Annotated in this window: 53 protein-coding genes and 2 pseudogenes (1 of these 55 running past the window's edge); 33 read left to right on the top strand and 22 right to left on the bottom strand. The window is 69.0% G+C overall.

Going from position 1 to position 55,985, the window contains the following annotated elements; genetic code table 11:
• On the bottom strand, nt 1–874 hold the start of the coding sequence (locus ACFVM3_RS15970) for an acyltransferase family protein (RefSeq protein ID WP_378439312.1). 1,229 nt of this gene lie to the left of the window's left edge; the window shows 874 of its 2,103 coding nt (coding positions 1–874); it begins with the start codon at nt 872–874; the stop codon falls past the left edge of the window.
• Between the two features lie 937 nt (nt 875–1,811).
• On the opposite strand from ACFVM3_RS15970, the gene ACFVM3_RS15965 reads away from it, so the two are divergent.
• From ACFVM3_RS15965 to ACFVM3_RS15940, 6 genes are all read left to right on the top strand, one after another.
• Nucleotides 1,812–4,688, top strand: a complete 2,877-nt coding sequence (locus ACFVM3_RS15965; RefSeq protein WP_378439310.1) for a type 2 lanthipeptide synthetase LanM family protein — start codon at nt 1,812–1,814, stop codon at nt 4,686–4,688.
• A gap of 13 nt (nt 4,689–4,701) precedes the next feature.
• A complete protein-coding gene (locus ACFVM3_RS15960) occupies nt 4,702–4,896 on the top strand; it encodes a hypothetical protein (RefSeq protein ID WP_034318598.1) in 195 nt (64 codons plus the stop codon).
• 89 nt (nt 4,897–4,985) lie between these two features.
• Nucleotides 4,986–7,874: an ATP-binding protein gene (locus tag ACFVM3_RS15955; protein ID WP_378439308.1), complete on the top strand. Its 2,889-nt coding sequence runs from the start codon at nt 4,986–4,988 to the stop codon at nt 7,872–7,874.
• Between the two features lie 3 nt (nt 7,875–7,877).
• The gene (locus tag ACFVM3_RS15950) at nt 7,878–8,117 is read left to right on the top strand and encodes a glutaredoxin family protein (protein ID WP_378439306.1); all 240 of its coding nucleotides are present in this window, start codon (nt 7,878–7,880) and stop codon (nt 8,115–8,117) included.
• Complete coding sequence (locus tag ACFVM3_RS15945) at nt 8,114–8,326, top strand: ferrous iron transport protein A (RefSeq protein ID WP_378439305.1); 213 nt, start codon at nt 8,114–8,116, stop codon at nt 8,324–8,326. Before ACFVM3_RS15950 ends, ACFVM3_RS15945 begins: the two co-directional genes overlap by 4 nt.
• Nucleotides 8,327–8,385: 59 nt before the next feature.
• Nucleotides 8,386–9,366, top strand: coding sequence for a YihY/virulence factor BrkB family protein (locus tag ACFVM3_RS15940; protein ID WP_378439303.1), 981 nt, complete (start codon nt 8,386–8,388; stop codon nt 9,364–9,366).
• Between the two features lie 379 nt (nt 9,367–9,745).
• Here the strand turns inward: ACFVM3_RS15940 and ACFVM3_RS15935 are convergent, their stop codons facing one another.
• Entirely contained in the window at nt 9,746–10,627 is an 882-nt protein-coding gene (locus ACFVM3_RS15935; RefSeq protein WP_378439301.1) for a manganese catalase family protein, read from the bottom strand.
• Nucleotides 10,628–10,657: 30 nt separating this feature from the next.
• On the bottom strand, nt 10,658–11,113 hold the full coding sequence (locus tag ACFVM3_RS15930) for a DUF4383 domain-containing protein (RefSeq protein ID WP_378439299.1): 456 nt from the start codon (nt 11,111–11,113) through the stop codon (nt 10,658–10,660).
• A 172-nt stretch (nt 11,114–11,285) separates the two neighbouring features.
• Between ACFVM3_RS15930 and ACFVM3_RS15925 the strand changes: the two genes are divergently transcribed.
• Complete coding sequence (locus ACFVM3_RS15925; protein ID WP_378439297.1) at nt 11,286–11,966, top strand: hypothetical protein; 681 nt, start codon at nt 11,286–11,288, stop codon at nt 11,964–11,966.
• Nucleotides 11,967–12,092: 126 nt separating this feature from the next.
• Here ACFVM3_RS15925 and ACFVM3_RS15920 read toward each other — a convergent pair whose 3' ends face one another.
• Nucleotides 12,093–14,426, bottom strand: a complete 2,334-nt coding sequence (locus ACFVM3_RS15920; RefSeq protein ID WP_378439295.1) for a chitobiase/beta-hexosaminidase C-terminal domain-containing protein — start codon at nt 14,424–14,426, stop codon at nt 12,093–12,095.
• Nucleotides 14,427–14,615: 189 nt separating this feature from the next.
• Nucleotides 14,616–15,071, bottom strand: coding sequence for a hypothetical protein (locus ACFVM3_RS15915; RefSeq protein ID WP_378439293.1), 456 nt, complete (start codon nt 15,069–15,071; stop codon nt 14,616–14,618).
• A gap of 170 nt (nt 15,072–15,241) precedes the next feature.
• Between ACFVM3_RS15915 and ACFVM3_RS15910 the strand changes: the two genes are divergently transcribed.
• The 3 genes from ACFVM3_RS15910 (at nt 15,242) to ACFVM3_RS15900 (ending at nt 17,643) form a co-directional block, all read left to right on the top strand.
• Nucleotides 15,242–16,069, top strand: a complete 828-nt coding sequence (locus ACFVM3_RS15910) for a peptidoglycan-binding protein (RefSeq protein ID WP_378439291.1) — start codon at nt 15,242–15,244, stop codon at nt 16,067–16,069.
• Between the two features lie 120 nt (nt 16,070–16,189).
• Nucleotides 16,190–16,813, top strand: a complete 624-nt coding sequence (locus ACFVM3_RS15905) for a cyclodeaminase/cyclohydrolase family protein (RefSeq protein WP_378439289.1) — start codon at nt 16,190–16,192, stop codon at nt 16,811–16,813.
• Nucleotides 16,810–17,643 carry a bifunctional 5,10-methylenetetrahydrofolate dehydrogenase/5,10-methenyltetrahydrofolate cyclohydrolase gene (locus tag ACFVM3_RS15900; protein ID WP_378439287.1) on the top strand — a complete coding sequence of 278 codons (834 nt, stop codon included), beginning with the start codon at nt 16,810–16,812 and terminating at the stop codon, nt 17,641–17,643. Before ACFVM3_RS15905 ends, ACFVM3_RS15900 begins: the two co-directional genes overlap by 4 nt.
• Nucleotides 17,644–17,864: 221 nt before the next feature.
• Here the strand turns inward: ACFVM3_RS15900 and ACFVM3_RS15895 are convergent, their stop codons facing one another.
• On the bottom strand, nt 17,865–18,437 hold the full coding sequence (locus ACFVM3_RS15895) for a TetR/AcrR family transcriptional regulator (RefSeq protein WP_378439285.1): 573 nt from the start codon (nt 18,435–18,437) through the stop codon (nt 17,865–17,867).
• 50 nt (nt 18,438–18,487) lie between these two features.
• Here ACFVM3_RS15895 and ACFVM3_RS15890 point away from each other — a divergent pair, with 50 nt between their 5' ends.
• Entirely contained in the window at nt 18,488–19,291 is an 804-nt protein-coding gene (locus ACFVM3_RS15890) for a class I SAM-dependent methyltransferase (RefSeq protein WP_378439283.1), read from the top strand.
• Nucleotides 19,292–19,335: 44 nt separating this feature from the next.
• On the opposite strand, the gene ACFVM3_RS15885 is transcribed toward ACFVM3_RS15890, so the two are convergent.
• The 4 genes from ACFVM3_RS15885 to ACFVM3_RS15870 all read right to left on the bottom strand — a co-directional run bounded on the left by ACFVM3_RS15885 (nt 19,336) and on the right by ACFVM3_RS15870 (nt 24,979).
• The gene (locus ACFVM3_RS15885; protein WP_378439281.1) at nt 19,336–20,781 is read right to left on the bottom strand and encodes a cellulose binding domain-containing protein; all 1,446 of its coding nucleotides are present in this window, start codon (nt 20,779–20,781) and stop codon (nt 19,336–19,338) included.
• Nucleotides 20,778–23,096, bottom strand: a complete 2,319-nt coding sequence (locus ACFVM3_RS15880; RefSeq protein ID WP_378439279.1) for a cellulose binding domain-containing protein — start codon at nt 23,094–23,096, stop codon at nt 20,778–20,780. The genes ACFVM3_RS15885 and ACFVM3_RS15880 overlap by 4 nt, the downstream gene beginning before the upstream one ends.
• Before the next feature lie 99 nt (nt 23,097–23,195).
• Entirely contained in the window at nt 23,196–23,786 is a 591-nt protein-coding gene (locus tag ACFVM3_RS15875) for an NADPH-dependent FMN reductase (protein ID WP_378439277.1), read from the bottom strand.
• 8 nt (nt 23,787–23,794) lie between these two features.
• On the bottom strand, nt 23,795–24,979 hold the full coding sequence (locus tag ACFVM3_RS15870; RefSeq protein ID WP_378439275.1) for an MDR family MFS transporter: 1,185 nt from the start codon (nt 24,977–24,979) through the stop codon (nt 23,795–23,797).
• A gap of 48 nt (nt 24,980–25,027) precedes the next feature.
• Here ACFVM3_RS15870 and ACFVM3_RS15865 point away from each other — a divergent pair, with 48 nt between their 5' ends.
• The gene (locus ACFVM3_RS15865; protein WP_378439273.1) at nt 25,028–26,017 is read left to right on the top strand and encodes a DUF5937 family protein; all 990 of its coding nucleotides are present in this window, start codon (nt 25,028–25,030) and stop codon (nt 26,015–26,017) included.
• On the opposite strand, the gene ACFVM3_RS15860 is transcribed toward ACFVM3_RS15865, so the two are convergent.
• Entirely contained in the window at nt 26,003–26,368 is a 366-nt protein-coding gene (locus ACFVM3_RS15860) for an RNA-binding S4 domain-containing protein (RefSeq protein ID WP_034318646.1), read from the bottom strand. The genes ACFVM3_RS15865 and ACFVM3_RS15860 overlap by 15 nt on opposite strands.
• A 173-nt stretch (nt 26,369–26,541) precedes the next feature.
• Here ACFVM3_RS15860 and ACFVM3_RS15855 point away from each other — a divergent pair, with 173 nt between their 5' ends.
• Nucleotides 26,542–28,083, top strand: a complete 1,542-nt coding sequence (locus ACFVM3_RS15855; RefSeq protein WP_378439271.1) for a GMC oxidoreductase — start codon at nt 26,542–26,544, stop codon at nt 28,081–28,083.
• Between the two features lie 42 nt (nt 28,084–28,125).
• On the opposite strand, the gene ACFVM3_RS15850 is transcribed toward ACFVM3_RS15855, so the two are convergent.
• On the bottom strand, nt 28,126–28,605 hold the full coding sequence (locus ACFVM3_RS15850) for a carboxymuconolactone decarboxylase family protein (protein ID WP_378439269.1): 480 nt from the start codon (nt 28,603–28,605) through the stop codon (nt 28,126–28,128).
• The gene (locus tag ACFVM3_RS15845; protein ID WP_378439267.1) at nt 28,602–29,681 is read right to left on the bottom strand and encodes a dihydrodipicolinate reductase; all 1,080 of its coding nucleotides are present in this window, start codon (nt 29,679–29,681) and stop codon (nt 28,602–28,604) included. Before ACFVM3_RS15845 ends, ACFVM3_RS15850 begins: the two co-directional genes overlap by 4 nt.
• 366 nt (nt 29,682–30,047) lie before the next feature.
• On the opposite strand from ACFVM3_RS15845, the gene ACFVM3_RS15840 reads away from it, so the two are divergent.
• The 6 genes and pseudogenes from ACFVM3_RS15840 (at nt 30,048) to ACFVM3_RS15815 (ending at nt 34,441) form a co-directional block, all read left to right on the top strand.
• Complete coding sequence (locus ACFVM3_RS15840) at nt 30,048–31,193, top strand: Cmx/CmrA family chloramphenicol efflux MFS transporter (protein ID WP_378439266.1); 1,146 nt, start codon at nt 30,048–30,050, stop codon at nt 31,191–31,193.
• 30 nt (nt 31,194–31,223) lie between these two features.
• Nucleotides 31,224–31,820, top strand: a complete 597-nt coding sequence (locus tag ACFVM3_RS15835) for a formylglycine-generating enzyme family protein (RefSeq protein ID WP_378439264.1) — start codon at nt 31,224–31,226, stop codon at nt 31,818–31,820.
• An 81-nt stretch (nt 31,821–31,901) separates the two neighbouring features.
• Nucleotides 31,902–32,165, top strand: coding sequence for an amphi-Trp domain-containing protein (locus ACFVM3_RS15830; protein WP_125677397.1), 264 nt, complete (start codon nt 31,902–31,904; stop codon nt 32,163–32,165).
• Between the two features lie 315 nt (nt 32,166–32,480).
• Complete coding sequence (locus ACFVM3_RS15825) at nt 32,481–33,845, top strand: DUF4041 domain-containing protein (RefSeq protein ID WP_378439262.1); 1,365 nt, start codon at nt 32,481–32,483, stop codon at nt 33,843–33,845.
• Nucleotides 33,842–33,982: pseudogene (locus ACFVM3_RS15820) on the top strand (DUF2510 domain-containing protein); the annotation flags it as partial. The gene ACFVM3_RS15825 and the pseudogene ACFVM3_RS15820, both read left to right, overlap by 4 nt.
• 57 nt (nt 33,983–34,039) lie before the next feature.
• Entirely contained in the window at nt 34,040–34,441 is a 402-nt protein-coding gene (locus ACFVM3_RS15815) for a PH domain-containing protein (protein WP_378439348.1), read from the top strand.
• A gap of 10 nt (nt 34,442–34,451) precedes the next feature.
• On the opposite strand, the gene ACFVM3_RS15810 is transcribed toward ACFVM3_RS15815, so the two are convergent.
• On the bottom strand, nt 34,452–35,177 hold the full coding sequence (locus ACFVM3_RS15810) for an SDR family oxidoreductase (RefSeq protein ID WP_378439260.1): 726 nt from the start codon (nt 35,175–35,177) through the stop codon (nt 34,452–34,454).
• Between the two features lie 93 nt (nt 35,178–35,270).
• On the opposite strand from ACFVM3_RS15810, the gene ACFVM3_RS15805 reads away from it, so the two are divergent.
• Entirely contained in the window at nt 35,271–35,945 is a 675-nt protein-coding gene (locus ACFVM3_RS15805) for a TetR/AcrR family transcriptional regulator (RefSeq protein WP_378439258.1), read from the top strand.
• Between the two features lies 1 nt (nt 35,946).
• Here the strand turns inward: ACFVM3_RS15805 and ACFVM3_RS15800 are convergent, their stop codons facing one another.
• Nucleotides 35,947–36,795, bottom strand: a complete 849-nt coding sequence (locus tag ACFVM3_RS15800; RefSeq protein WP_378439256.1) for a fructosamine kinase family protein — start codon at nt 36,793–36,795, stop codon at nt 35,947–35,949.
• 87 nt (nt 36,796–36,882) lie between these two features.
• Complete coding sequence (locus ACFVM3_RS15795; protein ID WP_378439254.1) at nt 36,883–37,701, bottom strand: helix-turn-helix domain-containing protein; 819 nt, start codon at nt 37,699–37,701, stop codon at nt 36,883–36,885.
• Nucleotides 37,702–37,758: 57 nt separating this feature from the next.
• Between ACFVM3_RS15795 and ACFVM3_RS15790 the strand changes: the two genes are divergently transcribed.
• On the top strand, nt 37,759–38,622 hold the full coding sequence (locus tag ACFVM3_RS15790) for an alpha/beta fold hydrolase (protein WP_378439252.1): 864 nt from the start codon (nt 37,759–37,761) through the stop codon (nt 38,620–38,622).
• Here the strand turns inward: ACFVM3_RS15790 and ACFVM3_RS15785 are convergent.
• Nucleotides 38,619–38,996 (bottom strand): hypothetical protein, encoded by a 378-nt coding sequence (locus ACFVM3_RS15785; RefSeq protein ID WP_378439251.1) that lies wholly within the window; start codon nt 38,994–38,996, stop codon nt 38,619–38,621. The two genes, ACFVM3_RS15790 and ACFVM3_RS15785, sit on opposite strands and share 4 nt — an antisense overlap.
• A gap of 161 nt (nt 38,997–39,157) precedes the next feature.
• Between ACFVM3_RS15785 and ACFVM3_RS15780 the strand changes: the two genes are divergently transcribed.
• A complete protein-coding gene (locus ACFVM3_RS15780) occupies nt 39,158–39,913 on the top strand; it encodes a thioesterase II family protein (protein ID WP_378439249.1) in 756 nt (251 codons plus the stop codon).
• A 98-nt stretch (nt 39,914–40,011) separates the two neighbouring features.
• Nucleotides 40,012–41,028: an alpha/beta fold hydrolase gene (locus tag ACFVM3_RS15775; RefSeq protein WP_378439248.1), complete on the top strand. Its 1,017-nt coding sequence runs from the start codon at nt 40,012–40,014 to the stop codon at nt 41,026–41,028.
• Here ACFVM3_RS15775 and xylA read toward each other — a convergent pair.
• Nucleotides 41,025–42,194, bottom strand: a complete 1,170-nt coding sequence (gene xylA / locus ACFVM3_RS15770) for a xylose isomerase (protein WP_378439246.1) — start codon at nt 42,192–42,194, stop codon at nt 41,025–41,027. The genes ACFVM3_RS15775 and xylA overlap by 4 nt on opposite strands.
• A gap of 93 nt (nt 42,195–42,287) precedes the next feature.
• On the opposite strand from xylA, the gene ACFVM3_RS15765 reads away from it, so the two are divergent.
• Nucleotides 42,288–43,463, top strand: a complete 1,176-nt coding sequence (locus ACFVM3_RS15765; protein ID WP_378439244.1) for an ROK family protein — start codon at nt 42,288–42,290, stop codon at nt 43,461–43,463.
• On the opposite strand, the gene ACFVM3_RS15760 is transcribed toward ACFVM3_RS15765, so the two are convergent.
• Both ACFVM3_RS15760 and ACFVM3_RS15755 read right to left on the bottom strand, forming a co-directional pair.
• Nucleotides 43,420–43,881, bottom strand: a complete 462-nt coding sequence (locus ACFVM3_RS15760) for a hypothetical protein (RefSeq protein WP_378439242.1) — start codon at nt 43,879–43,881, stop codon at nt 43,420–43,422. The genes ACFVM3_RS15765 and ACFVM3_RS15760 overlap by 44 nt on opposite strands.
• A 116-nt stretch (nt 43,882–43,997) precedes the next feature.
• The gene (locus ACFVM3_RS15755) at nt 43,998–44,375 is read right to left on the bottom strand and encodes a hypothetical protein (RefSeq protein ID WP_378439240.1); all 378 of its coding nucleotides are present in this window, start codon (nt 44,373–44,375) and stop codon (nt 43,998–44,000) included.
• 92 nt (nt 44,376–44,467) lie between these two features.
• Here ACFVM3_RS15755 and ACFVM3_RS15750 point away from each other — a divergent pair, with 92 nt between their 5' ends.
• A complete protein-coding gene (locus ACFVM3_RS15750; protein ID WP_378439238.1) occupies nt 44,468–44,854 on the top strand; it encodes a hypothetical protein in 387 nt (128 codons plus the stop codon).
• A 103-nt stretch (nt 44,855–44,957) separates the two neighbouring features.
• Here ACFVM3_RS15750 and ACFVM3_RS15745 read toward each other — a convergent pair whose 3' ends face one another.
• Nucleotides 44,958–45,497 carry an Lrp/AsnC family transcriptional regulator gene (locus ACFVM3_RS15745; protein WP_378439236.1) on the bottom strand — a complete coding sequence of 180 codons (540 nt, stop codon included), beginning with the start codon at nt 45,495–45,497 and terminating at the stop codon, nt 44,958–44,960.
• Nucleotides 45,498–45,575: 78 nt separating this feature from the next.
• On the opposite strand from ACFVM3_RS15745, the gene pdhA reads away from it, so the two are divergent.
• The 6 genes and pseudogenes from pdhA (at nt 45,576) to ACFVM3_RS15715 (ending at nt 51,346) form a co-directional block, all read left to right on the top strand.
• Nucleotides 45,576–46,664 (top strand): pyruvate dehydrogenase (acetyl-transferring) E1 component subunit alpha, encoded by a 1,089-nt coding sequence (gene pdhA / locus ACFVM3_RS15740; RefSeq protein ID WP_378439234.1) that lies wholly within the window; start codon nt 45,576–45,578, stop codon nt 46,662–46,664.
• Complete coding sequence (locus ACFVM3_RS15735; protein WP_378439232.1) at nt 46,664–47,662, top strand: alpha-ketoacid dehydrogenase subunit beta; 999 nt, start codon at nt 46,664–46,666, stop codon at nt 47,660–47,662. The genes pdhA and ACFVM3_RS15735 overlap by 1 nt, the downstream gene beginning before the upstream one ends.
• On the top strand, nt 47,655–48,848 hold the full coding sequence (locus ACFVM3_RS15730) for a dihydrolipoamide acetyltransferase family protein (RefSeq protein ID WP_378439230.1): 1,194 nt from the start codon (nt 47,655–47,657) through the stop codon (nt 48,846–48,848). The genes ACFVM3_RS15735 and ACFVM3_RS15730 overlap by 8 nt, the downstream gene beginning before the upstream one ends.
• Nucleotides 48,849–48,929: 81 nt before the next feature.
• Nucleotides 48,930–50,318 (top strand): annotated as a pseudogene (locus ACFVM3_RS15725) (MFS transporter).
• A complete protein-coding gene (locus ACFVM3_RS15720; protein ID WP_378439228.1) occupies nt 50,224–50,502 on the top strand; it encodes a VOC family protein in 279 nt (92 codons plus the stop codon). Before ACFVM3_RS15725 ends, ACFVM3_RS15720 begins: the two are co-directional and overlap by 95 nt.
• Nucleotides 50,503–50,572: 70 nt before the next feature.
• Nucleotides 50,573–51,346: a PE-PPE domain-containing protein gene (locus ACFVM3_RS15715; RefSeq protein ID WP_378439226.1), complete on the top strand. Its 774-nt coding sequence runs from the start codon at nt 50,573–50,575 to the stop codon at nt 51,344–51,346.
• Nucleotides 51,347–51,442: 96 nt separating this feature from the next.
• Here ACFVM3_RS15715 and fusA read toward each other — a convergent pair whose 3' ends face one another.
• On the bottom strand, nt 51,443–53,482 hold the full coding sequence (fusA, locus tag ACFVM3_RS15710) for an elongation factor G (RefSeq protein ID WP_378439225.1): 2,040 nt from the start codon (nt 53,480–53,482) through the stop codon (nt 51,443–51,445).
• A gap of 382 nt (nt 53,483–53,864) precedes the next feature.
• Between fusA and ACFVM3_RS15705 the strand changes: the two genes are divergently transcribed.
• Nucleotides 53,865–54,884, top strand: a complete 1,020-nt coding sequence (locus ACFVM3_RS15705) for a sigma-70 family RNA polymerase sigma factor (RefSeq protein WP_378439223.1) — start codon at nt 53,865–53,867, stop codon at nt 54,882–54,884.
• 43 nt (nt 54,885–54,927) lie between these two features.
• Nucleotides 54,928–55,671: an isocitrate lyase/phosphoenolpyruvate mutase family protein gene (locus tag ACFVM3_RS15700; protein ID WP_378439221.1), complete on the top strand. Its 744-nt coding sequence runs from the start codon at nt 54,928–54,930 to the stop codon at nt 55,669–55,671.
• The last annotated feature ends 314 nt before the right edge of the window (nt 55,672–55,985 follow it).

Genomic DNA, 55,985 nt, shown 5'->3' with positions numbered 1-55,985 from the left:
CGACCCCGGCCAGCAACAGGCCGACGGTGCCCAGGGTGGGCAGGAGGGCGAGGTAACCGGGGAACGCCATCGCGGTGGTCAGCACGAACGAACCGGCAACGACCGCGACCATCCCGCCCCAGCCGAGAAGTAGCCGGGCCCCACCCTTGAGCCGGATCCGGTGCACGGTCATCGCGGCGAGGCCGCCGAGTCCGAGCTCCCACATCCGGGTGGGCGTCACGAAGTAGGCGCGACCGTGGTCGAGCTCGCTGTAGACCACGGAGAACACGAACGACGCGGCGGTGACGAGGGCGACCGCGGTGACGGCGTGACGGGCGGCCTTCGGTCCGGCGCGGTGGGCCAGGCGGGCGCAGAGGAGCAGGACCAGGGGGATGACGAGATAGAACTGCTCTTCGACGCTGAGCGACCAGAAATGCTGGACCGGTGACGCGGCGGCGGTGGCGTGGGCGTAGTCGGCGGACTGGGCGGCCAGCGCCCAGTTCTGGACGTTCAGCGCCGAGGTGAGGACGTCACTCATGATGGCGGGCCAGCGTGAGATCGGCAGGAAAAGCCAGGTCACGAGCACGGTGCTCAGCAGGACCACCGACGCGGCAGGCAAAAGGCGCCGGATGCGGCGAGCGTAGAACTCGCGCAGGCGGATGGTGCCGGTGCGGCGCAGTTCGCCGGTGAGGGTGCCGATGATGAGGTAGCCGGAGATCACGAAGAAGACGTCGACACCGACGAAGCCGCCAGGCAGCCATTCAGGCCGAAGGTGGTAGACGATCACCAAACCGACCGCCAGCGCGCGCAACCCCTGGATATCCCGGCGCTGACCGCGTGACTCGGCCGGCACCGGTCTCAGCGGAACCGTCTCTTCGACCTGCGCGAGCGCCATCGCCACACCCTTGCCCCATCGCCAAAGGCCGCGCGGGACAAGGCGGCCACCCGGTCAAGAGCGTAGAACACCCGGTCGACCACCTGTTCACCCTCCCGAGCGAGGCGAGCCTGGCGCCCGTCACCCGTATCGGTGATTCTCGCCGACTCACCATTCGTGGCATGTGGATCACCGGTTCGTGGCACGCGCCCGCCCACTTGCCGTAGCGGAGGCCCAGCTTCCACATCGGCCCGCCGCAGGCTCGCTACCCACAGTGTCGGCTCCCGCGGAACCGACCCCTGACGCAAAACACGAAAGACTTACGTGTTTATCGTGGGAAGATTCACGACTCCTCGAAGGCCCGGGAAATCGTTTTTTGACAGCGCGCCAACGTGGTGAAAATCTTCGATCGCTCCTCGCGAGAGCACAACCGAACACGAAATCCGAAACAAGGAGCCCCTCAATGCAGATGTTCACCCAGCACGTGCACCACGGCCACGACCTGATCTCGGGTCTGCTCGCGCACCTGGCGCACGTGCTCGGATGGCTGGTCTGACGCTCTTGAGCACCAGGGTTTGACAGGGGCCAATCTGTTGGCGCGGGTCGGCCCCTCGTGTTTGCGACCCGGTAAAGGGACACACCCCGTGTCCCTTTACCGGGTTCCGGTTTTTCACCGCGGAAAAGGTGACCTTGCTTCTCGGGTTTATCCTTTGCGCAGCTGCGGGCGGCGCGGGCCGGACCCCCAGTAACCGGCCCGCGCCCGGTACCGCGGTGATCCCCCTGCGACACCGCGCCACCCGACCATGGTGCGGCCGGGACGGTCCCCGCGCATGGGGGCCGGGACCCCATATTCCGGTGAGGGCGCCAGGGTGCCCGGCCGTCACTCTCCGGACATCTTCGTGCGTGCGCTGAATGTGGGGGTGTCACCCCCATGTGCGTGCCCAGCCGAACTGAAACCATGACCGCCGTGACGCCCCCACGATCGGCGACGTCCCTGCCGCCGAGGTGGTGGGTACGCGGCCAGACCCCGCGCGAACGGACCGCGGACAAGCCCGCATGGGCGGATTTCGCCGAACACGCGGTGACCGCGCTTCTGCCGGAGCGTCCCCCAGCCGATGACTGGCGTGTCGACTTCGCCGGGGTCTTCAGGTCGCTCGTCCACGCCGCTTCGCGTGACGCGGTCCCGGACGATCTCCCCGGAGCCGATGTCGAAGCCCTCCGCCGGGGGTTCGCGGCCCAGCTCGACCAGCATCTGCTCAAACTCGCGATCCGCACACTGGTCCTCGAACTCCACCGCGACCGCAAGGCCGGAGACCTCCGGGGAGAAACACCCGAAGAGCGCTTCTCCGATTTCGTGCGCAGGCAAGCTTCTCCGGCCGGGCTCGTCCGGTTGTTCGGCGAGTACCCGGTCCTGGCCCGGCTCGTCGCCCAAGCGTGTCTCCATGCCGCCGAAGCCCACGCCGAAGCGCTGGCCCGGTTCTCGGCCGACGCCGCGTTGCTGCCCTGTTCGGTCGTCGACGGCGAACTCGGCACGCTCGTCGAGGTCGCGGGCGGGATCGGTGACTCGCACGCACGCGGGCGTTCGGTCAAACTGCTCCGGTTCTCCGGCGGCGCCAAGGTGATCTACAAACCCCGGCCGCTGATCCTGCACGAGCGGTTCACCGACGTCGTCGCGCGGCTGAACAAACGACTGCCAGGGCTCGAACTGCGGACCGCGGACGCGTTACCGCGGGCGGACTACGGCTGGCTCCGGTTCGTCGAGCACCGGCCGTGCGCCGATATCGGCGACGTCGACCGCTTCTACCGGCGGCAAGGCATCCTCCTGGCGCTCCTGTACGCGCTCGACGCCACCGACGTCCATTACGAGAACATCATCGCCTGCGGCGACCAGCCGGTGCTGATCGACATCGAGACGCTGTTCCAGCCCTCGCCGCCCGATCCGCCGGAGGGCGACCCCGCGGCGGCGATGCTGGCGCGCTCGGTCCAGCGCACACTGCTGCTCCCCCAGCTCTTCGCCGGCGAACACGGCGCCGTCGACATCTCCGGCCTCGCCGGCCGCGGTGGCAGGCTGCCCACCGACCGCGTCGAGTGGGCCGATCCGGGCACCGACCGCATGCGGCTGGTCCGGGTGCCCGGCGAACTCGCGGGCGGGAACAATCTGCCACGGCTCGACGGCCGCGACATCACGCCCGCCGAGCACAGTGCCGCGCTACTGGCCGGATTCCGCCTCGGCTACGACGCGATCTCCACCGGACGGGACGAACTCGCCGAGCACCCCCGGCGCTGCGCCGACGACCCCATCCGGGTACTCATCCGGCCGACGAACTTCTACTTCCGGCTGCTGGACGAGACCACCCATCCCGATCTGCTTCGCGACGCCGCCGACCGCGACCGCGCGTTCGACCTGCTCGAAGAGGATTCCGCCGACGAGGAGAAGCTGCTCCGCCTCGTGCCACACGAGCGGGACGACCTCTGGGCGGGCGACGTGCCGATGTTCACCTCGAACCCCGGCTCGACGTCGCTGCTGGATTCACGCGGCGAGAGCGTCGAGGGGGTGGTCGACCGGCCGTCGCTGGACACCGTGCTGGCGAAGCTCGCCGACATGGACCCGCTCGACCAACGCGACCAGGAATGGCTGATCTCGGCCACCCTCGCCATCAGCACGGCGACCACGGGTCATCACGGTGGCGATACCGCGGAAACGGCGGCGCCGAACCAGGCGCCCGGCGCGGAACGGCTGCTGGTCACCGCTTGCGGTATCGCCGACCAGATCGTCGCCAACGCTTTCTCCGACGAGCACCGCTCCAACTGGCTCGGGATCGAACTCGTCGACGACCGCTACTGGACCGTCCTGCCGATGGGCGCCGGGCTCGGCGAGGGCTACTGCGGTGTCGCGTTGTTCCTCGCCCAGCTCGCCGAACTGACCGGGATCGCGCGATACCGCGATCTGGCCGCGTACGCGATCAGCCCGCTCCCCGGCCTCTTCGCCACCCTCCGCGCCGACCGCGAACTGGCCGCCACCGCCGGCTGCGGCGGCCTTCTCGGACTCGGCGGCGTCGCGTACACGATCGCGCGGCTCAGCACTCTGGCCGGCCTTCCCGCCGGCGATCTCATCGAGCAGGCCGTCGACCTGATGCCCGACGCGACGCCTGAAACGCCCGCCGGGTTCACGACTGGGCTGGCGGGCGGTGTCGCGTCGATGCGGTCCGTGTATGTCCAAACAGGACTGGAATCGGCACTGGCGCGGGCCGACCGGTACGCCGCGGAACTGCTCGACCGCGAACGTCCACAAGAGAAGTCGTTCGCCCGCGGTTCGGCCGGGATCGACTGGGTACTGCGAGCGCACGATCGTTCCGGCGAAGAACCACCCGGAAGTGCGGACGATCGGGCGGAAAGCACCGGCGGCTGGTGCGCCGGTCTCGCGGGTGCCGCGCTCGGCCTTGCCGCTCACCTGCCCGAGCCCGGGTACGCCAGGGATCTCGACCGGACGATCAAACGGCTGGCCGACGGGGCGCCGCTGAAGGACCTCAGCCTCTGCCACGGCGAGTCCGGTGTGCTGGACGTGTTGTGCGTACTGGCGGAGAACGGGCACACTGGCGCCGCCGCCGCGGTCCGCCGCCGGACCGGTCATCTGCTCGCCGCCATCGACCAGCGCGGTGCCCGCTGCGGCACACCCGGCGCGGTCCCCTCGCCAGGGCTGCTGAGCGGCCTGGCGGGAATCGGCTACGGCCTGCTGCGGCTGGGATTCGGTGACCGGGTCCCCTCCGCGCTCCTGCTCCGTCCCGACCGGCCGCATCCCGCGGCCACCGTTGTTCCGCCGGTAAATCGAGTATGAGGAGAAAACCCGCATGTACGAAAGAGATCTGCCCGCCACCGAAGACGTCCTCGGCGCCGTGAACCTGCCGCGCGCCCTCGAAGTCGGCTCGCGCAACCACGCGCTGGCGGGTGGCAAGCCGCGGCTGAGCGCCAACCCGCTCGCCACCCTGTCCACGGACCCCGGTTCGCCGTCCGTCGTCAGCGTCTTCACCGGCGGCTGGATCTGAGACACGCTCACGAAGGCGGGTTCGCGCCGCCCGCCTTCGTGATCATTTATTGGCCGTGACGGGGAAATCCGCTCGCTATAGTCACCGCGGTGGGGATCCGTTCGTCGCGGGTGATCGGCCGCGACGCCGAACTGGCCGAGCTCTCCGGAGCTCTCGATCGCGCCATCGCCGGCCGCGGCGGCGCGATCTTCCTCGTGGGCGAAGGCGGTATCGGCAAATCGCGGCTCGCCATCGAGGCCGCCTCGAGAGCGGTCGCCGCCGACATCCCGGTCCTGCAAGGCCGGGCGAGTTCGATCGGCCCGCTCGTCCCGTTCCGGCCGCTGGCCCAGGCGCTGTGGTCGCATTTCCGCGGCGGAGGACCGCCGTCGGCCGCCGAACTCGACCCGTTCATCCCCGTGCTCGCCCAGCTCGTCCCCGACTGGGGCCGCGGTGACCGGCCACGCGAGTCAGGCTCCCTGCTGGTGCTCGCCGAAGCGGTCTTCCGGCTGCTGGCCGTCACCAGCCGCGACCGCGGCGCGCTCCTGGTCCTCGACGATCTCCAGGACGCCGACGCCGAGACACTGTTCATTCTCGAATACCTCGTCGACAACCTGCCCGCGGCGCAGGCCCTGTTCGTCGGCACACTCCGCAACGAACCCTCCGACGCCCTGCGGCTGGCGACCTCCGGCGCGCAGCGGATGAGCTGCGCCGTCGTCGAACTGGGCAGGCTCGGCCTCGCCGACACCCGCGCCCTCGCCGCCGCCTGCCTCGAGACCGAGCCGGGACTGCTTCCGTCGGCCGCGGCGGAACTGTTGTGGCGCAACAGTGCCGGCCTTCCGTTCATTGTCGAGGAATTGCTCCACGGCATGGTGAACGACGGACTGCTGGTCGAGGGCCGCGACGGCTGGCGCGTCATCGGCGAACTCCGCGCCCGCGTTCCCGCCGCACTGGTCACCAGCATCGGCGTCCGGATGGAGCAACTCGGCGAGCAGGCGGGCGAGCTGCTGTCGGTCGCGGCGATCATCGGCCGCCGCTTCCCGCTACCGGTGGTCCAGACGGTCACCGGAACCAACGACCGGACCCTGCACAACCACCTGGGCGCCGCGGTCTCGGCGAACCTGGTGACCACCGACGAGACGACGCCCGGCTGGTACGCCTTCCGTCATCCGCTGACCGCGGAAGCGTTGCTGGCACGCCAGTCACCGGCACGGAAGGCGGCGCTCGCCCGTCAGGCCGCCGACGCCGTCGAGAAGCTGTACCCGGGGCTGCCGGGCGACCTGTGCGCGCTCGTCGCGTCGCTCCGGCTGACCGCGCTGGATGAACAGGCGGCAGGCCGCCTGTTCGCGGAAACCGGACGCCGTGCCCTCGACGCGGGCGCCGCCGACTCCGCGGTCACGATGCTCACCAAGGCCGTCGACCTGCTCGCCGGGGCAGACGCGGGAGATCGGGCGGAGGTGCTGGAGACACTGGTGCACGCGCTCGGGCAGACCGGTCAATTCGACCGCGCCGTCGAGCTTTCCGCCGGATTCGGCGAGATCGGCACCCTCGAACGGGCCGCGAAACTGCATACCCAGCTGGCCTGGGCCGCCTACATCGCCGGACGGCACGACGAATGCCTCGGCCAGATCGAACGTGCCCGCGCTCCCCTCGGTTCGGCGATCTCTCCTGCCCAGCAAGCCGCGCTCGACGCCGTCGAAGCGAACCTCTGGCTGGACGTTCCCGGCCGGACGGGCACGGCGGAACGGCTCGCGCGTCAGGCCTGGAAGGTGGCCGAGGCGACCGAGCAGCCGTTCGTCGTCTGCCAGGCATTACAGGTGCTCGGCATGCTCGCGCTGTCACGGGACCTCACCGAATCCGAGCGTTACATGCAGCTCGCGCGCCGCACCGCCGAGGACAACCATCTCCACCACCTGCGCACCCAGGCGCTGGTCCGGCTGGGCGGGCATCGCGTCCTGATGAACGGCGACGAACAGACCCTGCTGCTCGCCCGCGCGGACGCCCAGCGCACCGGGTCGATCACCCTGCACTGCGCGGTCGACTCCGTGCGCACCATGCACGCGATCCTGCGCTGCGAATTCGGCACCGCGCACGCGCTGCTGGCGGAGAACCTCGCCGTGCTGGGCAGGCTCCGGCTGACCGCGTTGCTGCAGTACGCCCATATGACGAGGGCGATGTCCGCCGGGCACCGGGCGGACCGCCCGGCGATGGAGCAGGCACTCGACGACTTCCGGGAAAGCGGCGGTGAGAACGCGCAGGAGATGGTGCTCAGCATCGGGCTGGCGCGGGTCTTCTGCTCGCTGCTCGAAGAGGATTTCGACCGGGCACGGCGCGAACTCGGCCAGGTCGTCGAGCTGGAGGACCGGCGGCCGAGCCGGTTCCACCTCGCCGGCCAGCACGGGCTCCGGACGCTCGTCGACACCCTCGGCGGCGCGCCCTGTCCGGAGGACGGATCCGCCGTGAGCGGGATGCGGTGGAACCGGCAGTTCGTCGAATTCGCGCACGCGGTCGAGCACGGCAGGCGAGGTGACGCGGCGGCGGCCGGACAGGCGGTGGCCTCCGCGCTGGAGACGTCGGCGCCCTATCCCCTGGCCCGCCACCTCGGGCTCCGGCTCATCGCCGAACCGGCCGCCGCCGACGGCTGGGGTGATCCGGCGGGCTGGCTCAAAGATGCCGAAGAGTACTTCCACCGCAGGGAGATCCCGGCGGTGGCGGCCGCCTGCCGGAGTCTCCTGCGTAAACTCGGCGCCCCCGTCCGGCAGCGCCGCTCCGGGGTCGACCGGGTTCCCGGCGACCTGCGAGCGTCCGGCGTCACCGTGCGCGAGTACGAGGTCCTGGTGCTGCTCGCCGAGCGGATGGGCAACAAGGACATCGGCGCCCGCCTGCACATCTCGCCGCGGACGGTCGAGAAGCATGTCGCGAGCCTGCTCGCGAAGACCGGCCTCGCCGACCGCGCGGCCCTCGCCGAGCGCGCTGCCGGACCGCGACCTGGCATGCTGTGAGCCATGAGCGACCTCACCGTGTACGGCGCCGACTGGTGCCCCGACGTCAAACGCAGCCGTGCCCTCCTGGACTCGAAGGGCATCGCGTACGACTACATCGACGTCGAAGCGGATTCCGGCGCCGAGGAGACCGTGCGGGCGCTGCAGAACGGTGAGCGGCGTATCCCCACCATCGTCTGGCCGGACGGCACCCACCTGGTCGAGCCGAGCGACGACGAGCTCACCGCCCACCTGAACCGGTGACCCTTCCCGACGTCCCGCTCGGCACGAGGGTCGTCGTGCGGTACCGGATCGAGGGTGGGTTCACCGACGCGCTCGGCTACCTCCGTTCCCGTGACGACACGGAATGCACGGTGGAGACCAAACGCGGACTCGCCACGATCCGGCTGGCCGACATCGTGCTGGCGAAGACGGTCCCGCCCCCGCCACCGCCTCGTACCAGCCCGGCCTGACCACCCGTTTCGCCCCGGCGCCACCGGGTAAGCCAAGGAATCCCCAGCAGGAGGTTCCCTTGGCTGCCACAGCGAAAGACCCGGACGGTCCCACCGAGTTGTCCCGACGATCGTGGTGGGCCGTACTCAAGCGGACATTCGTCCAGTTCAACCGCGACAACATGCTGGACTGGGCGGCGGCGCTCACCTACTACGGCGTGCTCTCGCTCTTCCCTGGTCTGCTCGTGCTGACCGCGATCCTCGGTCTGATGGGCCCGTCGGCCACCCAGGCACTGGTCGAGAACGTCGGCCGGATCGCACCCGGCCAGGGCCGGGACATCCTGATCGGCGCCATCGAAGAGCTGTCCAAGACCGGTGGGCTGGCCGGAACCGCGGCGATCATCGGCACCGCGGGCGCGTTGTGGTCCGCTTCCGGCTACATCGGCGCGTTCATGCGGGCGTCCAACGTCCTCTACTCGATGCCCGAAGGCCGCCCGATCTGGAAGACCGTGCCGTTGCGGATCGGACTCACCATCGCCGTGCTGATCGTGCTCGCCCTGTGTGCCGCCGGGGTGGTGGCGACCGGCGGGATCGCCCGCTACCTCGGCGACCTGATCGGTCTCGGCTCGACCGGCGTCCTCGTCTGGGACATCGTGAAATGGCCGGTGATCGCGCTGCTGGCGGGGCTCGCGTTCGCGATGCTCTACTGGGTGAGCCCCAACGTGCGGCAGCCGAAATTCCGGTGGCTGACACCGGGCGGCATCGTGGCCGTGCTGCTCTGGGCCGCGGCCACCGCCGGGTTCGCCTTCTACGTCAGCAACTTCGGCTCGTACAACAAGGTCTACGGTTCGCTCGCCGGCGTCATCGTGTTCCTGATCTGGCTGTGGATCTCGAACATCGCCGTCCTCCTCGGCGCCGAACTGGACGCCGAACTCGCGCGTGGCAAGGAGCAGGCCTCCGGATCCCCCGCCGACGACGAACCCTTCCTCCCGCCGCGTGACACCAAGGCGATGGACGACGACGAAGCAGCCGCGGTCGCCGAAGCGAAGACCTCGGACTGATCCGCCTCGCTCGACTGTCCGCAGGGGGACACTTTCGGGTACCTACCTGGGCGCGGCCGACGTTGCGAAAGTGGCTTTCGCAACGTCCGGCGGGACACGCCACCCCGGCGGTACAGGAAGAGGCACCGGTTCCGAATGGGTCGGGTCTCGTGAACCATTCGGACGACACACGTGATCAGGCGGACGACACGCGTGACTGGACGGACGACACGACCATGCGTGCCACCCGTGCACCGCAAGACACGGCTGGCCCTGACCGTCCGGGCCGCTCACCGCCGAGAGCCGAAAGCTCCTTTCGCTGCATCAGACGCGGCGAAGGGAGCCTTCGGCCCACCCAGGCTCCTTCCCCCGGCCGAGGGGAAGGAGCCCTTCGCGATGCCTAGCTCTTGCTCGACTTGGTGGCCTTCTTCTTGGCGTCCTTGACCTTGCCCTTGACCGTCCCGACCGCGTCCTGCAGCGGCGCGTAGGTGCCGTAAAGCGCCGGGTCGGGCTTCGGAGCGGTGCCCGGTCCGCCGAGCGGCTCGGGTTCCATCAGGTACTCGAGCCCGTCTTCGCCGAAGCTCCAGCCGCCCTTCGAACCGTCCGGGCCGTCGGACAGGTGCCAGACGGTGTTGTTGTGTTCCTGGTTCTCCTCGTCGAACAACGCCGTCGGCGCGATGTCGCTTTCCAGGCCGTCGGCCTTGAGTTCCTCGATCGCGGCGAGCCACTGCTTCTGGTGCACCGTGTCCCGCGCGAGGTTGAACTGCAGCATCGCCTTCACGCCGGGGTCGTCGGTCATGTTGTACAACCGGGCCGTCTGCAAGCGGCCCTGCGCCTCGGCCGCCACGTTCGCCCGGAAATCGGCCAGCAGGTTGCCCGACGCCACGACGTAGCGGCCGTTCCAGGGGTAGCCCTGGCTGTCGCTCGGCGTGGCGCCGCCGCCGGAGATGATCGCCTGCTGGGGATCCATCCCGCCGAGAATCGCCGCGGTGGCCGGATCCTTCGCGGCCTCGGCCACCGTGGTCGCGGGTGCCCCTTCGAGGAGCCGGGCGACCATCGTCGCGAGCATTTCCACGTGACCGATCTCCTCGGTCGCCGTGTCCATGATCAAATCCTTGTACTTGCCCTCGATCCGGCAATTCCAGCCCTGGAACAGGTACTGCATGGTGACGGTCATTTCACCGTAGGCGCCGCCGATGAGTTCCTGCAGCTTACGGGCGTACAAAGCGTCCGGCTTTTCCGGTTTGGCCTCGAATTGGAGCGATTTGGTATGACGGAACACTGACAACCTCCAGAGAATTCAGGGAACGGACTAGCGCGAGTCGGCGATCGGCGCCTTCGAACCGGAGAGCGGAATGAGCCCGAGGGCGAGCATCCCGACGGCGAGCCCGAGGTGCAGCCAGTTGTCGGCGGTGTTGACCGGCACGAAATTCGCCGCCGAGCCGTGGTCGATCAGCAGCCCGTACAGCCACAGCACGAGGTAGATCACCCCGCCTCCGACGAGGAACGCCTTCGCGCCGGTCACCGTCCGGGCCAGCAGAATGCCCGCGACGCCGAACGCCAGGTGGACGATGTTGTGCAGGATCGACACCTGGAACACGCCCAGCAGCAACGCGCCGGACCCGTGCCCGGCGCCGCTCAGCTGCTCGTAGTTCGTCGTGATGCCGGGGATGAAACCGAGAATGCCGACGAGCAGGAAGACCGCGCCCACGCCGAGGGCGATGAGCTGGCGCGGAGCCCGCCGAACCGTGGCCGGCGATGCAGTCATGGATTTCCTCCGATCCAGGTGGAACAGGATGGGCGAACAGCACGCGAGTACCCGGACGTAAGGCGCTCACACCGGCAAACCGAGGTTTTCGATTCCAGGGGAATTCCCGTGTAATCCGGCTCGCCCGGGGTAGCCCCTGCGGAACACACACGTCACCGGGAGGGTGGAGATCGTGGCCGAGGACAACGCAGCACAGGCAGGGCCGGTCGGCAGGCTTTTCCGCACCGGATTTCACGCGCTGGCGGCGCTTCGCGGCGCGAGGGCCTTCCACCCGAACGGACTACTCCTCAAAGGAGAACTTCACGCGTTGCGGCGCGATGAGCTCGCATTGCCGGACGAGCCGGTCGCCGTCACCGTGCGGATGTCCAAGGGAGCCGGTCTCCCGGGACGCGTGCCCGACGCGCTGGGGATGGCGGTACGGATCCCGGCCGTCGGCGGCCATCCGTGGGATCTCACGTTGACCACTTCGGGCGCCGGCCTCGCCGGTCGCGTGTTGCCGCGGCCGGCTCGCGCCTGGACCACCGGTCGCTACAGCTCGTTGGTGCCCTATCGCGTGAAGGGTGGACTGGTCTGGCTGTCGGCCCGTGCGGAGACGACACGACGCGCTGAAGCGTCGCTGGACGGATTGAGGCGGCTGGTGGCGGAAGGGCCGGTGACCTACCTCGTCGAGACGGTCCGGGCGAACGGACATCGGAAACCCTGCGCGACGCTGACCCTCCGCGAGGTCGACGACGACTCCCCTCGCCCCGCCTTCGATCCGATGCTCAACCCACCGCCGGGCTGGGAGCTGCGGCCTGGCTGGCTCTCCGGGCTGCGCGAGCGGGCCTATGAAGGCAGTCGGGAGGGTCGATGATTCGCCCTCGGCCGCGCCGTATAGGACGTTATACGCGAATCGATTCGAGGGGCCAAGTACGTGAAGGACCCCTTCACCGCGCTAGACGCAATGAAGGGGTCCTTCACGTACTTCAGGCGACGAGCGTTATGGGTAGCTCACCAGGTTGCTCGGCCGCGTGTCCGGTGGCGTCACCGCCCCGGCGTCGTTGATCACGTGCGTGATGGTCCCCTTGTAGTTCAACGAAACCGTCACCATGTTGTGGAACCGGACGCCGGAGCGGTTCGGCACCTCGAACGCGTGATACAGATTCACCGACGGGTTGTCGTTGAAGAAGCAGTAGCTGCCCAGACCCCACGCCTCGTGGGAGGTCACGTTGTCCCCTACCTTGTACGCGGCGTACCCATTGAGCCCGTTGGGACTCTTCCAGCCCGCCTGGTCCGGGACGTCGTACGGGATCTCGTTCTGGAAGAAGATCGTCCTGCCGTTCTGGCCGTTCCAGATCACCTGGTACTTCTGGTAATGCTCGACGAACAGGCCGGTGGCCAGCACGTTGTCGCCGTTGACGACCACGCCGGTGTCACCGGTGTTGATCGTCCAGCCGTAGGTGCCGGCGTTCCCGTGGTCGGCCCGCCAGGCCCAGATGTGGTCGATGATCGTGTCACGGCTGTTGACGATCAGGCTGTTCGTCGCCTTCCCGGCGATCTGGCCGCCGATCCGGAAGAACACGTCCTGCAGCGTGGTCGGGTTCGCGGCATGGTTCGCCGTCGAGCCCGCCTGCCCGACCGTGAGCAGCGAATGCGAGTTGGTCGTCCCGGCGTCGAACAGGAGGCCCTTGATCCGGACGCCGTCCACGTCGGCGACCTTCATGGCGTCGACGCCGTTGTCCGGCACCAGTGTCGGGTAGCCGACGCCGAGGACGACGGTGTTCGCCTTCGTCACGTTGAGCGTCTGGTTCAGGTGGTAGACGCCCGGCGTGAAGAACAGGTTGCAGCCCTGGGAGAGCGCGGTGTTGATCGACGCCGCCGTGTCCCCCGCCTTCACCACGTAGAACTGGCTCATCGGCAGCGAGCTGCCCTGAGTGCCGCCGTTGGCCCAGCTCGGCCCGGAAGCGTTGGTGCGCAAGGAAGGCAGGAACACACGGTACTTGCCGGAGCCGTCGAGGTACAGATACGGGACGTCACGGGACACCGGCGTGGTGCCGAGCGTCGTCTCCGGCGGGTTCGGGAAGGTGTTCGCGGGAGCGCCGCTCGTTCCGGAGAAGACCATGTTCCAGACCCCGCCGTCCCAGCTGCCGTAACTGCTGTCCCGGGTGTACCACTGCTGCTGCGAGATCGACGCGGTCTGCCCGGACACCTTGCTGTCGGCGGTGTACCCGCCGCTGGCGAACCCATAGCTGGCCGGGTAGAGCTGGAGCCCGCCGCGGATGTCCATCCGGCGGAACGGCGCGGCCTGGGCGACGGCCCAGCGGGTCGAGCCGCTACTCGGGACGACGGCCAGGTTCTCCGCCGAGCGCCAGAAGTTCTGCAGCGCCACACCCTTGTCCGACTCGTTGAACGCGTCGACGGTCACGTCACCGTTGATCACGACGTCGCCAGGGTTCTGCCCGAGCCCCGCCACGGAGGTGTAGTAGCCGACGTTGTCGTGGATGCCGTTGTAGACGCCGGGTTTGAACAGATGCGCGTACCGGCGCTCGGTGAACTGCGCGGTCAGGGTGTCCTTCTGCGCGTTGAAGTCCGCGTCGAGCCTCGCCTGGATCGACGACGCCGACATCCCCGGGTCGAAGATCCGCACGTTGGGCCCGAAGTCCGGGACCTCGGCCTGGGCCGGGCACGTCGCCTGGGTCGATCCGATCGTGTAACTCGCCGACGCCACCGGGGAGTTCGCCGAGCCGGACTTGAGCGCGATCGCGGAGATCGTCGAGGAGGCGGAGACCGTGATCGGGCCCGTGTACAAAGTGGACGACGCCGTCGGGGTGGAACCGTCCACTGTGTACCGGATGGTCGCGCCGGCGGTCGCGCTCGACAAGGTCACCGAGCGGGCGCTCGGGTAGCTGCCGCCAGGTGGATCGAACGTCGGCGAGGCGACGGTCGTACCGCTGCCGCCGTGGGTGTACGTGAAGTGCGGGGTGTCGTGCTGCGGCCCGCCCTTCTCGTAGGTGAACCAGTAGTCGAGCACCGTGCCCGCGGACAGCGAACCGACGGTGTGCCGCCACGTGCCGCCGTTGTCGGTCATGCGGACGTTCTGCTGCCCCAACCCCGGAACGCCGGTGTAGTGGATGTCGACGTACCGCGCGGGCGTCGACGGCGTGAAGGAGAACTGTGCCTGGCTCGCGTTCAAGGAGGCGGCACTCTGGCTGTAGTCGGCGGCCGCGGCGGTGGCACCGCCCAGCCCGCTCGCGATCAGGAGCGCGGAAAGGCCGGCGGCGAGCACGCCGCGAACCCCTTTCCGTCGTGGGGACCGCACAAGGATCCGGTTCACGTCGTGACACCTCCGGCGTTGGAAATCCACGGGCGAAGCAATTCGTTGCGCGCCACAACAAAGTAGCCGTCCGTGCGATATGTCCAGATCACGCTTCGGTAACAGTGGTGGTCCAAACCACTGGCTGCGCCGGACAGCCCAAGGCGATGCGACCGTTCGGTGTCCTCGCGTGGTGCGATCGGGCGCCGGTCAGCGGTCCGGGACGACGTAGAGCGTCGACGCTTCCCCGCCGTGCATGGCGCTCAGACTGGTCCGGCAGGCCAGGAGGACCTCGCGGTTCGCGACGGTGTCCGGCGGGACACCGCAGCCGTCGCAGAAGAGCTCGACCGAGCCGGGGAAGGTCTCGTCGACCCGGACTTCGACCGTGCGATCACAGCGGCGGCACCAGCGATGCCCGGTGACGACCAGGACGTGCATCGGATCGGAGATGCACTGATGCACCCAGCCGCGGTGGACGTAACACGTCGTCCGGACGTGCGCGCTCAGGCCGTGCTCCTCGGCCACGTCCTCCGCGGCGAGGATCGCGGCGAGCCGCCGGTCGGGGATCTCGCCGTACCGGTCCCGGCGTCGCGCCGGCGGGGCCGAGTCCGCCGCCGCGAGCAGTCTGAGATGAGCCCTTGAGGGTGGCTGAGTACGTAGCACCATGTCGGTCTCGACCTTTCGGCGTCCACCGGAAGTCTTATCAGCTCGGTTCCGGTTTCGCCGGAGCGACACCCGACCGGGCGACAAGGACCTGAGAAAGGTTCGTTTGTACGGCCCTTGTATTCACGCTGCCCATGCTGACCGGACAACCGAATCCGCTCAGGAGGCAGGAATTGTTGACCAAGGTAGCCGTGCTCGCGACAGCGACCGCGCTCTCCCTCGGCGTGGCCGCCGCACCGGCCGGCGCCGAAGTGACCGCGTTGCCAACGGCCAGCATGGAAGCGGTGCTCAAGGCCGCACAGATCGACCCGCGCCGGGCCGACAGCGCGCTGACCCCCGGGGCCAAGGACAGCGTGCTGCTGGTGGAGCAGGCGCTCGCCGCCAAGGGACTGCTCGCCCAGCAGTACGTCGACGGCCATTTCGGGACGTCGACCATCACGGCGTACTCCAGCTACCAGAAGTCGCTGGGCTACACCGGGATCGACGCCTCCGGCCTGCCGGGCAAGACGTCGCTCGAGAAGCTGGGCGAGGGCCGGTACACCGTCACCGCGGTGGTCTCGGCGGGTAGCCGCCTGACCTACCACGGCAAGACGATGAACACGCGGACCAAGGCGATGCTGGTGAAGGCCGAGGGTCTGCTCGGCAGGCAGCTCACCATCACGCAGGGCTCGTACAACCCCGGCGGCGTCGGCGCTTCGGCCGGGACGCACGACGGTGGCGGCGCGCTCGACATCGGCGTCGAGGGCATGTCCTCGACCACGCGGACGGACGTCGCGCGGAAGCTGCGACAGGTGGGCTTCGCGGCTTGGGTCCGGACCCCGGCCCAGGGTTTCGCCTACCACATCCACGCCATCGCACTGTCCGACCCGGACCTGTCGTCGGGCGCGCAGCACCAGGCCGGTGACTACTACCTCGGCTACAACGGCCTCGCCGGCCGCGGTGCCGACGACGGCCCCGCCGTCACGCCGAAGCTGACTTGGGAGGAGTACCAGCGGTCCTGACCCGCTGGCCGGAGGCCGCCTTCGCCGATGTCGATCGTCGCGAAGGTGGCCTTCGGGCTGTCCGCGAAGCCCCAGGTAGGCTTCGGCGCGACGGCAAAACCAGCGGGAAGGGAACATCGCGTGGAGGCTCAACCGGTCGGTCAGTGGCTCGACGAGCTGGCATCGAAGGCCTCGACGCCCGGTGGTGGCGCGGGTGCCGCGATGAACGCCGCGGTCGGTGCCGCCCTGGTCTCCATGGTGTGCAACCTGACCATCGGCAAGCCGAAGTACGCCGAGCACGAGGCCACCATGACCGAGGCGCTCGCCAAGGCCGAGGACCTCCGGACACGTGCGCTCGGCCTCGCCGCCGACGACGCCACCGCGTTCGACGCCGTGGTCGCCGCGTACAAGCTCCCCAAGGCCACCGACGAGGAGAAGCAGGCGCGCACCGCCGCGATCCAGGCCGCGCTGGTCGGCGCCGCGGAGGTCCCGCTGCGCACCGCGGCCCTCGCCGCCGAGGTCATCGACGTCGCCGCCTCGATTCTCGAAGGCGCCAACACCAACGTCATCTCCGACATCGCGGTCGCGGCCTCGTCCGCCAAGTCCGCGCTCGAATCGGGTGTCGTCAACGTCGAGGTCAACCTCGCGTCCATGGCGGACGAGCAGCTCCGCAAGGAGACCGAGGCCCGTCTCACCGAGTACACCCCCGCCGCCGGGCGCGCCGACGCCCTCATCGCCCAGGTTCGCGAAAGGCTCGCCCGATGACCCTGATCGACGGGCGCGCGATCGCCGCCGCCATCACCGCCGAAGTCACCGAGACGGCCGCCAAGCTCCGCGAATCGGGCACCGTCCCGACGCTCGCCGTGCTCGTGCCGACCGACGACGACGCCACCGCCTGGTACGTACGCTCGATCGAGCGTGCCGCGAAGAAGGTCGGAGTCGACTGCCGCGTGGTCCAGCTCGAGAAGCCGACCGGCGAGGACGTCACCCGCGAGCTCGACAAGCTCTCCGCGGACCCGTCGGTCCACGGCATCATCTGCCAGACCCCGTTGCCCGAAGGGGTCACGCTCGACGACGTCGGCGCGCACATCGACCCGCGCAAGGACGTCGACGGCGCGAACCCGGTCAGCCTCGGCCGTCTCACCGCTGGCCTCCCGACCTACGCGCCCGCCACCGCCGCCGCGGTGCTGGAGATCCTGAAGCGTGAGCAGGTCGCCCTGTCCGGCGCCCAGGTCGCCGTCGTGGGCCGCTCGACCGTCGTCGGCAAACCCGCCGCGCTACTGCTGCTCGGCGAACACGCGACGGTCACCGTCTGCCACTCCCGCACCAAGGACCTCGCGGCGGTCACCAAGACCGCGGACGTCCTGGTCGTGGCCGTCGGCCGCGCGCACTTCATCGGCGCGGACCACGTGAAGCCCGGTGCCGTCGTGATCGACGTCGGCACGAACCCGACGCCCGAAGGCGGGCTCGTCGGCGACGTCGACCAGGCCGCGGTCGAGGAGATCGCCGGCTCGATCACGCCGGTGCCGGGTGGCGTCGGCCCGGTCACGACGTCGCTGCTGCTGCGGCACACCGTCACCGCCGCGCAGTCCTGATCAACGACGAGAGGCGGCGAGTCCATTGTGGACTCGCCGCCTTTTTCGTGCGGCGAAGCGAAAGTGGGCGTGTTGCGAAAGCCACTTTCGCAACGTCGGCGGGGGCAGCGACCTGTGATCGAAGGCGTAACTCACGTGATCAGACACGTATCTCGCGTGATCAGAGGCCGCACACGAAGTTACGCCTCCAATCACGCGAGTTACGCCTTCGATCACGCGAGTTACGTCCCGATCACCGTCTCTACGACCTTCCGCACCTGAGTCGGTTCCGGCGGCGGTGCGGTGCGGTCGGCGTAGAGCAGATGCGCGGCACCGATGAGCGTCGCCGCGAGGGTTTCGACGTCGGCGTCCGCCGCGATCCTGCCCTGCGCTCGTTCAGCCTCGAGATAGCCACCGATCATGACGGCGGCTTGAGTCAGCACCGGAACCCCGGCTGGCCACTCGCGGCGCAACCGGGCACGCAGCTCGTCGCGGAAGATCACGAGCGGGACGATCGCGACCGCGACCGACTCGAACACCGCGGTGAGCGCCGAGGTGAGGTTGTCCACGACCGTTCCGGTACCGACGGCTTCCCGGAGGCCCTTCTCGTCCAGCTTCTCGATCCGGTCCAGCACGAACTCGGCGAGGAATCCGTCGAAGTCGTCGAAATGCCGGTGAAGGACGCCTTTCGCGCAGTCCGCCTCTGTGGTCACCGCGCGGCTCGTGAGCCCGCTCGGCCCATCCCGTAGCAGGACACGCTCCGCCGCGTCGAACAACTGCGCGCGGACGGCGCGCAGGGCTACCCCGGTCGGCATACGGCTCCCTTGCGTTGACGAGTGGGCAAGCGCCCACTTAAGGTGGGCACATGCCCACTCTACCTTCGGGGCAAGAGCCTCATCGCTATCGGCAGGCCGCGGAGTCCTTCGGCACGGACGTCGAACGCTACGACCGGACCCGGCCCGCCTATCCCCCGGAACTCATCGGTCACCTCATCGCCACCGCGCCCGGCCGCGAGGTCCTCGACGTCGGCGCGGGCACCGGAATCGAAGCGCGCCAGTTCCAGGCGGCGGGTTGTCGCCTCCTCGGCGTCGAACCGGACTCGCGGATGGCGGAGTTCGCTCGCCGAAGCGGCGTCGACGTCGAGGTCGCGAAGTTCGAGGAGTGGGACCCCGCCGGACGCCGGTTCGATCTGCTCGTCTCCGGGCAGGCCTGGCACTGGGTCGACCCGGTGGCGGGCGCCGCCAAGGCCGCCGAGGTGCTACGGCCCGGCGGGCTCCTGGCCGCGTTCTGGCACGTACCCGAACCGCCGGAAGAGGTCGCGAACGCCTTGGCGGACGCTTACCGGCGGCTCGTGCCGGATTCCCCGATCGATCTCGACAGCGTGCCGAAACAACCCTCTGACCCGTACGGGCCACTCATCGTGAAGGTCGCCGACGGTCTGCGCGATGCGGGCGGGTTCGGCGAACCGGAACGAAGCCGCCACGACTGGGACCGGGTCTACACCCGGGACGAATGGCTGGACCAGCTTCCGACGTTCGGTTCGCTCACCTGGGTCGAATCCACAGTGCGACAAGAGATCCTCGCTGAAGTCGGCGCGGTGATCGATGGGCTGGGCGGACGGTTCACCGTGCGGTACGCCACCGTCGCGATCACCGCGGTCCGCGACTGACCCGCCGGTGACGGGAGCCGCGCCGCTCCCGTCACCGGCGTCCGTCAAGGCGTGACGGGGATGTTGGTCAGCCCGTTCACCGCCCTCGACACGGTGTTGGACGCGTGGACGACGTTGGGCCGGTCCGAGCACTTCGACGTCGACGTGATCTTGATGGCGTACTGTCCGACCCCGCCGAGATCGGACCTGTTGTCCCGCCACACGTTCCCGCAGCCGTTCGGGAACGACGGGGTGGTCCCGGGATTGTGCGTCTCGTAACCGTTCGCGAACGTCCCCGGCGAAGCGAAGGTGCCGGCGTTGCCCTCGATCACGTAACCGGATCCCTTGACGTCAACCCAGGAATCGGCCGAGTTCTGCCCGGAAACCCCTTGGCCGTCGAAGGTGTTGCCCCGGATGACACCGTCCACGGTGCCCTCCTTGACGTCGATGGCCTCCGCCGCGACGTACGGCCCGATGTGGTTGTCGAGCACCTGGATCCGGTCGCTGCGGTCGACCCCGCCGGAGTTCCCGTGGCACGCCCAGTTGGAGTTCGCCGAGCCGAGGTAGACGCCCTCGCCGTAACCCGCCTGCACGAGGCCGGTGTGACTGATCGTCGAATCGCGGATGACGCTGTCCGCCGAGGAGCGGCGGAAATGCACGGCCTCCTCGTCGATCCGGTGCACCCGCACTCCCTCGATCACGGTGTGGTGCGAATTGTCCGCGACGATGCCCTTCTTCGACTCCTGCACGGTGAAGCCCTTGAGGTGCCAGTACGGCGCACCGTAGAGCCAGAAGCCGTACCCGGAGTCCCAGCCCGCGGTCGGCGCCGGGCAGGACGGCGCCTCGCCGGACGGGCCGTCGTTGATCAGGACCGCCGTCGACGGTCCGGTCACCGTGATCGGCGCGCCCGCCGTGCCGGGTTTCGTGGCCACGAACGAACCACGATAGGTCCCGGCGGCCAGCCGGATGGTCCGGCCGGGGCTCGCGGCGGCCAGCGCGGCCTGTAGTTCCGCCGCCGTGCTCACGTCGACCACGTCACCCGCGGGAACGCTGGTGGTCGTCGTCGGCGGTTCGCTCGTGGTGGTGGGCGGGGTCGTGGTAGTGGTCGGTGCCCCTCCCCCGCACGGGCTGCCGTTGACCGTGCAGCCGGTCGGCAGGCCGAGCCCCTTGGTGTTGAAACCGAACGACGCGGTGCCGCCGGGTTTGATCGTGCCGTTGAAGTCGGCGTTGGTGACCTTGTAGTGCTGGCCGGTCCTGGTGAGCACCGAACTCCACGACGTCGTGATCGTGGTGCCCTCGGGGAGATCGAACTCGATCGTCCACTGTGTACTGTTCGCGTCGCCCGCGTTGGTCAGCGTGTACTTCCCGCCGTATCCGCGGTCCCACGCCGAGCTCTTGGCGAAGGTCGCGGTCAGGCTGGGCGCGGCGGCCTCGGCGGTGACGACGGCACCGAACAGGCCCGCCGCCGACGCCGTGGCCGCGATCGCGGCGAGCAGTCGTTTCCTCGTCATTCCGTGCCTCCGCATTTCGTTCCGGCGATCGAGCACGCGACCGGGAGTCCCTGACCTGCGGCGTTGAAGCCGAACGTCGCCGAGCCGCCGGGTTTGACGCTCCCGTTGTGGGCCGCGTTCCCGAACCGGTAGTGCTGTCCGGTCCTGGTCAGCACCGAACTCCACGATCCGGTGACCGTCGTCCCGGCTGGCAGGTCGAACTCCACCGCCCACGAACCGACGGCGGCCGAACAGGTGTTGGTGACGGTGAAGCCGCCACCGTAGCCGCTGTCCCACACCGACTTGCGGGTGAACGTCGCGTTCAGGCATGTGCTCGGGGTCTGGGTTGTCGTCGAAGTGGTGGGGCTCTGGCTCGTCGGCGAAGTCGGCGAGGACGGCGGGGTCCCGTCGACGGACTTCAGGAAGAGCGACGACGCGGCATCGGTTTTGCTCGCGTCGACGCCGTGCCCTCCGGTGTAGTCCCGCTGCTCGTTCTTCGCCCAGTCGGCGATCGGCGTGCCGCCGATGTCGAGGTGTTTGTACGCGGTGCCGTCCCAGCCGAAGGAGTGGACGCGGTGCCGGTCGGCGTAGAAGTCGTTATACGGGCCGTTGTCCGCGTGCTGTTTGGTCATGGCGTTGTTGAAGAACACGTTGCGGGGGCCGGAAGCTCCCGACCACTTGACCGCCTTCTTGCCCGCGCCCCACCAGATCGGGAACCAGTTCGAGTCGTCGGGACCGCCACCGCCCTCCTCACCGCAGTTGGCCCGGCAGTTCCCGGAGCGGTGCGCGTACGGGACCTTGACCGTGTTGAGTTCGAACAGGTTGTTGCGTTCCCAGCCGCCGTGCAGGTTGAGGTCGGAGTCGAACGAGTTGCCGATCACCACGTTGCCCGCGGCGGACCACTGGAAGGTGAAATGCCGCAGCTGGGTCGAAGTGTTGCCGGCGTAGAGCGAATCCCAGACGCGGGAGCCGCGGAAGTAGCCGTTGCCGCCCTTGCCCTTGTTCCACGACCCGTTGAGTTCGTTGTCGACGATCTGGAGGTTCTTGGCCTCCTCGGTGACGATCGGATGCGATCCCGTCATATCCGCGCGGATACCGCGGATCCAGGAGTTCGCCGCCCATTTGAAGACGATCCCGTGCATCTCGGCGGCAGGCGCCATGTTCCCGTAGTTGTTGTTCGCCTCCGCGGGGTTCAGGCCCGGCATGTCCTGGGTGAACCCGAGATTCTCGAATCCGACACCGAGCACCGGGTCGACCAGCGGTGCCGCCTTCGAGTCGTAGGTGGCGCCGTCGATCGGGACCGAACCGTCCGAAGTGGAATTCACCGGGACGTCGTACTCGAGCGGTTTGTCGAGGGTGATCGTGCGCGCGGAGGTGTCGAGCGCCGCGATCGTGAAGATCTGCTGGCGCATGTGCATGTTCAGCAGCGGGAACGTGGTCGGCGTCGCCTGCTGCTGCTCGTAGAACTTCCGCGAGTTGGCCGCCCTGATATTGACCAGGTTCCCTGCCGCGAGCGACGTCAGGGCACCGCTGCTCGCCAGGTGGACGACCTTGTCCCCCATCCGGGCGGCGAACGCGGTGTCGCCCGGCTTGCCCCGCAGCTTCACCCCGGACTTCCAATGGACGTTGATCGTGCCCTCGAAGATGTCCTTGCGGTTCACGGGCGCCGAGGCGTGGTCGCTCGCGTAGGACGTGTGCACTCCCCTGGACTGGACACGGAACAACCCGCGCCCTGGCCACAACCAGCCGCCCTTGCCCGCGCCCGAGGTCATCCCGTCCTCGTCCCAGTCGGAACCGTCCGGGGTGAGGGTGTCGTAGAGGGTGTTCGCGTCGGGTTTGTAGACGAACTTCGTGGCGTCCCTGCCCGCGCCGCGCAGGATCAGGTAGTCGGCGTCGACGTGGATCTCGTGCGTGACGTCGAACCGGCCCGCCGGGAAGGTGATCGTGCTGAGCTTGGTGTAGCTCCCGGACGGCGAGCACGCGCTCTTGATCCCGTCGATCGCCGCCTGGATCCCGTTCGTGTCGTCGGCGCCGTCGTCGGGTTCGACGTTGTACTGACTCGCCAGCTCGGCCGCGGTGACCTGGCAGGTGGCGTTCGGATTCACCTCACCGGGGCCGGGTAGCGCGGCACCGCCGCGATACCCGGCCTTGGACCAGTCGTAGAGCCCCGCGATCGGCGCGCGGCGGTTGGCCGCTCCGAGGTCGAGACCGGGCAGCGCGCCGGGTCCCGGCGCCGCGTCCGCCGGCTGGGGCGGGACCTGCAGGAGCGCGGCGGTGGCGACCACGGCGGCGACCGCCGGGAGGACGGCACGACGAAGAGGACTTTTTCGGGACACCCGAAACCTCCGTGACGGACTGACGGAAGGTGTTGCGGCGTGTACACCCGGACCCCGTCTTTATAGTTCACGTCCCTGTCGCTCGTCAACGGATGTGAATCATGTCCATGTATGTGAACGCGCGAACGTCGCGATATGGGTGGAGAACGCCTCCAGGTAGCGGCGAAGGAACGCCTCCGTGCCCTCGTCCGTCACCTTGCCGTTGTCCGTGATCAGCCCATCGGTGTACCTGATGTAGGCCTCCGGCTGGCCCAGCACCGGCGAATTGGTGAAGGACAGGATGCTCTTCAAGTGCTGCTGGGCCACCGCCGTGGAGATCAGTCCCGGCGACGCGCCGATCACCGCGGCGGGCTTCCCGTCGAGGGAGTTCGAGCCCCACGGCCGGGTGGCCCAGTCGAGCGCGTTCTTCAGTGCCCCCGGGACCGACCGGTTGTACTCGGGCGTGACGAACAGGAGCGCGTCCGATCCTTCGATCGCCCGCTTCAGCTCGCGTGCCACCGCCGGGAAGTCCTCGTCGACAGAGCGGTCGTACAGCGGCAGGTCACGGATGGGGATCTCGGTCAACCGCAAGGCCGCCGGCGCCAGCCCGGTGAGGGCCCCGGCGAGGCGCCGGTTGATCGAATCGCGCGACAGGCTGCCGACGACGTAGCCGACTTCATAGGTCATGGTCGTGCCTTTCTTGTTTGTCATCCTGCGAATCAGAGGAAGGCGGCCCGGCGTCGCACCGGGCCTCCCAGAGCCACGGCGCCGAAGGCCGCGGTCATCCCCACCACCCCGACACCGCCCCAAAGCGGGCCCGGTCCGGACGGCAGCAGCAGGGAGCCGAGCACCGGCGCGAGAACCGCGCCCACCGACCAGCTCATCCCGGACACCCCCGCGTACGTGCCTTGCAGTGTGGGCGGCGCCAGGAGGGAAACGATGGTCGGGATCGAACCCGCGACCGCGATCTCCCCCGCCGTCCAGACCACCACCGTGACCGCGAGCCCGCCCGCGTCGTGCACGAAGGCCGTCAGAGCGAACCCGGTGGCCACGACGGCCGTCCCCGCCGCCAGCACGCGGTTGGGATCGAGTCGCGAGAGCCGTCTCCCGGCCAAGGGCTGCACGGCGACGATCAGGACGCCGTTGAGCGCCATGACCAGTCCGAAGTGGGTACCGCTGATCCCCTGTCCGGCCATGGCGAGCGGCAAGGTGGTGAACGCCTGCGCGTACAGGGCGCCGTAGGCCGTCGTCACGACGCTGAAGGCGAGCATCACCGGGTCCCGGAGCACCGACCGCCAGGCGCCACCCACCGGCTCGGTTGGCCTGGATTCCGGGACCGCCCGCCACACGAGCACCGCGAAGGCGACGGCGACGGCGGCGTTGACCCCGAACATCGCCGTCGCACCGTGGTCGGCGAACCACCCGCCCGCCACCATCGCGACGGCGTAACCGAGGTTCACGCCCCAGAACAGCAGTCCGTACGCCCGCGGCCGGACCGAAGGTGGGACCAGGTCGGCCACCATCGCCTGCGACGCGGGACGGTAGGACTCGATGGTGAGGCCGAGCAGGAACGCCGTCACCGCCACGAACGCGAATCCGGTCGCGGCGCCCATCAGGACCATCGATGCGGAGGTCGCGAGCATGCCGCCGGTCAGGGTCACCCTGCGGCCGAACCGGTCGGCGAGGCGGCCGGCGACCACGTGCGAAAGCACCGAGCCGACGCCGAACGCGGCCATCACCGCACCGGTCTCGCCGATCCCGAAGCCCTGCACGCGGGTCAGGTAGACGGACAGGAACGGCTGCACCATCGCGCCTGCTCGATTGACGACAATCCCCAGCCACAGCATCCAGAACGGACGCGGGAGCGACCGGGGCCCGGCAAGCGGGGAGGTGTGGGTGATCATGCGGTCCATCGTTGACCGGCGGTCCCGGAGCCGATAAGAGTTTCAGTTGTGGCTGAATCCTCGTGGGCGGAGTTCGACTTCACGTCGAGCGACCTGGCCCGGCTGCGCTTCGCGTTCTCTCCCGCCTCCGAGGCGATCGCCAGCTTGCGACTGCTCCAGGACCCCGGCAGGCACGCGGTGCACCTGCCGTGGATCCGCGCCGTCCGTCCGCTCCTCCGCGACCTCGACCTGCGTCTGCTCTTCGCGCTGGTCCCGCTCGGTGCCTACTTCGCGGACTTCCTGACTCCGCCGCCGTCCAGTCCGGTCCCCGACATCGACGCCGAACTCGACCGGATCGCCCACGCCGATCTCGACGAGGCCGTCGCGGAGGCCTCCCGGGTCCCCGCCGCCGCGAGCGACGTCGTGCAGCGGTTCCTGGCGGACCCCGCCGCGGGGGTCGCGCGTGCCACCGAAGAACTCCGGCTCTACTGGGACGTGGCGCTGGCCCGGTTCTGGCCGCAGATCCGGGGACTGTTCGAAGCGGAGATCCTCCGCCGAGCCCGCCAGCTGGCCCGTGACGGGGCAGGCGCACTGTTCAACGACCTGCACCCGAACATCTCGTGGGACGACGGACGGTTACGGGTGCGCACCCGCGCGTGGAAACGCAGCGGGCCGCTGGGCGGCGACGGGCTCATCCTGATCCCGAGCGTCTTCCACTGGCCCGACACGGCGGTGATGGCCGAGCCGTACCAGCCGAACCTGGTCTATCCCGCGCCCGGCGTCGCCACCGTGTGGACGCGGAACGTCGTCCCGACCACCGGTGCCCTGGACGCCTTGATCGGGCGGACCCGCGCTCGTGTCCTCGTGGCCATCGCCGACGCGGCGACGACGACCGCGCTGGCCCGCCGGCTGATCATGGCGCCCGGCGCGGTCAGCCAGCACCTGAAGGTCCTGTACGACACCGGCCTGATCACCCGTCATCGGACCGGACGCGAGGTGTTCTACGCGCGCTCGGCGCTCGGCGACACCTTGTGCGCCAACGGGTCAGTGCTCACCTGAACGGAACCGGTCGAGCACGCGGCGCTCCCGTTTCGTCGGGCGCCCCGCGCCCCGCTCCCGCCGCGCGACCGGGATGGCGGCCTCGGGCGGCGGCGCCGGCGTCCGGTCGATGAAGCAGGTCGCGGCGTCGGCGGCACCGACCCGTTTCTGGATCACGCGCGTCACTTCCAGGATCCGCGTCGTGTCGTGTACCCGCGCGCGCACTTCGTCACCCGCCACGACCGTGGTCGCGGGTTTGGCCGGTTTGCCGTTCACGCGGACATGGCCGCCACGACAGGCCGCCGCGGCGTCCGGGCGTGTTTTGGTCAGCCGGACGGCCCACAGCCAGCGATCAACTCGAGTGGACTCCACAGCAGTACATAGTGGCCTATCGGCCGGCTTTATTGCCACCCGGCATAGCCGCAGGTATAACTTGTTCTAAATCCCTCAACGGTGAGGAAGATCACGTGAGCGACGAAACCATGTGGAGAAGCGCTTCCGGACAGTTATCCCGCCGCCTCTTTATTGCTGGAACTGGTTCTATCTTGGGGGCGGCGGCCCTCGGCGGGACCGCTTCCGCGAAAAGTTCGATCGCCGATGCCGCCCGAATCCCGGCACTCGTCATCGGATCCGGATACGGCGGCTGTGTCGCCGCGCTCCGGCTCGCCGAGGCAGGCGTCGACGTCCATCTCGTCGAGCTCGGCATGGCCTGGGACACCCCTGGCACGGACGGCAAGATCTTCGCCAACACCACCAAGCCCGACTACCGCTCGTTCTGGCTGCGGACGAGGACCAAGCAGCCGCTGAGCAACTTCCTCGGCTTCCCGCTGGACAAGGACGTCCCGCGCCACACCGGGATCCTCGACGCCGAGGACTTCAGCGGCATCACCGTCTACCAGGGCCGCGGCGTCGGTGGCGGCTCACTGGTGAACGGCGGCATGGCCGTCACGCCTAAGCGCGAGAACTTCGGCTCCGTCCTTCCGACGGTGAACGCCGACGAGATGTACGGCGTGTACTACCCGCGCGCCAACACGGGTCTCGGCGTCGCCACCATCGACCAGAACTGGTTCGAGACCGCCGAGTGCTACCAGTACGCGCGGGTCGGCCGGAAACACGCGCAGCGGTCCGGTTTCCCGTTCCTGTTCGTCCCGGACGTGTACGACTGGGACTACATGAAGAAGGAACAGGCGGGCACGGTGCCGAGGTCGGCGCTCGCCGGGGAGATCCTCTACGGCAACAACGCCGGCAAGAAATCGCTGCAGCAGACCTATCTCCCGCGGATCAAGGCGACGGGGCGGGTGACGATCTCGGCGCTGCACCGCGTCACTTCGGTGACGCCCGCGTCGGGCGGCGGGTACACCGTGGTGATGGAGCAGCTCAACACGGGCGGCACCGTGACGGCGACGAAATCCGTCACCGCGGACAAGGTGTTCTTCGCCGCGGGCAGCGTCGGCACGAGCAAACTGCTGGTGAAGCTCAGGGCCACCGGCGCGCTGCCCAACCTCAGCGCCGAGGTCGGCAAAGGCTGGGGCGACAACGGGAACGTCATGTGCGGGCGGGCCAACCACATGTGGGACGCCACCGGGGCGTTGCAGTCGTCCATCCCCACCGCGGGTATCGACAACTGGGCGGCGGGCGGTGCGTTCGCCGAGGTCGCGCCCCTGCCGACCGGCATCGAGACCTACGCCTCGTTCTACCTGTCGATCACCAAGAACCCCCACCGCGCGACGTTCTCCTGGAACCCGAGCGCGAACAGGGTCGACCTCGACTGGCAGACCGCGTGGAAGCAGCCGTCGATCGAGATGGCGAAGACGATCTTCGACAAGATCAATTCCAAGGAAGGCACGATCTACCGGACCGACCTCTTCGGCACCTACAAGATCTGGGGCGACCATCTCACGTACCACCCGCTCGGCGGCGCGGTGCTCGGCAAGGCCACCGACAACTACGGCAGGCTCCACGGATATCCGGGGCTTTACGTGATCGACGGCGCGCTGATTCCGGGGAATACCTCGGTCAATCCGTTCGTCACCATTACCGCGCTGGCGGAAAGGAACATCGAAAAGATCGTCGCCACCGATCTGTGACGACGATCCGCAATGGGCCGGGGCGACAACCCCGGCCCATTCTTATATCTTCGGCAGAACGCAGACGGTGTCGATCCCCAGAACGTGGTTCAACCGTCCGAAGGCGAGCCAGGAACCGATGCTCATGCTCAGCTCGACGATTTCCTTCTGGCTGTAATGCTCGGCCATCCGCTTCCAGAATTCGTCGTCGATGCCGTGGTGGTCGAGCGCGTAGCGTTCGGCGTATTCGGCGGCCAGCCGGGTCCGCTCGTCGAACGCGTCGGTGGTCCGCCACTCGGTCACCGCGTCGGCGAACTCCTCCTCGACCTTCACCCCGTCACGCTCGGTCCGCCAGTCCAGGCAGAAGACGCAGCCGTTGATCTGCGCGATCCGCAACCGGGCCGCTTCGAACTCACGGAGCCCCAGCGTGGTGTGCGAGTACACCGCGAGCGAGAGTTGCGAGGCCGCGACACCGATCCCGGGCACCATCTCGCCCCATACGTAGCCGATCGGGTCCTTGCCCTCGGGAATGTCGATGTTCATCGCGCGCTCCTTCCGAGCTTGCCGGTCGCCGGTCGCAGGGGGACGTCGAGTGCGTCGTAGAGGCCCGGTTTCGCGTCCACGAGCCAGTCGATGGCGCCGACCAGCCTGCCGACCGCCGTCGCGTTGCCGCCGGCGGACCGGTTCTCGCCCTCGTCGGTGGCCTCGACGGAGACTTCGATCCTGGGACGGCCCTCGATGATCACCTTGTGCGCCCCGTCGCCGCTGGGCGGCATCGGCCAGTCCGGCGCGCACGACGCGTGGATCCGGGTGACATGTTCGATGACGATCCGAGGCTCGTTGTCCACGATCCCCTGTACTTCGAACCGGACCGCACCCTGAGTGCCCGCTTCGAACTCGCCCATCGCCCGCGTGGTCACGGTCTCCTCCAGCGGACGGCGGTCGAGCGTCTCCCGGATCTCGTCCAGTTCCACCCCGAGACCACGGGCGATCAGCCGCACCTGCCCGCCCCACACCATCGTGGGCACCGACGGGACCAGCATCGGCGGCTCGTAGTCCATCGGCTGCCCCATGCCGACCAGGTAGCGGACGGAGTCCGGCTGGTCGTAGGTGGAGTAGTCGAAGATCTCCTGGCAGCGGACCACGTCCACGGTGGTGCCGAGCCCGCTGATCAGCAACGGCAGGATGTCGTTGCCCCACCCCGGATCCACCCCGGAGACGAACAGCGACCCGCCGCCCTCCGCGATCGCCGCGAGCACGGGCTCCCGCAGTTCTTCGGGCGCGTTGCGCTGGTCGTACAACGCGTAGAGCGCGGGCGTCACCACCACCGCCCCGGCCCGGATCGCGCGGACGATGTCGGCCAGCGCGTCGGCGGGCCGGATGTCGCCGGACGCCGCGTACACCACCGCACGCGGACCCGCCGCCAGAATCGCTTCGACGTCATCGGTCGCCGCCACACCCAGTTCGCCGTCGATTCCCGCGAGCGCGGCCGCGTCGCGGCCGACCTTCGCGGGATCGTGCACGAGCACACCGGTGAGTTCCAGCGCCGGATGCGCGTCGACGGCCCGGAGGGAGGCGCGACCGATGTTGCCTGTACCCCAGACAACAGTGGGAATCATGAAGTCGAGATTAACCGAACACCGGCACCGAAACAATCGCGAAAACCGCAGGTCAGAGTGCATTACTCGGGTTCATTCCAGCGGGCAACGAAAGCGTTCCGGCACGCGGAACGGACACCGTTTTCCGCGGTGACCGGCAATCGGGTTGAGTGGCGACGCCCGGCATGTGTAGTGTGCGTTCCCGTGACGAGCCCCGAGTCGGACAGAACCCCGCCGCCGGTCATCCGGCGGCGAGTCGTCGTATCCGGCCGTTAGCGTCGGCCCTCTCGCTTCCCGGTGACCGGAGCGCTGTTCCGTGCGTCCGGCCGGGTTTCTCCTGTTCCGCGCACGGCTTCCTCCTGCTCACTTTTCCTTGGGAGTCGTCCGTTGCCCCTGTTCGTCTATGTCCTCGGCCTTGCCGTCTTCGCGCAAGGCACCTCCGAATTCATGGCTTCCGGTCTCGTGCCGGGAATCGCCGGTGAGCTGTCCGTCCCGGTGGGCGCGGCCGCCGCGCTGACGTCGGCCTACGCCGTCGGAATGATCGTCGGCGCACCCGCCATGGCCGTGCTCAGCGCCCGCTGGCCTCGTCGCCGGGCGCTGGCCGGATTCCTGACCGCCTTCGTCGTGGTACACGTCATCGGCGCCGTGACGACGAGCTTCCCGCTGCTGTTCGGCACCCGGGTCGTCGCGGCGATCGTCAACGCCGGCTTCCTCGCCGTGGCCATGCCCGTGGCGGTCACCCTGGCACCTCAGGGAAAGCAGACGCGGGCGACCGCGGTCCTGATGGCGGGTATCACGCTGTCGTGTGTCGCCGGAGTACCGGCGGGCGCCGTACTGGGTGACCTCGCGGGCTGGCGGTCCGCCTTCTGGGCCGTCGCCGCGTTGTGCCTTCCCGCGTTGGTGCTGGTGTTCCGTTCCGCACCCGCCGGTGCGGCGGAACCGCACGAAGTCTCGATCCGGCGCGAAGCCCTTGAACTGAAAGCACCTCCCGTACGGCAGGCGATGCTCCTCGGCGCGTTGGTGAACGGCGCCACCTTCGCGACGTTCGCCTTCCTCGCGGTCATCGCGACCGATGTCGCCCACCTCCCCGCCGGAGCGGTTTCCGGTCTGCTGGCGGCGTTCGGCGTCGGCGCGTTCCTCGGTGTCACAGTGGCGGGCCGCACGGGAGACGGCGAACTCCGGCGCGGCCTGGTGCTCGGATTGTGCGCCCTGCCGGTGGGCTGGGCGGTGCTGGCGATGCTCGGGACGCGGCCGATCGCCTTGTTCGTCGTGACGGCCGTCCAAGGTGGACTGTCGTTCGGCTGTGGTTCCGCACTCGTGGCTCGGGTCATGCACGTGGCCACGGGAGCTCCGACGCTGAGTGGCTCGTTCGCGACCGTCGCACTGAACGCGGGCGCGTTCCTGGGTCCGGTGCTCGCCGGATTCGTCACGGAGTCGACCGGTGACTACCGCTACGCCATCTGGATCAGCGCGGCGATCACCCTCCTCGCACTCCCGCTCGTCGTGCGGCGCGCCCGCGTGCGTCATCGATGAACGCGGGGCCTGGATACCATCGGCCGCACCATGGAGATGATCACTGTGCCCGCGGGCGAGGTGACGCTGTCGGACCGGCGGACACAGCGGAACTGGACCGTCGATGTCGTGTCCTTTCTACTCGCCGCGGTTCCGGTCACGCGCGAACCCGGCCGGCTCCCGCTGGTCGACGTCTCGTGGGAGGACGCCCTCGGGTTCTGCAACACCCTGTCCGAACGCGAGGGTCTGGCTCCCGTCTATCAGCTGGATTCCCTGGCCTGGGACCGGACCGCGAACGGCTACCGGCTGCCCTCCGAGGCGGAATGGGAATACGCCTGCCGCGCCGGTACGACCGGTCCCCGCTACGGACCTCTCGACGAGATCGCCTGGTATCGCGAGAACTCCGCGGAAACCGTGCACGAAGTCGGCGGCAAGGCGCCCAACGCGTGGGGCCTGCACGACATGCTCGGCAACGTCTGGGAATGGTGCTGGGACGTGTACGACGCCGAGGTGTACGGAGAATACCGGGTCCTCAAGGGCGGCGGCTGGTTCGACGAGCACTGGAGTTGCCGGGCTTCGGTGCGGCGCCGCAGCCACCCGACCTTCCGTGTCGACGACGTCGGCTTCCGCCTCGCCCGGTCACTGTGACCCCGCCTCCACGGCGTGATGATCACGCGATTGAATTACGGCGCGGACACCCGGCCAGGGTGTCGGAACCTGGAGGAAATCGTGACCGGAACCGCTCCCCGAGACGTCGAACGCGTCTACTCCACCGCCGACGTCGTCGCGAAACTGCGACGGCTCGCCGACGCGCTCGAGTCCGAGACCTCTTTCCGCATCCAGATCGCCGGGGAACGGTTCCGCGTCCCCGCCCGCGCGCAGTTCTCGATCGAGCACGAGCGCGGTGACGGCGAGGAAGAGGTCGAGTTCCAGCTGAAGTGGAAGATCGAGGAGACCGACTCGGACGACGACTCCGAGGGCACCGTCGTCTGATATTCCGTCCATAAAGGACTTGGGCGGGCCCGCGTTTCGTCGGCGGGCCCGCCCGCTTCATCTCTGCGGCTCGTCCGTAACGCTTCGGACTCGAACTGGCCGGGGTGAAGACTCCGACAGGGGCCTGCCGCGCCCGACAACGCTGCTCGGCGAGCGGTCGTCGCCGTACTCCAGGCCGTTAGTCCGGTTCAGTGAACCGTCGATTCTCGCCTCGAACTCCGTAACACCGCGTGCCCTCGCCAAGATTCGGAAGTAGCACGGGAACCGGCGATCTTGACCGGCGGTTTGCCCAGTGCCACACGAGGAGGAAGCAGCGTGGCGTTGTTCGGCAACAATCAGGGCTCGGAGGTCGCCGCTCTTCACCAGCAGCTCGCGGCAGCCCATGCCACGATCGCGGAGTTGAGGGGTTGGGTCGGGCATCTTCGCGGGACCGAGACCGCTGTACTGGAGAGCGAACTCCGCCAGTTGAAAGTTGCGGTCGAGCAGGCCAAGGCGGAGCACTCGGCGCAGTTCGCCGCCCGGCAACAACTGATCGCCGAGCTGGAGTCTTGGGGCTCTCAGCTGGTCGAGACCCGTGAACTCGCGCTGTTGCAGCAGGTGGGCATCTACGAATACGCGCATCCGCTCGAGGACGCGCTGGCCTACAAGGACGCGCTCACCGAATTGCGGGCCCAGATCAAGACCGCCGCGAAGGCCGATGCCGTGACGTGTCAGGTCGATTGGGCAGTCAACGGGTCGGTCAAGGAGGGGCAGAAGCTCGGCCGTGACATGGCCAAGTTGATGCTCCGTGCGTACAACGCCGAGGCGGACAACGCAGTCCGCGTGGTCAAGCCGCATACGGTCGAGTCCGTCAAGAACCGATTGACGACCACGCGGGACACGATCGGCAAGCTCGGAACCCTGATGCGGATCGTGATCTCCAGCGATTACCACAGGCTCCGGCTCAAGGAGATCGACCTGACCGCCGACTACCTGATGAAGGTCGAGGTCGAACGTGAAGCGGCGCGGGAAGAACGGGCCAGGCTCCGCGAAGAGGCCAAGGTCATGAAGGAAGTCGAGCGGGAGCGAGCACGTCTCGCAAAGGAGCGCACTCACTACACCACCGTGCTCGCCCGGCTGGAGGCGAAGGGTGACACCGAAGGCTGGACCCGGGCGAAGGAGCAGTTGGCCGCCGTCGACGACGCCATCGCCGGCGTCGAGCAGCGGGCAGCCAACGTCCGCGCGGGCTATGTCTACGTCATCTCGAACCTGGGTGCGTTCGGGCCGGACGTGGTGAAGATCGGGATGACCCGTCGGCTCGAACCGATGGACCGGGTCCGGGAACTCGGCGACGCTTCCGTCCCGTTCCGGTTCGATGTCCACGGGCTCTTCTTCTCCGAAGACGCCGTTGCCCTCGAAACCGCCCTGCATCAGCGGCTGGCGGCCGATCGCGTCAATATGGTGAATCCACGCCGGGAGTTCTTCTATGCCACGCCGGCGCGGGTGAAGGAGCTTCTCACCGGACTCGGCGACGACCACATCCTCGAATACAAGGACACGGCGGACGCCGTCGAATGGCGAGCGTCCCGCCGCGACGCCGACACTTCGCACACCGAACGCTCGCTCGCGCTGTCGGCTGCCGCATCGAACACCGACGCGGGTGGCGACGGCGATCTGTCCACGGACGGCGATCTGACATGAGTCACCCACCTCTGCCGCCTGCTCCCCCACAAGCACCTCCTCGTCCTCCGTCATGGTTTCCCGACCCTCTGGACGACTCCCTCCTGCGGTACTGGGACGGATATCGCTGGACCTTCCACACCGCCGTACGCCCCGCCCCTCCGCCTGCCGCGGCGGCGCCGCAGCAGGCTGTTCAACCCGCCTCAGTTCCGGCGATGCGCCGTGACATCGTGGTCGCGCTGCAGAACGTTCGCGGTGTGTTGGTCGGCTCGATGAAGGAGGTCAATCTCCTCCCCGGTTACCTTCGGCCCGAAGAACAGGTACTCGCGCTCACCGCCGCGCAGGGCGAAGGCCAGGGTGTGCTCGCCTGCACGAACCGCCGATTGCTCTTCCTCTTCGTCGGAGTCGTGCGCCGTCAGTTCCTCGAAGTCGATTGGAACCAGACCAAGCACATCTTCTACTCCCAGTCCACAAAGACGTTCTCGGTCTACACCACCAAGTACACGAAGCGGGCCGTTCCGGCGTTCACCGTGCGGGTCAACAACCTCAACGACGCCAACTCCATCGCCTACGCGGCCCAGTCGGCTTCCGCCGCGCCGCGACTGGACGTCGTCTGAACCGAGAAGCTCAGACGATGCCCCCGTTGGCACGAAGGACCTGACCGTTGACCCAGCGGGCCGGGCCCGCGAGGAACGAGACGACCTCGGCGATGTCGGACGGCGTGCCAAGGCGTTCGAGCGGGGGCTGCGCCGCCATGTTCGCGATGGTCGCCTCGTCCTTGCCGTCGAGGAACAGCGCCGTGGCGGTCGGGCCGGGGGCGACCGCGTTCACGGTGATGTCACGGCCACGGAGTTCGCGGGCGAGGACCAGGGTGATCGCCTCGACCGCCCCCTTCGAGGCGGCATAGGCGGCGTATCCCGGCAGCGCGAGGCCGAGCACCGACGTGGAGAAGTTGATGATCGCGCCACCGTCGCGGACGCGGCGGGCGGCCTGCTGGTCGACCACGAAGGTGCCGCGGATGTTGGTGCGGTGCAACCGATCCAGCCGGTCGAGATCCAGTTCGGCCACCGGCGCGAGGTACAGGGTTCCCGCGGCGTGGATGACGACGTCAACTCCGCCGAAGGTCTTCTCCGCGGTGTCGAACACGGCCGCGACGGCCTGCTCGTCGGCGACGTCGGCCTGCGCCGCGATCGCCTGACCTCCACCGGCGGTGATCGCGTCGACCGCGGCCTGCGCCTCGTCCTTGTTGCCGCCGTATACGACGACCACCGCGAACCCGTCAGACGCCAGCCGTTCGGCCGACTGCCTGCCGATCCCCCGCGAACCGCCGGTGACGATCGCTACGCGTGCCATGCGAGTGCTCCCATCAGGTGTTTTCAGTGATAACACGATCACTGTAGCAGTGATACCGAACCAGCGCTACCGCGTGAGTGTTATCGTCGATACATGACGTTGACGACGAAAGACCGGTTGATCCGCGCGGCGGCGGAGCTCTTGGAGGAGGGCGGGCGCGAGGCGTTGTCGACGCGTGCGGTCAGCGCCGCCGCCGGCGTGCAGGCGCCGACGCTCTACCGGACCTTCGGCGACAAAGACGGCCTTCTCGATGCCGTCGCCTCGTACGGCTTCAAGAGCTACCTGGAGGGGAAGCACGCCCTCGGGCAAACCGGCGACCCGGTGCGCGACCTCCGGCGAGGCTGGGACCTGCACGTCGAATTCGGCCTGCATCAGCCCGCCTTCTACATGCTCATGTACGGCGAGCCCCGCGTCCGCGAAGCACGCCAGGAGGCCGACGCGATGCTCCGCCGGATCATCGAACGCATCGCCGAGGCCGGCAGGCTGCGCGTCCCGGTCGAGCAGGCCGCGCAGTTGGTGCACGCGACCGGAATGGGGGTGATCCTGTCCTTCCTCGCGAGCCCGCCGGAGCAGCGCGATCCGGATCTGATCATCGCCGCGCGCGAACACGTGATCGCAGCGATCACCACCGACAGCGCGGACAAGGCTTCGGACATTCCCAGCCGCGCGATCGCGCTCAAAGCCGCTTTGGAGAAGGAACCTGGCAACGTCCTGACTCCAGCCGAGCGGGCGATGCTCGCCGAATGGCTCGACCGGCTCGCGCGCTGAGTTACCGGCCGACGGCCTTCGCCGCGGCCACCGCCTGCCCGGCGTAGGACCGTCCGAAAAGGACGGTGTGGACCAGGAGCGGGAACAACTGGTGCGCGCCGATCCGGTCGGTCCAGCCGTCGGCGAGCGGGGCGACCTCCTGGTAGGCGGCGAGCACCCGGTCGAGCAACGGGCAGCCGAACAACTGCAGCATCGCCAGATCGGTTTCGCGATGGCCGCCGTGGGCGGCCGGGTCGATGAGCGACGCCTCGACGGCTCCCCACAGCACGTTGCCGTTCCACAGGTCGCCATGCAGGCGCGCAGGAGGTTCGGGCACTTCGGGGAGCCGCGCGCAAGCCTGCTCGATGGCGGCGGCTTCGTCACTGTCGAGGGTGCCCTCGTCGACCGCGCGACGGACGTACGGCAGGACCCGGTGCTCGGCGTACCAAGTCGGCCAGTCCTCGCCCGGCGTGTTCTCCATCGGGGCAAGGCCGATCCACGCGTCGGCGGGCCCGTCCGGCGGAGCCGCGCCGAAGGAAGGCGCACCGGCCGTGTGCAACTCCGCAAGCCCCCTCCCCAGCCGCTCCGCCGCGTGATGCGTCGGCCGCCCGCCGCCGACCAGTTCCGTGACCAGCCATTCGCCGTCGTGGCCGCGAACCCCGGGCACCCGCACCACGCCGGGCTCCCCCAGCCATCGCAGCCCCGCGGCCTCGGCCGGTGTCGCGTTCCGGGCGTGGCCCCGTTTGACGACCACCGTGTCGCCGCTGTCGAGCACCACTTCGGTCACCCCGCTCGACAGGCTCCTCTGCCCCGCGACGGCGCGTCCGGTGATCTTCGTGGCAGCCTCGGCAGGCGTCGAAACCTGGGTCATGCTCGCAACCTACCTCCGCCGATCGGGTGAACGCTCGTCGCAAGGAGGGAAATCCGCGTGCGTGCGTTTTCGAGAGACGAACGGCCTTCACCGGGGCGGAACGAACAGCCCCGCCGGTTTCCCGACCTCGGCCGGGGTGCGGCCGGTCAGCGCGCGGAATTCCCGGATGAGATGCGCCTGGTCGCTGTAGCCGCCCGAATGCGCGACCTCCGCCCAGGAAAGCGACGACTTCCGGTCCAGCAGCGCCAGCACGCGATTGAGCCGGGCGATCCGTCCGACCGTGCGGGGAGCCAGCCCGATCTGTTCGCGGAACCGGACGTTGAGATGCTGCCTGCTCCAGCCGATCTCGTCCGCGAGGACGTCGACGCGGACCGGGCCCGCGCAAAGCCGGCGCCACGCGTATCGGACAGGAGCGGCCAGCGCGGGGCCGCGAGCGAGCCTCGCGGCGAGGTACTCGTCCAGCAGCCGGAATCTCTCCGGCCAGTCCGCCGCCTCGGCCAGCCGTTCGGTCAACGATCCGCGCGGCAGCAGGTCCGACGCCGCGACGACCGAATTCGCCAGTTCCCGCAACGGAATCCCGAACAACGCGCACGAACCGAGCGGGGTCAGGGTGACGATGATCCCGCGCGAAGCGCCGGCCTGGTCGAGCCGCAACGGCCGGTCCCGCAAGCCCAGCACCGGCGACTCGGGGACCTCCGGCCCCCTGGCGGGCGCGTCGATGTCGATCACCCAGGTGAGCACCGACAACGGGGTGTCCTGCCAGGAGTTCGCGCCCGCGTCGGGAAGGTCGTGCGCGACGTAGCTCGCCACATGGGCGGCAAGGCCGGGGTGCGGCCACCGGAGAATCCGCTCGCCGGGTGCGCGGACGAGGTCCCGCCGCGGCACCACGAGACCCCACCCGCCCATCTCGTCATCTTACTTTCGTTCAAGACCCGGAAGACGGCTTTGCCTAGCGTTCCCCTCATGAAGAAAATCGGAGGTTTCAGGAATCCTGCGGCCGAAAGACGCTATTTCGCCGCCTACGACCGCGCCATGGCCGAATGCCCGGAACCGGGCGGAGTGTTCGACGTCGAAACGCGCCATGGCACCACGCGGGTCTACCGCTACGGCGACGGTGGCAGTCCGCTCGCCCTGCTGCCGGGACTTCTGGCGACCTCGGCCTGCTTCACGACGCTGATCCCTGCCTTGGCCGAACGACACACCGTTTACGCGATCGACACTCTCGGCGAAGCAGGCCGCAGCGTGCACAAGGCGCCGTTCAAGGACATCCGGGACCGCGCGATCGCCCTCGACGACGTCTTCGAGAAACTGCGATTGAGCGACGTACGGCTCGTCGGCGGTTCGACCGGTGGCTGGCACGCGGTCAACCAGGCGATCCACGCACCCGGCAGGCTCGCGTCCGTCGCGCTGCTGGACCCGACCACCGCCTCGGTGCCGTTCGCCCGGAAGGTGCTCCGGTACGGCTTGGCCGCCGCCGTCTTCGACAGCGACCGGCTGTGGCGCCGCTTCGTGACGTGGTCCGCCGGCGCGGACATCCTCGACCAGCCTGCCGCCCGGCTCGTACTCGCCGGGATCCGGTGCTATCGCGCCAGAGTGCCGTTCCAGGTCTGCCCGAGCGACGAGGCATTGCGGTCCATCGGAGTGCCTACGCTGGCCTTGTTCGGCGGGCGCAGCGCCGTGCACGATTCCGCTGTCGCCGCCGCACGACTCCAGAGCCTTCTCCCCCATGCCGACGTCGAGATCCTGCCGGACGCCGGCCACTACCTCCATCTCCGCCCGCAGGATCGCGACGTCATCATCGAGCGGGTCCTCGACCACGTCGCTTAGGCGGCCCGCGCGCCGGAGCCCCGGCGCGCCTCGGCCAGACTCGCGCGGCACGCGGCGATCAGCCTGGCCGAGGCGGCGCTTTCGCCGTGGCCGCACCGAGGACAGGACATCGTGACGTCGCAGGACAGTTCATCGACCGCGACGGTCAACGCGGTCGCGCACGAGCGACACCAGCGGTGCCGCGTGATCGGGTTGACGTGCAGCGGGGAAGCCACGCACTGGTGGATCCAGCGGCCGTGCACATGGCAGGTCAGGCGGTCGTCCGGGGACAGGCGGCCGACGTCTTCCGCGTCGTCCTCCATCGCCAGCAGAACCGGCAGGGTGCGGCTCACCGGGTTCAGCCGCGTGGTCGAGGCCAGTGTCGTGGTGTTCATCGCTTTCTCCTTCCGGCTCTTATCAGGACGTCGAACGGGGAACGCCAGATACGACACGGCCGGGCAGCCTTATGCCGAAACCTCCCTCAGGCGGGTGAATTGATCTTGGTCGAATCCGAACCGTTACCCCATTCGGGTTAATCGCGCGTATCTTTCGGATCATGACGGCCGCACTCGTTTCACTGTCCACAGCAGACAGTCGCGAACCCGGCTACCTGCTGTTTCCGCCGGCGGGCGGCACCAGCCGGGCATTCGACGCGCTCGCCGGCGCGGTCGATGCGGAAATCCGAGCCGTCGAATATCCCGGACACGGGGAACGGCTCGCGGAAGCACCGGCGTCCTCGCTCGAAGAACTCGCCGCACATCTGGCCGCCGAGACACCGAAAGCCTGGTTTTCCCGCTCCGTGACGATCGGATTCGGAATGGGCGCCCTCGTCGCCTTGGAAACCGCTCAGCGGCTCGGCGCCGCCCCCGGTGCGCTGGTCGTCGTGGACGCGTGCGCCCCGCAGCGACGCTCACCGGACAAGAACGCCAAGGCGGGCGCGTCGGCGATGGGGCGGGTGTTCGGCCGCACGGGGCTCACCCCCGTCGCGGGTTACCGCGACTCGCCCGAAAGCTGGGAGTACGCCCTGGACCTTCTGCTCGGCGACCTCCAGCTGCTGAACGCCTACCGCGGGCCCGCCAGAACCCGGCTCCCATGCCCGATCGCCGCGATCCGCGGCACCGACGACCCGGCGTCTGCCTCGGGCGACGACGCCACGAGCGGCTGGCGGGTCTGGACGTCCGGCCCGTTCGTGGGACGCGTCGTACCCGGCGGGTACCTGGGCGTTCTCGAAGCAGGGAGGGAGGCCGAGTTCTGGGCCCGGATCCGACGGCTGGAAGCGGTGTTCCTGGCCGCCGAACCGGAAGTCGCCTGATACGTGACTTACACCGGTGACGTCGTCCGACGGTCGCCGTGCCAGGAGTCTGCGCCCTAATTTCGTCCCGTACCAGGCGTTTCGCGGGAGGAATCAGGATGCTCAGCAGGAGAAGGTTCGCGCAGGCCGTCGTCGCCGCGACAGCAGGAGCCACCGTGGCGGGCTGCTCGGCCCAACCCGCGGCGGCACCGGCGGCCGCGCCCGCCACCACCGGCGGGACCGCCTCGTTCGGCCCGATCAAACGGATCGACGCCGGGGAACTGAGCATCGGTTACGCCGAAGCGGGCCCCGCCGGCGCTCCGGTGGTGGTCCTCCTGCACGGCTGGCCCTACGACATCCACAGCTACGTCGACGTCACCCCGCGCCTGGTCGCGGCCGGGTACCGGGTGATCGTGCCGTTCCTGCGCGGCTACGGGCCGACCCGGTTCCTGTCGAAGGACACGTTCCGCAACGGCCAGCAGTCCGCGATCGCCGCCGACATCGTCGCGCTCCTGGACGCCCTCAAGATCGAGAAGGCCGTCTTCGGCGGCTTCGACTGGGGTGCCCGCACGGCCGTGATCATCGCCGCGCTGTGGCCCGAACGGTGCAAGGCACTCGTCTCGGTGAGCGGCTACCTCGTGACCAACCGGGAGACGAACAAGCAGCCGCTTTCCCCGGCCGCCGAGCTCGGCTGGTGGTATCAGTACTACTTCGCCACCGAGCGCGGCATCCTCGGCTACACGAAGAACCGCCACGACTTCAACAAGCTGATCTGGAAGATCGCGTCGCCGAAGTGGACCTTCGACGACGCGACCTACGACCGTTCCGCGGCCTGCTTCGACAACCCGGACCACGTCGCCATCGTGATCCACAACTACCGGTGGCGGCTGAGCCTCGCCGATGGCGACCCGAAACTCGACGCCCTCGAAGCGAAACTCGCGCGGGGGCCGGCGGTTTCGGTGCCCACCATCACGATCGGCAGCGATTTCGACGGCCCGAACACCGACGGCAGGGCGTACCGGTCGAAGTTCTCCGGCAAGTACGAACACCGCATCCTGAACGGGATCGGTCACAACGTCCCGCAGGAGGCCCCGGAGGAGTTCGCCAAGGCCGTTCTCGACGTCGACCGGTTCTAGCGTGCCCCGGTGAGGTGTTCGAGGGCAAGCTGGGACAGGCGGATGAAGCCGTAGCCGCGTTCCGCCGCCTTGTCCGGATCGAAGTCCTCGAACGCCGATCGGTCCGCCAGCAGATCGGCCGCCGTCTCACCCTCGCCGAGGGTCGGCTTCGCCAGTTCCGGGACGAGCGCGGCGTCCAGCGCGGCACGCACCTCGGGATCGGCACGGAACGCGCGGGCGCGTTCGGCGAACAGGAGATAGCTGGCCATATTGGCCTCGGCACTGGCCCAGACGCCGTCCATGTTCTCCGTGCGCAGCGGCTTGTAGTCGAAATGCCTAGGCCCGTCGTAACCGCCGTGCTCCAGCAGGTCGACCAGGAAGAACGACGACAGCACGTCGCCGTGCCCGAACACGAGGTCCTGGTCGAACCGCGGGCCGCGCTGGCCGTTGAGGTCGATGTGGAACAGCTTGCCCTGCCACAGGGCCTGCCCGATGCCGTGGACGATGTTGAGCCCGGCCATCTGCTCGTGCCCGACCTCCGGGTTCACGCCGACGATCTCGTGGTTGTCCAGCGTGGAGATGAACGCGAGCGCGTGCCCGATGGTCGGCAGGAGGATGTCGCCGCGGGGTTCGTTAGGCTTTGGCTCAAGCGCGAGCCGGAGGCCGTAGCCCTGGTCGAGAACGTACTGGGCGAGGAAATCGATGCCCTCACGGTAGCGGTCCATCGCCGCGCGAACGTCCTTCGCGGCGTCCGTCTCACTGCCTTCCCTGCCGCCCCAGAGCACGAACGTCGACGCGCCGAGCTCGGCGGCGAGGTCGAGGTTCCGGAGCACCTTCCGCAGCGCGTAACGACGGACGTCCCGGTCGTTGCTGGTCAGGCCGCCGTCCTTGAAAACGGGGTGACTGAACAGGTTCGTGGTGACCATCGGGACGACGAGGCCCGTATCGGCGAGCGCGCCCTGGAAGCGCTTCAGGTGCCGCGCACGTTCCGCGTCGGCCGAGCCGAACGGGACGAGATCGTCGTCGTGGAAGGTGATACCCCAGGCACCGAGATCCGAGAGACGGTGCACGGCTTCGACCGGGTCGAGCGGAGGACGGCTCGCCGGGCCGAACATGTCGTTCGCCTGCCAGCCCACGGTCCACAACCCGAAGCTGAACTTGTCCTCACGCGTCGGCGCCTGCGCCATGTCGCCTCCCAATTAGTTTGATGCTTGAACTTATCGACGCCGCTCCGGCGGGTCAAGGCTTTCGTTCAGGCATCAAACGAATACAATCGCGCGATGATCGGCACGCGCCCGGCGGGACAGCACACCGTGCGGCAGCACAACGCCGCCCTCGTCCTCGGCGCGATCGCGGACGGGCCCGGCACGTCGCGAGCAGGCCTCGCCGCCGCCACCGGACTCACGAAGGCCACTGTGTCGACCGTGGTCGACCGCCTGATCGCGGCGGATCTCGTGGCCGAAGGCGAGCCGGAACAACGCGTCGGCCCCGGGCGGCGCGGCACCGTCGTCTCACTCTCCCCCACCGGCCCGCACGGGCTCGGCATCGAAATCGGCGTCGACTACCTGGCGTCCTGCCTCGTCGATCTGACCGGCGCCGTTCGCGCACAGGAGGTCCGGTACGCCGACAACCGGACTCCGCGTGTCTTCCAGCGCGTTTCGGCGTTCCTCCGCAAAGCACGGAAGCAGGCGGACGCGCTGGGCGTCCCCGTCGGCGGCGTCGGTATCGCGGTCCCCGGCCTGGTCGAATCCGGGCTCGTGCGGCTCGCGCCCAATTTGGGGTGGCGCGACGTCGACCTCGCCGACCGGCTCGGCGAGACGTTCACCGTCGCCAACGAAGCGAACTTCGCGGCACTCGCCGAACTCTGGCACGGCTCGGCGTTGCCGGATTTCGTCCACGTGTCCGGCGAGATCGGGATCGGCGCCGGCATCGTGCTGGACCGCGCCCTGTTCGAAGGCGTTCGCGGGGCGGGCGGCGAGATCGGCCACCTGCCGGTGTCGCCCGACGGCCCGCCGTGTTCCTGCGGCGCGAACGGCTGCCTGGAGCGGATGGCGGGCCAGGAGGAGATCCTGCGGCTCGCGGGCACGGAAACGGTGGACGATCTGGTCTCCGCGCTGGAATCCGGCGACGACAGAGCGGTTTCCGCCGCGACCGCCGCCGCACGACATCTCGGCGTCGGACTGTCCACTGTGGTCAATCTGATGGACGTTCCAGCCGTGGTACTAGGCGGAACCTACGCGCGGCTGGAGCCGTGGCTGCGTGAGCCACTCCTCGCCGAGCTGGAACGCCGCGTCCCCAGCACTGCGTGGTCGCCGGTGCGCGTCGTCCGCTCGGCGCTCGGCACGGGAGCCGCCGTGCGCGGTGCCGCGGGCTCGGTGATCCGCGGCATCCTCGCGGACCCCGAGCACCATCTCACGACTCACTGGCCATCCGATCAGGACGCTCGGGATCGGTGACCCCAGGCAGCGAGGCCTCGATGGACTGCGCGCGCTCCTCGATGTCGGCACGCTGGACACGCCGGGCGTAGGCGATCAGTTCGTCGCGATCCGCGTGCGGGAGCCAGCCCTGCTCACAGCCGGTCTCCAAGCGCACGAGGTACCGCACCAGTTCCACCGACTCGGCACCGAAGTCCCGCATCCGGCGCGTCAGCAGCTCCGCCGCGCCGAGATAGCCGTTGTTCCACGCGTGGACCGCCAGCAGCTGCGCCGTCGCGGCGAGGATGTCACCGAGGTGGAACCCGCCCTCCGCCGCGAGATGCCCCGCTAGGCGGAAACTGCGTCTGCCCTCACCGACCGGCCCCTCCTCGCGAATCGCTTCGAGCAGAGCCCCGATCTGCCGCGTCAGGTAGTCCTGACCCGCGCTCTCCACCGTCACCGCATTCCCTCCACCCGGTCGCCGCGATCGTAGGAAGGTGTCAATGGGGAGCAGGTCAGATACATCGAATGCCGAACCGTTATCACCCGAATGGGGTGTCCGGCGATGCGTCTCGGTCAACAGGGCGCCACGGCTCCGGTCTCCCCCGCGGCGCACCAACCCGGATGCCGACGGAGCCAATCGTCCCGCTGCTTCTCGACGTCCCGTTGCGTCATCCCCCGACCGGAATTGACGCAACCGCCGGTCTGGCACTTGGTGGTCCTATCCGGCTCGTAGCACTGGTCCTCGTCCTTGCGGCAAGCCGCCTGCGCCTTGGCCTTGGTCGGCGTTGCCGTTGTCGTCGAGGTGATCACGACCGTCGTGGTCACCTCCGTGGTCGTCGTGACGCTCGGCGTGACCGTGATGAGTGGGCGAGCGGGCGGAGCCGACCTCGCACAGGCGACCGCCACGAAGCACGCCACGGCTACCGACGACAGGAGCAGGACACGCGCCATGATTCCTCCGCCCCCGCCGTCGAACCCGGCTGTATTCGGTGAGAAGGCGAAGAGCGTTACACGTACGCTGGGCTGACTGGAGGTGGGAGAGGATGGCGCGGAGAAGCCCGCAGGAGAAGAAGGCTCTCAGCTACGCCAAGGACCGGCGCAACGACTACGGCGAGAACGACAAGAGTTCGCGCAAGAACATCCGGCGGAACAAGCGAGTACCGAACCGCGCTGACCGGCACCGTGAACACCAGGTCTTGGCCGCGGCCACCGGCCCGGTCGCGTTCGAGGCGGCCGAGCAGACCGAGTCCACGCTCACGGCGAAGAAGTCGATGTGGTTGACGAAGCGGTGGCGAAAGTGGCGAGATGCCCCACTCGCCGACACCGTCGTTTACCAGCTGCAGCGCCGGGCCAGGCTCGGGATGGATGATCCGGCGGACGTCGACGCGCGCATCGAGCGCGTACGCCGCACCGCTCGGAAGAACCGATAGCCAGGAGTACTCCCACCAGGATCATCGAGGCGCCGGAGACCTTCACGGACTCGCTAATCGCCACGTGCATCAGCAGTCACAGTGCGGCGCGTGAAGGGGGCGGTCAGATCTCGTGAGGGGCGGCGCCCGGCTGCTCCTCGAAGATCAGCCACGTCCGCGTCGACCGCACGCCGTCCAGCGCCTGTAGCCGTTCCAGCACGACATCCCGCAGCGAAGCGTTGTCCGGTGTCCGCACCAGCAGCAGGATGTCGAAGTCGCCGCCGACGAGCGAAACGTGCTCGACGAACGGGATCTGCCGCAGCTCGGCCGACATCGTCCGCCATGACGTCTGCTCGACGGTGATCAGGATGTACGCGCTCGTCCCGAGTCCGGCGCGCCGCGGGTCGATCCGGGCGCCGAAGCCGGTGATGACGCCTTCGGACATCAGCCGGTCCAATCTCGCGTAGGCGTTGGTGCGCGAGATGTGCAGCCGCTCCGCCAGCGCGCGGACGGCGAGCCTGCCGTCGGCGGTGAGTTCGGCGAGGATCGCGCGATCGATGTCGTCGAGGGCAAGGACCGTTCGTCCCGGATCCGGCCCGTGAGCCGCGCCACTGCTGGACGGTTGGCTCGGCTGAACCGATGCGGGGGGCAGTTTGTCGCTCATTTCGCGCGCCTCTTGAACACTGGGACTCCGGAAACCACCATCTCAGCATCATATGTCTGTGAAAGGTGGTGCTGCGCCATGTCGCGGGAGACCCCTGCCGCCGCGTTGCTGCCGTCCGGAGTCCCGGTGCGGTTCCTCGCCGAGGACGGCACACGCGTCGACGAGCACGGCGGCTATTCGGAGCCGCCGTCCGAACGGCTCGTCGAGGCCTACCGGCTGATGGTGCTCGGCCGCCGGTTCGACGCCCAGGCGACCGCGCTGACCAAACAGGGCCGCCTCGCGGTCTACCCGTCGAGTGCCGGCCAGGAGGCCTGCCAGGTCGCGAGCGCGCTGGCCCTCACCGACGCCGACTGGCTCTTCCCCACCTATCGCGACTCCGTCGCGCTCGTGGCCCGCGGGCTTGAACCGGGTGAAATCCTGACGCTCCTTCGCGGCGACGCGCACTGCGGCTACGACCCCGCCAAGACCCGCGTCGCTCCGCAGTGCACCCCGCTGGCCACTCAGACCCTCCACGCGGCCGGGCTCGCCCACGCGATGCAGCGCCGCGGCGAGGACTCCGTCGCGTTCGCCCTCATCGGGGACGGCGCCACCAGCGAAGGCGACTTCCACGAGGCGCTCAACTTCGCGGCCGTGTTCAAGGCCCCGGTGGTGTTCTTCGTGCAGAACAACGGTTTCGCGATCTCCGTGCCGTTCGAGAAGCAGAGCGCCGCCCCCGCGCTGGCGTACAAGGGCGTCGGCTACGGCGTCCGGTCGGAGCAGGTCGACGGCAACGACGCCGTCGCGGTCCTCTCCGTGCTGGGCGACGCCGTCGCGCACGCGCGGTCCGGTCTCGGGCCCGTCCTGGTCGAGGCGCACACCTACCGGATCGACGCGCACACCAACGCCGACGACGCCACCCGCTACCGCGACCAGGCCGAGGTCGAGAAATGGCGCGCGGCCGACCCGGTGCGCCGTCTCGAAACGTACCTGACCACCGAGAACCTGTTGTCCGCCGACGATATCGAGCACTTCCGGGCCGAGGCCGAGACGTTCGCCGCCGGCGTGCGCGACACCCTCAACGCCGACGTCGAGCCGGACCCCCTGTCGCTGTTCGAGCACGTGTACGCCGTCCCGACCCGCCAGCTGGCCGCCCAGCGGGCGCTGGTCGCCGCCGAACTGGAGGCGTGATGACCGAGATTTCGATGGCCCAGGCGCTCAACGCCGCTCTGCGCGACGCGGTCAAGGACGACGACCGCGTGCTGATCTTCGGCGAGGACGTCGGCCCGCTCGGCGGTGTGTTCCGGGTGACCGACGGCATCACCGCCGACTTCGGCGAAGAGCGCTGTTTCGACACACCGCTTGCCGAGTCCGGCATCGTCGGCTTCGCGGTCGGGATGGCGATGGGAGGGTTCCGGCCGGTGGTCGAAATGCAGTTCGACGCCTTCGCCTACCCCGCCTTCGAGCAGATCACCTCGCACGTCGCGAAGCTGCGCAACCGCACCCGCGGCGCGCTGTCGCTGCCGATGGTCATCCGGATCCCCTACGCGGGCGGGATCGGCGGCGTCGAGCACCACTGCGATTCGAGCGAGGCCTACTACACCCACACGCCCGGCCTTCGCGTAGTCACACCGGGCACTCCCCAGGACGCCTACGACCTCCTGCGCGACGCGATCGACTCACCGGATCCGGTGATCTTCCTCGAACCCAAATGCCGCTACTGGTCGAAGGAGCCCGTGTCCTTCACCCGGGACGGCGCGGCCATGGACCGCGCGGTCGTGCGCCGCGAGGGCAAGGACGTCACGCTGATCGCGTACGGCCCGATGGTCGCCACCGCGCTGGAGACGGCGGAGGCCGCGACCGCCGAGGGCTGGGACGTCGAGGTCGTCGATCTCCGGTCGCTCAGCCCGTTCGACGACGAGACCGTGACCGCTTCGGTGCGCCGTACCGGTCGCGCCGTCGTCGTCCACGAGGCGGCCGGGTTCGGCGGCTACGGCGCCGAGGTGGTCGCCCGGGTCACCGAGCAGTGCTTCCATCAGCTGCACGCGCCCGTCCTGCGGGTCACCGGCCTCGACATCCCTTATCCGCCACCGAAATTGGAGCGTCATCAGCTTCCGGACGTCGACCGGATCCTGGACACCGTCGCCCGGCTGCAGTGGAACGACGAACCGGTGGTGGCCGGTGCCTGACTTCCTGCTCCCGGACCTCGGCGAAGGGCTGACCGAAGGCACCATCGTCACCTGGCTCGTCGCCGAGGGCGACACCGTCGGTGTCGACCAGCCAGTCGTCGAAGTGGAGACCGCGAAGGCCGCGGTCGAGGTGCCGGTGCCGTTCGCCGGCGTCGTCACGCGCCTTCACGGCGAACCCGGCCAGTCACTGCCGGTCGGCGCTCCCCTGCTCACCATCGGCCCCGGTTTCAGCGAACCCGGCGTGACGACAGCGAGCGAAGGCAGCGGCAACGTCCTCATCGGCTACGGCACGACCACCACGACGAGACGCCGCCGGACGCGCACCGTCGTCATCAGTGCTGACAAGCAGTCCAAAGCTCCCGGTGTGATCTCGCCGTTCGTCCGCAAGATGGCCGCGGACAACAAGATCGACCTGACGAAGCTGACCGGCAGCGGACCGGGCGGCATCATCCGGCGCGCCGACGTCGAAGCGGCGCTCACCGTCCCCGAGCCGAGGGACGGCGAAACGAGGATCCCGCTGACCGGCGTTCGCAAGGCGGTCGCCGACAAGCTGACGACTTCACGCCGTCAGATCCCCGAAGCGACGGTCTGGGTCGACGTCGACGCGACCGAACTCGTCGCGGCACGCAAGTCGCTCAACGCCTCGGCACCGGATCGCCCGGTGAGTCTTTTGGGTCTCATCGCCCGGTTCGCCGTGGCGGGCCTGCGGAAATACCCCGAGCTGAACTCGCGTGTCGAGGGCGACGAGATCGTCCAACTGCGGGACATCAACCTCGGTTTCGCCGCGCAGACCGACCGTGGGCTCGTCGTGCCGGTTGTCCGCGACGCGGGCGCACTGTCCACAAGAGATCTTTCGGCCGCGATCGGAGACCGCACAACGCAGGCCAGGGAAGGAAAGCTCGGCCCGGCGGGCCTGACCGGCGGAACCTTCACGGTCAACAACTACGGCGTGTTCGGGGTCGACGGCTCGGCCGCGATCATCAATCACCCGGAAGCGGCGATCCTCGGCATCGGCCGGATCATCGACCGTGCCTGGGTGGTCGACGGCGCCTTGGTGGCGCGCAAGGTCTGCGAGCTGACCCTGGCGTTCGATCACCGGGTGTGCGACGGCGGGACCGCCGGCGGATTCCTCCGGTTCGTCGCCGACTGCGTCGAATCGCCGGTCACCGCGCTCGGAGATCTCTGACCGGGTCGCACAACCCGCGGTTGTGACCCGCCCACGACACGTTGTTCGACTTCGAGGTCCCGCCTTGCTTGGATCTCGCGAGTGGGCGGGAGATCGCTGGGGCGACGGTTCGGCTGGCTGTGGGCGGCGTACGCGGCGAGCGCGTTCGGAACGAGGTTCGCGTTCGACGCGTTCAGCCTGATCGCCATCGTGGCGCTGGGCGCGGGCGCCACGGAGGTCTCGCTACTGGCGGCCGCCGGTCTCGTCGCGGGCGCCGTGGTCGCGCTGCCGCTCGGCCCCTGGGTCGAGTTCCGCCGGAAACGGCCGGTGATGATCGCGATGGATCTGATCCGGTGTGCGGCGCTGCTGACCGTCCCGGTGGCGTACGCGTCCGGATTGCTCGGCTTCGGTCAGCTTCTCGCCGTGTCCGTCATCGTCGCCGCGGCCGACATCACCTTCCTGGCGGCCAGTGGGGCGTTCCTGAAAACCCTGCTGCCGCCCGAAGATCTGCTGGTCGCGAACGCCCGGTTCGAATCGACCACCTGGACCGCGACCGTGCTCGGTCCGCCGCTCGGCGGTTTCGCCGTCGGTCTCTTCGGGCCGGTGATCACGATCGCCGCCGACGCGGTCAGCTATCTGCTCTCGGCGCTCGGGATCCGGGCGGTCGGGGGTTCGGAGCCGCCGCCCGCGCGACGGGAAGGCACGCGATTGACTGGCCGCGACCTGCGGGAAGGCTGGCGGTTCATCCTCACCCACCCGTTGCTGCGCCCGCTGTTCGTCAACACCATCGTGGTCAACGGCCTGATCATGGCGACCGCGCCCCTGATGGCCGTCCTGATGCTCGGGCAACTCGGCTTCGCTCCGTGGGAGTACGCGGTCGCCTTCGCCGTGCCCTGCCTCGGCGGGCTGATCGGGGCGAGGCTCTCCCGGACCGTGGTCGCCAGGTACGGCCGGGACCGCGTCCTCTTCGTCGCCGGTTGGCTGCGAGTCTGCTGGCCCGTCGGGCTGGTCTTCATCCAGCCCGGTGTTCCCGGGCTGATCCTCGTCATCGTCGTCGAATTCTGCCTGATCACCTGCATCGGCGTGTTCAACCCGGTACTCGCCACCAGCAGGCTCGAACAGGTTCCCCTCGACCGCGCGGCGCGCACGCTGTCGGCCTGGTCGATCGCCGGAAAGCTCACCACCGCCTCGCTGACCGCGCTGTGGGGCCTGCTCGCCGCGTTCACCGGACCGCGAGCGGCGGTCGGCGTCGCCGGAGCGCTCATGCTCGCGACCCCGCTCCTGCTCCCCCGAAATCGTCGGACCCCTGTGCGAGTATCCGCACATGCCGATCAAGAGAGTGGTAGCCGACCTCGAGACCAAGTCCCTTGAGCAGGCGAAAGCCTTCTACGAACGGGTGCTCGGCTTCGAAGTGGTGATGGATCACGGCTGGATCGTGACGCTGGCCGATCCGGAGCGGCCGGAGGTGCAGCTGAGCCTCATGACCCATGACGAGACCGCGCCCGTCGTGCCGGTCGCCTCGATCGAGGTGGACGACGTCGACGCGGCGTACGAGGAAGCGAAGGCGTCCGGGGCCGAGATCGTGCACGAACTGACCGACGAGCCCTGGGGCGTCCGGCGGTTCTTCGTCCGTGATCCCAGTGGTCACGTGGTCAACGTGCTCGCGCATCGCTGAGGGGGTTTCATCAAAATTTCATGACTCGTCCCTAGCGTTCGAACACGCACCGTAGTCGAACGAAAGGACGATGAATGTGAAGAAGCTCAGGGGGGTCCTGGCGGCGGCCACGCTGGCCGCCGGGCTGATCGGCGTCACCGCGCCGGCTGCCCAGGCCGACCAGGCGCGGTACTACATCCTCATCGGCGGCACCTGCGACGGGGCCGCGACCGTCTACAACGACGCCTGGTTGCGGGGCGGGATCAAGAAGGTGGTCCACTACCCGGCAGGGGCCGCCGGAGCACCGAACTGCGACCAGACGCCGATGGACCAGAGCGTCGCGCGCGGGCACGAAGAAGCCCGTCGTGTCGCCCAAAGCTCCTTCGACGAGAACCCCGGCGCGGAATTCACCGTCGTCGGCTACTCGCAGGGCGCCTTGGTCGCGAACCTGGTGCTGAACGACATCGCCGACGGGAAACTGGCCGTGGACAAGTCGCGGTTCAGGGCGAAGATCTTCGCCGACCCGATGCAGCCCGTCGGTCCGCCGGGACGCGGGATCAGCGCGGTGCTGCCGCCCGGCACCGGGGCACCGTCGCCGTTCGGCGGCTACGTGTCGTTCGGTCCCGGCCGCACCGACTTCGGCGGTATTCCGTACATCCGCTACTGCATCGAAACCGACGGTGTCTGCCACTTCGACACCCTCGAAGCGCCGGGCGGATATTTCGCGCAGCACCTGTGTTACCAGTGGGCCCGTCCCACCGATCACCGCTCGATCATGGAGGACACGATCGCGGACGGCGTGTACACCAACGGATCGCACGCGCTGCCGCGGCAGAACTGCCGCCCGCCGTGGCCGGTGGTGTGACGGGGTGAAGACGGCTGTCACCCGGCGCCCGATCGCCGGGTGACAGCGGTTCGGGCGATGGCCCGCCCACAGTGTCGTGGGCGGGCCATCGTCGATCTACCGGACCGGCTGTCCCTCCGGTGCCGGGGCGTGGCCGGTAGGCCGGGCCGTGAAGGTGCCCCGGCCCTGGGTCCGGCTGCGCAGTCGCGTCGCGTAGCCGAACAGTTCGGCCAACGGCACCGTCGCAGTGACGACGGTCGTTCCCGCGCGCACCGCGGACCCCAGCACCCGGCCACGCCGGGCGGCGAGGTCGCCGAGCACCACGCCGACGGCGGTTTCGGGGACGGTGACGGTCACTTCGGCGACCGGCTCCAGCAGCGTCATCGCGCCGGCACGCAACGCCTCGCGGAGTGCGAACCGCCCGGCCGCCCGGAACGCCATCTCCGACGAGTCCTTCGAGTGGGTGGCACCGTCGGTCAGCGTGACCCGGACACCGGTCACCGGATGCCCGCCGAGTGGGCCTTCCGCCAGCGCGTCACGGCAACCCGCTTCGACCGCGCGGACGTATTCCCTCGGCACCCGGCCACCGACCACAGTGGACTCGAACTCGAATTCCCCTTCCTCCAAAGGTTCCGTATCGATGACGACGTGGGCGAACTGCCCGGCACCGCCGTCCTGCTTGACGTGCCGATAGGCGAAACCGGACACGCCGCGGGCCACCGTCTCGCGGTAGGCGACGCGAGGCCGCCCGACGCCGACGTCGAGCCCGTGGTCGCGCCGGATCTTCTCCACCGCCACCTCCAGATGCAGCTCGCCCATACCCGAGAGCAGCGTCTGGCCGGTCTCGCGATCGGTCCGGATGACCAGCGACGGATCCTCCTCGACCAGCCGCGCCAGCGCCGACATCAGCCGTTCCGTGTCGGTTCCCGTGCGCGCCTCGACGGCGACCGACACGACCGGATCGGCCACGACGGGCGGCTCTAGCAGGAGCGGCTCCGACGGTGCGCACAACGTCGCGCCGGCTCGGGCCTTCTTCAATCCGACCACCGCGACGATGTCACCCGCGACGGCACTGTCCACCCTGGTGTGCCGGTCCGCCTGGACCCGCAGGATGCGGCCGACGCGTTCGATACGACCGCCGCCCACGTCCATCACCGCCTCCGAAGTCCGGATCGTGCCCGAGTACACCCGCAGGTACGTCAACCGCCCGGTGGCGGTCGAGGTCACCTTGAACACCAGTGCCGCGAACGGCGCCGACGGATCGGCGCGCCGTTCGTGGGCCGTGCCCTCGTACTCGCCCCGGACCGGCGGGACGTCCGACGGCGAAGGCAAGTACGCCACCACTGCTTCCAGCAACGGCTCCACACCGCGATTGCGGTAGGCCGAGCCGCACAGCACCACGACGCCATCCCCCGTCCGGGTCAGCTCGCGCAGCGCCGAGACCAGCGTCTCCGTCGAAACCGCCGAAGACGCGCAGAACTCCTCCAGCGCGGCAGGATGGAGCTCAGCGACGGTCTCTTCGAGCAGTCGGCGTCGCCGGTTCGCTTCGTCCACAAGGGACTCCGGAACCGGTCCTTCCTCGGCCTTCTCGGCGCCGTCGGCCCACACGAGTGCCCGCATCCGGAGCAGGTCGACGACGCCGGCGAAACCGTCTTCCTTCCCGATCGGCAGCTGGACCACCAATGGCCGCGGATGCAGCCGCTCCCGGATGGACTCCACGGCCGCGTCCAGATCGGCGCCCGCGCGGTCGAGTTTGTTGACGAACGCGATCCGCGGTACGCCGTGCCGGTCGGCCTGGCGCCACACCGATTCGCTCTGCGGTTCGACCCCGGCGACGCCGTCGAACACCGCGATCGCGCCGTCGAGGACCCGGAGCGACCGTTCGACCTCGTCGGAGAAGTCGACGTGGCCGGGCGTGTCGATCAGGTTGACGAGATGGCCGTCCCACGAACAGCTGACGGCGGCGGCGAAGATGGTGATGCCACGGTCTCGCTCCTGGGAATCGAAGTCGGTCACGGTCGTGCCGTCATGGACCTCACCGCGTTTGTAAGTGGTGCCGGTGACGTACAGGATCCGTTCGGTCAGAGTGGTCTTGCCCGCGTCGACATGGGCGAGGATGCCCAGATTGCGGACGGCGGACAGGGGGACGGTGCGCATGGCGCGGCCTTTCGAAAGTGCTCTCCGGAGCTCGGACTGCGCGATTCGGGCGAACGCGGGCAGGCGCCCCCGCCGTCGCGTGGCGACGGGAAAGAGGACGCGAAAAGGTCAGGCGTTCGTCAACGTGCCGGTGCTAGCCGCGCGGCAGACACCGGACGCGGGGAGACACGAGGATCACCTCGTAGCGGACCGAGGGGACGACGACGGCGTGGTGATGACGCACTGTCCTGTCCTTCCTCGCCGGGATGATTCGCGGCGAGTGTAGCCACCCGAGAGGCGGGCCGGGAACCGATTTCCGCGAATTCGGCGGAGACCGACCAGTTTCCGGTGACGGCGGTGTCCATCCTTGTCGAGGGAACACCACAGGAGGAAGGAACGGAGCATGGGGGCGGACGAGCTGCTGGGCTTGGCGAAAACCGGTGACGGCGAGGCGTTCCGCGATCTCGTCGCGCCGTACCGCCGTGAGCTGCAGGTGCACTGCTACCGCATCCTGGGCTCCGTACAGGACGCCGAAGATCTGCTGCAGGAGACGTTGCTGGCCGCGTGGCGCGGGATCGACGCGTACGAGGAACGCGCGTCCGTGCGGACCTGGCTGTACCGGATCGCGACCAACCGCTGCCTCAACGCGTTGCGTGCGGGCGGGCGCCGCCCACACGACCACGCGGCCTACCGACCGGAGGTCCCGTTGCCCGAGCCGTCGCGCCGCCGCCCCGAACCCAGCTGGCTGGAGCCCTACCCCGACGTCCTGCTCGACGGGATCGCCGATCCGGTGCCCGGACCGGAGGCACGCTACGAGGCCAGGGAATCGATCTCGCTCGCGTTCCTGGCGGCGCTCCAGCAACTTCCGCCGAAGCAGCGGGCGGTACTGGTACTGCGGGACGTCCTCGGATTCCGGGCGGCCGAGGTGGCCGGGATCCTCGACACCACCGAGAACGCCGTGACCAGCGCGCTGAACCGGGCGCGTTCGGCGCTGGCCAAGGAAATGCCCGACGGCGGACGCGAGACCGCTCCCCTGCCGGATTCACCTCGGGAACGCCGGATCGTCGACGAGTTCACCCGAGCCTTCGAGGCCGGCGATGTCGAGGCCATCGTGGCGCTGCTGACCGACGACGCGTGGCTCACCATGCCCCCGCTGCCCTGGGAGTACCAGGGTCCGGACGCCGTCGGGCACTTCCTGGCGACCGTCGCGCTCTCCGACGGCCGCCGGTACTCGCTGATCCCGACCCGCGCGAACGGTCAGCCCGCCTTCGGCTGTTACCTCCGTGATCCGAGGACGCCGATCGGGCACGCGCACGGGGTGCTCGTGCTGGACCTGGCCGGCGACCGGATCACCGCGGTGACCCGGTTCCTCGACAACTCGCTGCTCGCCGCTTTCGGGCTTCCCCGCTCGCTGCGTGGTTGATCCCCCGCTCTTCCCTGGCCCGATACCGACCGAGGAGAAACCGATGACCGACCTGAACGCTTTCGCCGAAGCGCTCCGTGCCCTGCACAGCGGGGAAATGCTCGTCCTGCCGAACGTCTGGGACGCGGCGAGCGCCGAAGTCGTGGCGGAGGCGGGATTCCCCGCGATCGCCACCGCCAGTGCCGCCGTGTCGGCGATGCTCGGCTTCCCCGACGGTGAAGGCGCGCCGTGGCAGGAGATGTTCGCGGCGGCGGGCCGGGTCGCCCGCGCGGTCCCGTTGCCGGTCACCGTGGACGCGGAAGCGGGCTACGGCCTGGCACCGAGGGAATTCGTGGATCGGCTGCTGGAGACCGGAGCCGTCGGCTGCAACCTGGAGGACACCGATCACCGGACCGGCGAGCTGGTCGATGCCCAGCAGCACGCCCAGCGGCTCGCGGAAATCCGCTCGGCCGCGACCGAGGCGGGCGTCCCGATCGTCGTCAACGCCCGGGTCGACGCGTTCCTGGGCGACCGTGGGATCCCGGAGCCGGAAAGGCTTGCCGAGGCCATCCGGCGGGGCAGGCTCTACCGGGAGGCCGGCGCCGACTGCGTGTATCCGATCGGCGTGGGACGCCGTGCCGAGATCGCCGCGCTGGTCAGCGAACTCGCGTGCCCGGTGAACGGCAACGTCGGCGGGGAACTGGATCTGGCCGCGCTCCGGGAAGTCGGCGTGGCACGGGTGTCGTACGGCCCGCGCTTCTATCGCGCGGCGCTGGAAGGTTTCCGGACGGCCATCGGGAAGCTCTGACCCTGAACGCCCGGGCCGGGGGGTCGTGAGTGGAGACTCGGGCGAGGTGACCTGGGTGACGCGGCACGACACTCGCGTGATCGGACGCCGTACACCCGAGAACCAGGGGCGAAGGGGTCCTTCGTCGCATCGCACGCGGTGAAGGGCCCCTTCACCTCACTGCCGGGCCGGGGTGGTCGTGAGTGGCGTCCGACGTTGCGAAAGCCACTTTCGCAACGTTGAAGGTTGCGAAAGTGGCTTTCGCAACATGACCCGCTCGCTCACCGACCAGAATCCCGGCGTGAAGGGCCCCTTCCCCACATCCGATGCGAGGA

The organism is Amycolatopsis sp. NPDC057786 (assembly GCF_042797905.1).
In the GTDB taxonomy this organism is placed as follows: domain Bacteria; phylum Actinomycetota; class Actinomycetes; order Mycobacteriales; family Pseudonocardiaceae; genus Amycolatopsis.
This window is presented reverse-complemented; position numbering and strand designations above follow the sequence as displayed.

What these genes read in the sequence shown, in the direction of transcription:
- ACFVM3_RS15875 (WP_378439277.1), bottom strand. Translation starts at nt 23,786, where the DNA reads ATGACAAACAAGAAAGGCACGACCATGACCTATGAAGTCGGCTACGTC.
- ACFVM3_RS15845 (WP_378439267.1), bottom strand. Translation starts at nt 29,681, where the DNA reads ATGATTCCCACTGTTGTCTGGGGTACAGGCAACATCGGTCGCGCCTCC.
- ACFVM3_RS15805 (WP_378439258.1), top strand. Translation starts at nt 35,271, where the DNA reads ATGACGTTGACGACGAAAGACCGGTTGATCCGCGCGGCGGCGGAGCTC.
- ACFVM3_RS15745 (WP_378439236.1), bottom strand. Translation starts at nt 45,497, where the DNA reads ATGAGCGACAAACTGCCCCCCGCATCGGTTCAGCCGAGCCAACCGTCC.
- ACFVM3_RS15965 (WP_378439310.1), top strand. Translation starts at nt 1,812, where the DNA reads ATGACCGCCGTGACGCCCCCACGATCGGCGACGTCCCTGCCGCCGAGG.
- ACFVM3_RS15750 (WP_378439238.1), top strand. Translation starts at nt 44,468, where the DNA reads ATGGCGCGGAGAAGCCCGCAGGAGAAGAAGGCTCTCAGCTACGCCAAG.
- ACFVM3_RS15870 (WP_378439275.1), bottom strand. Translation starts at nt 24,979, where the DNA reads ATGATCACCCACACCTCCCCGCTTGCCGGGCCCCGGTCGCTCCCGCGT.
- ACFVM3_RS15885 (WP_378439281.1), bottom strand. Translation starts at nt 20,781, where the DNA reads ATGACGAGGAAACGACTGCTCGCCGCGATCGCGGCCACGGCGTCGGCG.
- ACFVM3_RS15785 (WP_378439251.1), bottom strand. Translation starts at nt 38,996, where the DNA reads ATGAACACCACGACACTGGCCTCGACCACGCGGCTGAACCCGGTGAGC.
- ACFVM3_RS15950 (WP_378439306.1), top strand. Translation starts at nt 7,878, where the DNA reads ATGAGCGACCTCACCGTGTACGGCGCCGACTGGTGCCCCGACGTCAAA.
- ACFVM3_RS15815 (WP_378439348.1), top strand. Translation starts at nt 34,040, where the DNA reads ATGCGCCGTGACATCGTGGTCGCGCTGCAGAACGTTCGCGGTGTGTTG.
- ACFVM3_RS15890 (WP_378439283.1), top strand. Translation starts at nt 18,488, where the DNA reads ATGCCCACTCTACCTTCGGGGCAAGAGCCTCATCGCTATCGGCAGGCC.
- ACFVM3_RS15800 (WP_378439256.1), bottom strand. Translation starts at nt 36,795, where the DNA reads ATGACCCAGGTTTCGACGCCTGCCGAGGCTGCCACGAAGATCACCGGA.
- ACFVM3_RS15705 (WP_378439223.1), top strand. Translation starts at nt 53,865, where the DNA reads ATGGGGGCGGACGAGCTGCTGGGCTTGGCGAAAACCGGTGACGGCGAG.
- ACFVM3_RS15850 (WP_378439269.1), bottom strand. Translation starts at nt 28,605, where the DNA reads ATGAACATCGACATTCCCGAGGGCAAGGACCCGATCGGCTACGTATGG.
- ACFVM3_RS15795 (WP_378439254.1), bottom strand. Translation starts at nt 37,701, where the DNA reads ATGGGCGGGTGGGGTCTCGTGGTGCCGCGGCGGGACCTCGTCCGCGCA.
- ACFVM3_RS15700 (WP_378439221.1), top strand. Translation starts at nt 54,928, where the DNA reads ATGACCGACCTGAACGCTTTCGCCGAAGCGCTCCGTGCCCTGCACAGC.
- ACFVM3_RS15775 (WP_378439248.1), top strand. Translation starts at nt 40,012, where the DNA reads ATGCTCAGCAGGAGAAGGTTCGCGCAGGCCGTCGTCGCCGCGACAGCA.
- ACFVM3_RS15735 (WP_378439232.1), top strand. Translation starts at nt 46,664, where the DNA reads ATGACCGAGATTTCGATGGCCCAGGCGCTCAACGCCGCTCTGCGCGAC.
- ACFVM3_RS15715 (WP_378439226.1), top strand. Translation starts at nt 50,573, where the DNA reads ATGAATGTGAAGAAGCTCAGGGGGGTCCTGGCGGCGGCCACGCTGGCC.
- ACFVM3_RS15790 (WP_378439252.1), top strand. Translation starts at nt 37,759, where the DNA reads ATGAAGAAAATCGGAGGTTTCAGGAATCCTGCGGCCGAAAGACGCTAT.
- ACFVM3_RS15915 (WP_378439293.1), bottom strand. Translation starts at nt 15,071, where the DNA reads ATGGTGCTACGTACTCAGCCACCCTCAAGGGCTCATCTCAGACTGCTC.
- ACFVM3_RS15930 (WP_378439299.1), bottom strand. Translation starts at nt 11,113, where the DNA reads ATGACTGCATCGCCGGCCACGGTTCGGCGGGCTCCGCGCCAGCTCATC.
- ACFVM3_RS15810 (WP_378439260.1), bottom strand. Translation starts at nt 35,177, where the DNA reads ATGGCACGCGTAGCGATCGTCACCGGCGGTTCGCGGGGGATCGGCAGG.
- pdhA (WP_378439234.1), top strand. Translation starts at nt 45,576, where the DNA reads ATGTCGCGGGAGACCCCTGCCGCCGCGTTGCTGCCGTCCGGAGTCCCG.
- ACFVM3_RS15895 (WP_378439285.1), bottom strand. Translation starts at nt 18,437, where the DNA reads ATGCCGACCGGGGTAGCCCTGCGCGCCGTCCGCGCGCAGTTGTTCGAC.
- ACFVM3_RS15835 (WP_378439264.1), top strand. Translation starts at nt 31,224, where the DNA reads ATGGAGATGATCACTGTGCCCGCGGGCGAGGTGACGCTGTCGGACCGG.
- ACFVM3_RS15765 (WP_378439244.1), top strand. Translation starts at nt 42,288, where the DNA reads ATGATCGGCACGCGCCCGGCGGGACAGCACACCGTGCGGCAGCACAAC.
- ACFVM3_RS15780 (WP_378439249.1), top strand. Translation starts at nt 39,158, where the DNA reads ATGACGGCCGCACTCGTTTCACTGTCCACAGCAGACAGTCGCGAACCC.
- fusA (WP_378439225.1), bottom strand. Translation starts at nt 53,482, where the DNA reads ATGCGCACCGTCCCCCTGTCCGCCGTCCGCAATCTGGGCATCCTCGCC.
- ACFVM3_RS15755 (WP_378439240.1), bottom strand. Translation starts at nt 44,375, where the DNA reads ATGGCGCGTGTCCTGCTCCTGTCGTCGGTAGCCGTGGCGTGCTTCGTG.
- ACFVM3_RS15900 (WP_378439287.1), top strand. Translation starts at nt 16,810, where the DNA reads ATGACCCTGATCGACGGGCGCGCGATCGCCGCCGCCATCACCGCCGAA.
- xylA (WP_378439246.1), bottom strand. Translation starts at nt 42,194, where the DNA reads ATGGCGCAGGCGCCGACGCGTGAGGACAAGTTCAGCTTCGGGTTGTGG.
- ACFVM3_RS15960 (WP_034318598.1), top strand. Translation starts at nt 4,702, where the DNA reads ATGTACGAAAGAGATCTGCCCGCCACCGAAGACGTCCTCGGCGCCGTG.